The organism is Bhargavaea ginsengi (assembly GCF_900109165.1).
GTDB classification, from domain to species: Bacteria; Bacillota; Bacilli; order Bacillales_A; family Planococcaceae; genus Bhargavaea; species Bhargavaea ginsengi.
This window is the reverse complement of sequence record NZ_FNZF01000005.1, coordinates 1-57671: the sequence shown is the minus strand read 5'-3', so window position 1 is coordinate 57671 and position 57671 is coordinate 1. Positions and strand designations below refer to the sequence as shown.

Below are 57671 nucleotides of genomic sequence, written 5' to 3'. Positions count from 1 at the left end.
TGCCAGGCTAAGTCAGTTCGCAAATCATGAAAACAGCCGCCGCTCAAAACCTGAGCGGCGGCTTTACTATGGACTTTATCTGCGATCTCCGTTGGCGGGAGCCTTCTTTATATTTCAGTAGTATTATAGATCAATCGTCCGGACTGCATGGATGTCTTCAATCTTAAGAAGGCGGCTGACTTCTTCCGGCTTCACTTCGTTATCGACAGTGATCATCATGATCGCGTCTCCGCCTGCCGCGGACCGGCCGACCTGCATGGTGGCGATGTTGATGTTTTCTTCGGCAAGAAGGGTGCCGACGCGGCCGATCGCACCCGGCTGGTCCCGGTGCTTGATCAGAAGCAGGTGGCCTGCCGGCACGACGTCGACGACATAGTCATCAACTTTGACGATGCGTTCCCCGAGTCCGTTGAGCAGGGTGCCTGACACGCTATGGATCTCATCGCCGGTCTTTACTTCGACGGTGATCAGGTGCTGGAAGCCCTTTGCCTGGGTCGTCTTGTGCTCGGTGACCCCGATGCCGATCGAGTCGGCGAGGAATTTTGCATTGACGTCGTTCACATGGGTGCCGAGGTTCCGCTTCAGGAGGCCTTTCAGCGCATTGCGCGTTAGCGGGCGGACGTCGAATTCAGCCAGGTCGCCGGCATAGCGGATGTTCACTTCTGTCATCGGCTTGTCGGCCAAATGCGAGATGAAGGCGCCCAGATCTTCGGCCAGGTCAAAGAACGGACCGATTTTCGCAAGAACTTCGCGCGACACGGACGGCATGTTGACCGGGTTGCGCACCGGGTTGCCTCCAAAGAAGCGGACCACATCCCGGCCGACATCGATCGCGACGCTTTCCTGCGCCTCGACGGTGCTAGCGCCAAGGTGAGGTGTGGCAATCACCTGCGGCAGATCGAGCAGGCGGTGTCCGGTAAACGGTTCGGTCTCGAAAACGTCGAGCGCGGCTCCCGCGACCTTGCCGGATTCAATCGCATCATAGAGTGCATCCTCGTCGATGATGCCTCCCCTTGCGCAGTTGATGATCCGGACGCCATCTTTCATCTGCGCAAAGCGATCCGCGTTGATGATATGACGGGTTTCCTTCATGAGCGGCGTGTGGACGGTGATGAAGTCGGCCGCAGCCACAACTTCCTCAAGCGTGCCTGCCGCGATACCCATTTCCTTCGCGCGTTCTTCGGTCAAAAACGGGTCATAGGCGATAACGGCCATGCGCTGGCCTTTTGCACGGCGGGCGACTTCCGCCCCGATCCGGCCAAGGCCGACGATGCCGAGGGTCTTTTCCTTCAGTTCGACACCGACGAACTTTTTCCGGTCCCATTTTCCTTCCTTCAGCGACATGAAGGCCTGGGGGATGTTCCGGGCGAGGGCGGTCATCATGGCAACGGTATGCTCGGCGGCGGAGTTGGTGTTGCCGTCCGGCGCATTCACGACGATGATCCCGCGCTCCGTGGCTGCTTCAAGGTCAATGTTGTCGACGCCGACACCGGCACGCCCGATGATCTTCAGGTTATCCGCCGCTTCAATCACTTCACGGGTAACCTGAGTCTGGCTGCGGACGAGTAGGGCATCGGCATCTTTTACGGCATGGAGCAATTCCTCGGGTGTCATACCGGTCCGGATATTGAGTTCGACGCCTTCCGCCTCGCGAAGCGGCTGGAGCCCTTCTTCGCTGAGCGGGTCGCTGATGAGGATGACGGCGTTTTTCACTGCGTTTTCCTTTTCGATCGTTGTGTTCATTATTGAGGATCCCCTTTCCCTAGATAAATCTGCTGTGCGGCGGCGACTCCCTTGCCCAGTTCAATGTCTTTGCCGGACTTGAGAATGCCGATTTCGATCAGTGCAAGTGTCTGGAGGATATCGCCCGGCGAGGCATAGCCCATATGTCCGATCCGGAAGATGGCGTCTTTCAGGTGCTCCTGGCCGCCTGCAACAATCAGGTTAAAGTCTTCCTTGAGCACTTTGCGCAGCGCAGCGGCTTCGAAGTCATCAGGCCGGACTGCGGTAACGGTCGGAGAAGCATCTTCATCACTCGCAAGCAGCGGGATGCCGTGTGCCTTGAATGCTGCGCGAGTCATGTCTTTCATCAGGCCATGGCGTGCGATGACCTGATCGAAGCCTTCTTCCTCGATCAGTTGGATCGTCTGTTCCAGGCCGTACAGAAGGGAGGTCGCCGGAGTAAACGGCGTTGAATCCTTTTTCAGGTTATCCCGGTATTTCGTGAAGTCGAGGTAAAAACCGCGGCGGGGATTCGCTTCGATCACTTTCCAGGCGCGCTCGCTGCATGCAGCGAACATGAGACCGCCGGGAAGCATCATTGCTTTCTGGGAGCCGGTGACGAGGATATCGATGCCCCATTGATCCATCTTCGATTCGACGCCGCCGATGCAGGAAACACCGTCGACGATAAACAGCGCATCTGATTCATCCCGCACTGCCTGTGCCAGTTCGGCGACCGGGTTCAGGACGCCCGTTGACGTCTCGCAGAATGTGGCGAAGACCGCTTTGGATTCCGGATTCTTCTTCAGGGCTTCACGGATCTCTTCAGGTTTGACCGAATGTCCCCATTCCGTTTCAATCTCATGGACGGTCACCCCGTAAGCATCGAGGATCTTGACGAACCGCCTGCCGAATGCCCCGGTAACGGCAACGATGACTTCATCACCTTCGCGGACCGTGTTGACCACCGCCGCTTCAAGGCCGGATGTGCCGCTTCCGGCGAAAATCATCACGTCCTGTTCTGTTCCGAACACCTTTTTCAGGCCCGGACGGATACGGCGGATCAGTTCGGCTGTCTCGCTGGCGCGGTGGCCGACCATTGGCTGCGCCATGGAGCGCTGCACACTCGGCGGTATCGGAGTAGGTCCTGGAATACGTAGATACTGTTGGTCTTTCAGCATGTCTGTTTCCTCCTCGGTCAAATCAAAATAAAAAAACCATTCGTCCCCTGCAGTCTGCAAGGGGCGAACGGCTTTTGGCCACGCGGTGCCACCCTTATTCGCCGCCGGAATCCGGCGGCCTTCGTTGACATGGATAACGGCCATGGCCGGACGGGCTTACTCGGTTCAGCCCGCCAACATCAGGAGTGGAACGTCGGGGGAGGGACTGCCGGTTTGCACCAACCACCGGCTCTCTGGGAATCCCGTATCCCTGACGTATGTCTCCTTCGAAATTGTTGGACGATTTCTTAAGTTGTGACTATCATAACACGGCAGAAATGGATGTCAACCCATCATTCGTCTTTGGAGATAATTTTTTTAAATGTGATTTGTTTTGAAAGGGTTTTCAACTTGAAAACCATGGTTTAAAGTATTTTTGGTTTCGAATGTTCGTGTTTTGGTGATTCTTTGATGATTCCCGAGAGTTACCATCATCGGATGTGTACGGATCTGCAACGCTAAATCCATTGGCTTGAATTCCTGTGAAGCGGGAATACCAAGAAAGATAAAAGGATTTTACAGGTGAAAGGAGTTTATCGCGTTGGAAAATGTCATTGTAGGTTATTTTAGTGAAGAACAGGCTGCGCTGGATGCACTGGCTGATTTGGAAAACATGCAGAAATCGGGCGGCGAAACGCAGATCGCACAGGTCGGCATCTTCAAGAAAGACCAAGGGATGATCAGCCTTCGCCGTTCGATCGGTTCCGGAGCGGAGGCTGACGAGTCGATCATCGGCGGCGTCATCGGAGGAATCACAGGGGTCATCGCAGGACCAATCGGTACGCTGCTCAGTGTCGGGGTCGGGGGTTCGGTAGGCATAGAAAAAAACGCGCCTCACATGATGCCTGATGCCAATCTTTTCTGGTCCATGACACTGAGGATGAAGGACGAGCATATCGCCATCGTCGCGGTTGTTCAGGAATTGGACCAGACGTCGCTCGATCAGCTGCTTGGGCGTTATACAACTATAACCGAACGCTTCGGGGCGGCGGAAGTCCAGGAAGAGATCGAACATGCGAGAAACCTTCAGGACCGGCTAGAAAAAACGGTCCGTGAAGAATTAACTGCAGATCGATCCGCCCAGCGGGACAAAAGGGTCCAGGATCTGAAAGTGGCCGCAAAAACCGATTTTGCAAACCTGATGGCTGAACGGCAAGGGTGACCGATCAAAATGAAAAATCCGGCGCGCGCCCTGTAAGGCAGCGTGCCGGATTTTCTTAATCCAGATCATTCATTTCCCAGATGGAGGCATTCAGCGCGAGGGCATACAGCACCCAACCCATGTAAGGAACCATGAGCAGTCCGGCAGTGCGGTCTTCCTTGTAAAACTGCTGCGCTGACAGGGCGATGGCGCCAAGAAGGATCGTCATCTCAATCAGTGCTGTCCCGCGGAGCCTCCATTTGAAGAAAAGGAAAGACCAGAGGAAGTTCAGACCAAGCTGGAGGTTATACGAGGGGAAGTCATCCTCCATCCCTTTGTTGGTGCGGCGCATTCCTGCGCGATATCGGGCAATGCCCATTGTCGTGTAAAGAATGTTCCAGGCAACGGGGAAAGTGGCAGGCGGCGGAGCAAATCCGGGTTTATCAAGCTGCTTGAATTTCTTCTGGGCATTCCGGTTGGCCAGCCATCCCGCTGCTGCTCCGCCAAGAACCGGTACGGCGATAGACACCGCCAATCTCTTTCCGTCCATCTTTCCGTCTACTTGAAAAAGTTCCATCAGATCCCTTCTTTCTCGTTTCCTTTACCTCTACCCGACACCGCTTTGCAATATTCGGGAGGAAAATACGATTATCAACCTTTTCTGAAAACAAATGAATTAAATGGTAAACTGAAAGGAACGGGAAGGGGATACGAGTGGAAAAGGGGGAGACTGTTCTGATATGAAGACGGTAAACGATAGGCTCTATGACTATCTGCTGGAAAACGCGGAAAACATGACCGACGAATGGCTGTCAAAACGGGATTTTAAAATTGGGTCCGTTTACTCAGCCGCAGCCGATGATCAAGAGGTCGAGACACTCCGCAAACAGAACCGGCTGACGATCCGTTCCATTGCCACCCGACTGTCCGGCCAGGCGGGCCACTTCGAGGTACTGAAAAAGAAGTGGGCGGAATTGGTGGCGGAAAGCCGCATCCGAAGCAATACGCCCATCCATGAAGTGTTCGATGCGGTCATGAGGTTCCGGACCATCTACTGGACGTATATCGAACGGTTTATCCGCGGGAATAACGATGAGGTCATTCGTGCGGATGTCCTTCGGTGGGGAAGCGGGATGAACGAGGCTTTCGATGAATTGTTCCATGAATTTTCCAGGGCCTATCACGAAATGACAGAAGAGAGACTGATGGCCCAGCAGGCATTGATTAAGGAAATTGGAACACCTGTGATTAAAATTGACAGGGAGCGGGGAATCCTCCCGGTGATCGGTGACATCGACACTGACCGGGCTATGGTACTTAAAACGGCCGTGCCGGAGCGGTGTTCGGAACTGGACATCATCCACCTGTTCATCGATCTGTCCGGGGTCACCGTCATCGACACGATGGTGGCCCAACAGATGTACGAGCTGACCCAGATTCTCAGCCTGCTCGGCATCCGTTCCACCGTCACCGGTATTCGTCCGGAGATTGCCCAAACTTCCGTCCACTTGGGAATCGACTTTAGCCGGATCCGGACATATGGTTCACTTCGGCAAGCACTGTTGGAAGCAGCGGTGACGGAAGAGTAGGATCCATACATGAAAACGCCGTCGCCAAGGGGACGGCGTTTTTTCTTTCGAGCCTGCTGAATTCTCTCCCTGCGAATGACCCATGATATTTTTGGGTAAAGGACAATTACTATTGCATCATGATCAGGCGGGGAGGATATCGCATGAAGACGAGAGGCAGGAGAAGAAGTTCAAATATTGAGGACCGTCGCGGACAGGGCGGAGCGGGCGGCTTTGGAGGGCCGGTTGCAATCGGCGGAGGTGGTCTCGGTATTGTCGGGATTATCCTGTTCCTGCTGTTCGGCGGCGGCCTTGACGGGCTGTTCGGTGTCGGCGGCTCGGATCAGGCCGGCTCGGGAGGCCAGGAAGGCAGTACCGGTTATGTGGAGACGGCAGAGGAAGAGGAGCTGGCTGATTTCGTCGGCGTCGTTCTAGCGGATACCGAAGAAATCTGGGGTGAGATTTTTGAAGAAAATGGCATGGTGTATCAGGAGCCGACACTTGTCCTTTATACGGGCAGTGTCCAGTCTGCCTGTGGCTTCAACAGTGCCGCGGTCGGCCCGTTTTATTGTCCGGGTGACCACAAGTTGTATATCGATCTGAGTTTTTATAATGAATTGAAAACCAAGTTTAACGCACCCGGAGACTTTGCGATGGCGTATGTCGTCGCCCATGAAGTCGGCCACCATGTTCAGACGCTTCTTGGTGTCAACGAAGAAGTGAACCGGATCCGGCAGCAGGTGAGCGAGGAAGAGTACAACCGCTATTCGGTCGCGATGGAGCTTCAGGCCGATTACCTGTCCGGTGTCTGGGCAAAGCATGCTCAGGAAAGAGGCTACCTGGAGGAAGGTGACTTCGAGGAAGCGATGAACGCGGCAAGCGCCATCGGAGATGACACAATCCAGCGGCGTTCCCGCGGTTACGTCGTTCCGGAAAGTTTCACCCACGGAACATCCGAGCAGCGTATGGAATGGTTCAACCGAGGATTTAAATACGGGGACCTCGATCACGGTGATACGTTCTCCGAACTTCTGCGATAACACCAGAAGACGCCCGGCCATGATGGCGGGCGTCTTTTGCAAGTTGCTTAGGAAATTATTAAACGTCACTCTGAGGATAACGGCTATTCACATGTCGTCCGCGGCTGGCTCCAGCGCCCAGCAACTCGCAAACTTCACCCTTCTCCACTACGATAAGTCAACATCGGCTCGTTCCTCGCCGAGTTTCATTTATCTCATTGCGAAGGGCTCCAGTTTGTACGTTGCTAAACGGGCGCTTGCGCTTTTTGTTCTTATTCTTTGATGAATTTGACGATCTTCGGTGCCGCGAGGAAAAGGATGATCCCGAGGACAATCGCAAGTCCCCCGATGGTTCCGAAGTAAAGATTTTCCGTTTCCGGCGTGTTCAGCTTGACGATCTGTGCGTTGATTGCCTGAGCTGCCGCATTAGACAGGAACCAGAGGCTCATCGTCTGAGCCGAGAATGCTGCAGGCGCGAGACGCGTGGTCGCGGCGAGCCCGACAGGCGATAGGCAAAGTTCACCGAGGACAACGAGGAAGTAACTCAGAACAAGCCACATCGGGTTGACCAGGGCGCCTTCTCCACCGAGCATACCCGGCAGGAGAATAACGAGGAATGACAGACCCGCAAACAGGAGACCGAACGAGAACTTCCGCGGAATCGACGGGTTCCGGTCACCAAGGCGTGTCCACATCCAGGCGAACAATGGTGCAAGAATAATGATGAACAGCGGGTTCAGCGACTGGAACCAGGCAGGAGAGATCTCAAAGCCGAATGCGTTCAGGTCGGTCCGCTTGTCCGCATAGCGCGCCAGGATGGTGGAACCCTGTTCCTGAATCGCCCAGAACATGACCGATGCGATGAACAGCGGGATGTAAGCGATGAGACGCGACTGCTCGGTCGGCGTCGTTTTCGGGCTTCGATACATGACGATGAAGTATGCGGTCGGAATCAGGATCCCGAGTACCCCGACAAGTGCGATGACGCCTTCGATCGTGACCCAACCTTGAGGAATCATGACAGCCAGTGCGATCGCAAGGACGACAACGGCGATGGCCGTGTTCCTGATCCATTTTTTCTTTTCATCAGCAGTCAGAGGGTTCGGCACCTGTGTGCCTGCAAGCCCGAGGTTCTTTTTCTTGGTGATGACGAAGGTGACGAGACCGATGAACATACCGACCGCTGCCACGGCAAAACCGAGGTGGAAGCTTACCCCCATAAGGGCGCCGACAATCAGCGGTGCCAGGAAGCCTCCAAGGTTGATCCCCATATAGAAGATGGAGAATCCGGCATCGAGCCGATGATCATCTTTCGGGTAGATCTCACCGACTGCGCTCGATACGTTCGGCTTCAGAAGCCCTGTACCGAGGACAATCAGCACCATCGAGATAAAGAACAGCGCGACATTCCCCGGAATGGCCAGTGCAATATGACCGAGCATAATGAGGACACCGCCGTAGAATACGGCTTTCGATGTCCCGAATACCCTGTCGGCGAGCCAGCCGCCGATGATCCCGGACATATAGACGAGTGATCCGTAAATCGACATGATCGAAAGGGCGAGCGGTTCACTAAGGCCGAGACCGCCTTCCGACACTTCGTAATACATATAGAAGACCAGAATGGCCCTCATTCCATAGTAGGAAAAGCGTTCCCAGAACTCAGTGAAGAATAGGGTGAACAGGCCTTTCGGATGCCCGAAGAACCCCTTCTGAGGTACACTATCCGCAATTTCTTTATGCGATAGGCGAGACATTTTGCTACCTCCTTAATTGTAGACCATATTATACTACTCCCTGCATTTTCAATTGTCAAAAATAATTTATTCCAGATTATAATCAAGAATTAAAGGGGTATTCTGAATTTATTCGTTATATTGCAATAGCTAAACAAGTGAAAAGTCTATGTAAATCAACAAATAATGATGACTGTTTGTCAATGCTTCTTCAATTCAAATGTAGTGATGCTTGCGAATAAACAACTTTCTTCTGCTCGATTTGGTTTAAGGAGACAAAGAACAAATAAAAGTAAAAAAAGAACTATCGAAACATGTCTAAAGTTGTAGAAAGCATTGACTGTTTGTAAACGCTTTCCTATGATGGTGGAGAAGACACTATCACGGCGGAAAACAGAGAGAAGCCGGTTCGAGGGGGAGAAAGATGGACAAGGCATCCGGAGTAAACATTCAATTTGTCCCCGTGGTTGTCGGTGGAAACCGGGGAGCTTACAGCCTGGCACGCGCTTTCTACGAAGCTTATGGAGTCAAGACACATATAATCAGCCCGATGATCATCGGACCCATAGAGAATTCACGGATCCTCAAAAATCATATCCAGCCGGACATCGAGCTGCCCGAGAAGTTTTTTGACACTATTGCGAAGATCGAACGGAACTTCCCGGGCATGAAAAAGATCATCATCGGTGCAGATGACCGATATGCCGAGATGCTCGTCCGCCTCCAGGACCGCTTTTCCGAGGAGTGGATCGTTCCTTATGTTAATGAGGACGTGTTTGAACGGGCGACTAATAAGGAAAGTTTTTATGCGGCTTGCGAAAAGGCCGGCGTCCCTTATCCGAAGACCCTGGTGATTACAGAGTTCCAGGAGAATTTGCCATTTGCTTTTCCAATAGTGATGAAACCGGCCAATTCACCCGCCTATCAAGGCCTCCATTTTGCCGGGAAGGAAAAAGTCTACTTTGTGAATTCAGTGGAGGAGTATCGGGGAACTTACCGTCTGATGAGGGATGGCGGCTACAGCGAGCCGATTGTCCTGCAGGAATATATTCCGGGAGACGACCGGTCGCTTGCCGTAGTGACGGCATACACGTCTCCTGAGGACGGAGAGGTCAAGCTCATCGTCTTCGGCCAGATCCTGCTGGAGGACCACACGCCCACGGGCGTCGGCAATCATCTGGCGATTTTGGCGAGGCCCGAAGACAGCATCACGGAAGATGTGCGGAAGCTGATTGCCGAAACCGGATTTACCGGATTTTCGAATTTTGATCTTAAATATGACAAAAGGACGGGCAGGTATGTATTTTTCGAGCTGAACGGCAGGCTTGGCGTCAGCAACTACTATGTCACTGCGGCGGGCCACAACCCTGCCACTTATTACGTGGACGACCTGATCAGAAAAGTGGACCTGCCCCCGGTTGTGAATAAAAGAGAAGCGCTCTTTAATGTCGTCCCCAAGAGGCTGCTTCTGAAGCAGATCAAGTCTGAGCCGCTCCGCAAAAAGGTTAAGGCGCTCTACCAGGAGGACAAGGCCACCAACCCGCTGAACGCGGAATTTGAAACAAACGTAAAACGTCGTGCGGTCGTCTGGGCGTCCACCATCAATTATTACCGCAAGTTTAAGCTGCACCCGCCTAAAGAGTAACCGGCGGGTGAAAATAGCCCGCTGTTAAGCGTCCCTCAGAAAAGGGTATGACTTGGGATGACAAGTCTTTTCTGAACGGGGGCGCATAGATTGAATAAGGTCTTTACCATGATTTCATTTGTTGGCGTTCCGCTTGTAGTAGCGGGTTCTTTCCTTCACTGGACGAGTCTGGTCATGTTCATCCTTTGCTGTGTGAGCATTATCGGGCTGTCCGCAATCATGGGAAGGGCGACGGAATCGCTCGCCATCGTATCAGGACCTCGAATCGGCGGGCTGCTCAATGCGACGTTCGGGAACGCGGTTGAGCTGATCATTTCCATCTTCGCTCTGAAGGCGGGACTGGTCGGCATCGTCCTGGCATCCCTGACAGGTTCCGTAATCGGAAACCTACTTCTTGTACTCGGACTGTCATTTTTCCTTGGAGGACTCAAGCATAAGCGACAGAATTTCAGTTTGCGGGATGCCCGCTATAATGCCGGGCTCCTGATCTTTGCGATCATTGTCGCGTTCGTGATCCCGGAGATCTTCTCCCAGGGAATGGACGACCGGGGCACGATCAGCCTGAGCATCGGGATCTCGGTCATCATGATCCTGCTATATCTGGCAGGGCTATTCTTTAAGCTGGTCACACACCGCGGGTTCTTCACAGGAGCCGACAGAGAAAGCCAAGGTAAACCGCAAGAAGAGGAAGAAGCCGAGTGGTCGAAGGGCAAGGCGATCCTCATCCTGCTTCTGGCGACAGCTGCAGTCGCATTCGTCTCAGAAAACCTGGTCCATACATTTGAGGAAATCGGTGAGCGATTCGGATGGTCGGAGCTCTTTATCGGGGTCATCATCGTCGCCATCGTCGGAAATGCCGCGGAGCACGCCTCCGCACTGATCCTGGCAGTCAAGGACAAGATGGATGTATCCGTCGAGATCGCTGTTGGCTCAACGCTCCAAGTCGCGATGTTCGTAGCACCTGCCCTGGTCCTCGTCTCCCTGATGATGCCGGTACAGATGCCGCTTGTGTTCACGGTCGCGGAATTGGTCGCGATGATTACAGCTGCTCTGCTCACGGTCGTCATCACGCTGGACGGGGAGTCAAACTGGTTCGAGGGGCTGACCCTGCTTGCCGCCTATCTCATCATGGGCATCGGGTTCTTCTTCCTTTGACCGAACAAATCCGGTTTCGTTTTCGTCCAATAAGGGAAAGATGAACTCGGTAACATCATGAGCAAGGAGAAGAATGCACCATGAGAGAATTACATGAAGGACCGATGGATGAGAAAAAGCAGTCCATCATCGATAAACTGGTTGATGAAGGTATTTTCAAGATCGACGGCAAGCAGCTGTATGAGCTGCCCATCTATACGTTATTGAAGCAATACACCGAACTTCAGGAACAATAATCGTTGCCGGACGGCCATCAGCCGGCCGGCTTTTTCTATCGGAGGAATGAAGGATGCAGAACGAACGATTGCAGCGCATCCGGGATGAGTGGCTCGAGGAAGCGCCTATCCGGGAGATGCAGGAATTGATGGAGAACGGAAACATCACAGCGGAAGAAATGACGGTCATGTACCTGTCACGGATCTCGGAATACGGACGGAATGTCAATGCCGTCCTTGAAGTGAATCCGGAAGCTCTCCAGATCGCGCGCCAGCTGGACTACGAGCGCCGGGTGAAGGGGGCACGATCACCGCTGCACGGCATCCCGATCCTTCTCAAGGACAATATGGACACAGGAGACAAGATGCACACCAGCTGCGGGTCGCTCGCACTGGCCGGTCATTACGCGGCTGAAGATGCCTTCCTCGTCAAGAAACTGAGGGAAGCCGGTGCAGTCATACTCGGCAAAGCGAACATGACCGAGTGGGCGAACTTCATGTCCGACAAGATGACGAACGGCTATAGCTCCAGAGGCGGACAAGTGAAAAGCCCCTACGGCCAGTTTGACTGCGGCGGTTCAAGTTCCGGTTCAGCTGTCGCAATCGCAGCAAATCTGGCTGCGGCTTCGGTCGGGACGGAGACAACCGGATCCATCATCGAGCCGGCCGTGCAGAACAGCCTCGTCGGGATCAAGCCGACCGTCGGCGCCATCAGCCGGGCCGGTGTTATACCGCTGTCCATGACGCAGGACATACCCGGACCGCTTGCCCGCACCGTAGAAGACGCGCTGCTGATGTTCCGGGAGATGGTCGGAGAGGATCCGTCTGACCCGGTCACATCCCTTTCCGGTGTATGGGAAGGCAGGGACTGGGAAGCCAGTCTTGATCGGGATGCACTAAAAGGTACACGGATCGGCGTCGCGCGCAACATCTTCGAAAACGAAGCCGAAAGTGAAATCCTGGAACTGTTTGACCGTAAGCTGGAAGTTCTGAAGGCGTGCGGCGCTGAAATCATCGAGGACATCGATCTCGGCGTCATGGAAAATGACCTTGGCTACGACGTGCTTATGCACGAGTTCAAAGCGGCCGTAAATGCCTATCTCGGAAGGACACCGGCAAGCAATCCGATCCGGACATTGTCTGATGTCATCGAGTTCAACAGCCGGCATCCTGAAGAAACATTGAAATTCGGCCAGAACATGCTGGAGCAGTCGGACCGCACATCGGGGACGCTGACGGAGCGGGCCTACCTGGAAGCGCTCGAACGGAACAGGCATCTGTCGTCTGAAGTTGCACTGGAACGGGCATTCCGCGAACATAATATCACCGCTCTTGTCTTTCCGCAGTCCCATGGCCTCAGTTTCGGTGCCGCTGCGGGCTATCCCGGAGTTGCGGTACCGGCCGGGAAGACGGAAGAAGGAGAACCGTTCGGCATCGCATTCTACGGACGTGCGTTTTCGGAACCGCTGCTGATCGGATTCGCCTATGCCTTCGAGCAAAGGGAGCAGGGCCGGGTCAAGCCGCCGAATGAGTGATTGAGTATAAGAATATTTAATGGGGGCTTCAGGATAGATGTCCCTTTTTTTACATTCAGTGAAGACGTTGATTTACTCCATTGCGACGTTGATATTGGAGTGAGACGTTGACATACTTCATTGAAACGTTGACATACACAGACGCCCCGACTTTTATCGGGAACAGCCGCTAAAGGACGGGTAGCACCCGCTGTGCTAAAATAAAGCCATCAAGGATTGAAACGGGGAATGGATGATGAGTTGGATTGAACGGCTGGAGCCGCAATTCCGGGAAAAATGGACATTTGAAGAGGAGATGCCGATCCAGTCGAAAATGATACCTGCAATGATCGATGGACGGGACATCGTAGCGGAGTCTCCGACCGGGTCCGGGAAGACACTCGCGTATGTCATCCCTCTGCTGGAGCTTGTCGACGGCAACTCCAAGAAAACGGAAGCGTTGGTCATTGCACCTTCACAGGAGCTCTGCATGCAGATTGTCGAAGTGTTCCGTGATTGGACGGAAGGGACGGACATCACAGTCACGCAACTGATCGGCGGGGCTAATAAACAGCGCCAGATCGAGAAGCTGAAAAAGAAGCCGACGATCGTCGTAGGGACGCCGGGCCGTGTCTGGGAACTGGCCAATGACCGCAAGCTGAAAATGCACGATATCCGCCACATCGTACTGGATGAGGGCGATCAGCTTCTGGGACGTGACCACCGGACGGATGTAAAGTCGCTGATCGGGGCTGCCGCGCCTGACTGCCAGGTGGCAGTCGTGTCGGCCACCATCACGGATGAAATCCGGCTTGTTGCCGAGCGGTTCATGGATGACCCGCTGCAGCTTAAAGTGACTGCTGAAGAGCTGCCGAAGCAAGGCGAGGTCATCCACTCCTTCACGAAGGTGGATGATCGCGACAAGACGGACCTGATCCGCAGGCTATCCCATATGGAAGGCTTGCGTGCACTGGCTTTCATCAACAATACGGACCAGCTGCTCATGAAGGAGTCGAAGCTGAAGTTTGAGGGCGCGCCGGTTGCCGTCCTTCATTCCGGCATGAACAAAATGGAGCGCAAACAGGCGCTTGACGGGTTCCGCGACGGTACAGTGCGCATCCTTATCGCGACTGATGTTGCGGCTCGCGGGCTCGACATCAGCGGTCTGACGCATGTGATCCACATCGATGTACCGCGCACCGAAGAACAGTACACACACCGTTCCGGAAGGACGGGACGAGCGGGAGCGGACGGGGAAGTGCTGTCATTCGTGTCCTATCCGGATGAAAAGACATACCGGAAACTGACCCGTGCTCTGCCGGGCAAGCCGGTACAGAAAGTCTGGCACAAGGGCAGCCTTGTCGAAGGCTCCTCCAAGACCGTGCAGGCCGCGTCATCCGGGAAACCTTCGGGCAATGCGGGCAAGGGCCCGAGGAACGGCAAGAAAAAAGAAGGGAACAAGGGCGGCAAGCAGCGATGAAGCGGCTTGTCCTCCTGTTCAGTGCGTTGCTGATGATCCTTCCGCAAGCGGGGCTTGTGAAGGCTGCGGCGCCGGCCGCCTATGTCGCGCTCGGTGATTCCCTTGCGGCCGGTCAGACGCCAAACCGTGCGATCGACCTTGGCTATGCCGACATGATTGCGATGGAGTTGCGCAGGCATATGCCGCTCGCCTTTTACTCGAAGGATCTCACCTATCCGGGGCTCACGAGCGGCCAGGTGCTCGAACGCGTGCGCTCGGATGAGGCGTGGCCGGTCCTTGAACATGCCACACTAATCACGGTTTCCTCGGGCGCCAATGACCTGCTCGGGCTTGTGCGGTATGATCCGCGGACAGGCACGCTCGCCTATGATCAGATTCCGGCGGACTATGCGCTGAACGGTGTCAGGAAGAACACGGCGGTCATTTTGGATGAACTTGCGGAACGGGCGCCGCGGGCGACTGTTTACATCATGGGTTATTATTTTCCATATCCCCATGCCCGTGAAGAGATGAAACCCGGCCTCCAAAAAGAGCTTGGCCGGCTGAACGCGATCCTGAAGAAGGAGGCAGAGGCCGCCGGAGCCGTCTTCGTACCGGCCGAAGAGGCATTTGCCGCCGAAGGCAGCCAATTGCTTCCGAACCCGGCGGACGTCCATCCGACGCTCGAAGGGTACCGCCGGATGGCGAATGCCTTTTTCAAGAGCTCCCCATACGGCCTGACTGTCGAGCCATGGGAAGTGCCGCCGCCGAATCCGGTCTCGTTCGAGGAAATGAACCGGCGGATGCAGGAGGCGGACGGGCGAAGTGCCGACGCAAGCGGTGAGACATTCTCCCGGTCTGCAGTCGATGAACATCTTCAGGGCATCCATGCCATTTACTTTAACCCCTCCGACATGCCGGAGGGGTTTTCGTTTTCCGTATAGGGCGTGAAACGTTGACGATCTTCGGTGAAATGTTGATTAAGTTTATTGAGACGTTGACGATCTTTTATGAAACGTTGATTAACTTCATTGAAGCGTTGGTGATCTCAGTTATAATGTCCCCAACCCAAAACCCCCGCCAGACCCGGCGGGGGTTCGTCTGTCCATATGAATTCCGGTTTATACCAGCCGTCCCTGGGACAGACTGGATCTATCGCTTAAGCAATCGCGGCGCAGTGCTGAACAGGAGGGCGCACGCGGCGGCTGTCAGGATGATCGACGGGATCATGTAACCCGCGTTGTAGACGATCGAATACCACCAGATGTTGTCGCCTGCATCAATGGCAGCCGCTCCGAAGAATACGACGCCGGACAGGACATGCATGACGTAGCGGAGCAGGCCGCCGATGACCGTCCCGATGACGATGCCTGTCACCATCCGTCCCTTCTCGCCGGAGTCGGCGCCCCGCAGCACCATCGGCCGCAGGAAAGCAGCGGCTCCGATTACGACAAATGCTGCGATGTAATCCAGGAAGCCCTGCACCGGGTGGATGATGTAGGCGCCTGCAAATGTCTGGAGAATGCCGAGGATCAGCCCGGTGAGCAATCCGCCCCCGAGCCCCCAGCGAAAGGCCATCAGGACGATCGGCACCATCGTGAGGCTGATGGAGCCGCCCTGAAACCAGAGTTTGATGGAGATCTGGTCGAGGACAAAGCCGATCGCGGAAAAGATCGCGACCTCGATCAGGAATTGAAGACGTTTGTTGCGCTGCATAGGAAGATACCCCCATTTAAATAGTGTCGCAAGATGGGGATGACCAATAAAAAAAGCATCCGGGACAGAGCCGGACGCCTTCGGGCATCGTTTTCCATCCACATCCCTGCGCAAGCATGACCTTACAGGTTCAAAGGGTCTGGGCGCCGGCCGCCCACTCTCAGCCGCATCTGCGGCTCCCCTTGTGGTTCAGTTATTCAGTATGGACAATCCAAGTGTAGACTACCCGGCCGGTGTTTTCAACCCGTCCCCGCATAGGATAGGAACAGCTGTGCCGCTTACCGGAAGGAGCACCCCATGGACAATCCCCGCCTTATCGCGTCATTTAATTACTTCAGCATCCTATTCGCCCCAGTCCTGTTTCCGCTTATTCTGCTCCTGGCTTCAGGTGATGGCCTGGTCCGCCGCCACGCAAAGCGGGCGCTGGCCATCCAGCTCCTCCCGGCTGTGCCGCTTTGTGCGCTTCTGGTCACGACTTTCATCGCAGCCAATGAAGTGAGGGAAGCGGCGTTCACCGGTTTGGCGCCGTCATTCGGGCATGCTGGCACGACTGTCCTGCTCACTCTTTTGTATGCGGTTCTGCAGGGGGCGGCGTTCGTCTGGTGCACCGCGGCAGGAATCCGTGCGCTGAAAACCTGACTGTTTGGCGACCGTCCGGTCTGTGGTATAGTGGAAATTGAATCCACAGAAGGAAGTGCTGAATCGAATGATCGCGAAGACGACAGAAGACTTCGAGAACCTTAAGAAAATCGGGCGCATCTGTGCGGAAATCCGCGATGCGCTGAAAGACGCCGCAAAGCCCGGTGTCACAACCAAACAGCTCGATGACATGGCAGGCCGCATGTTCGAGGAGAAGGGTGCCGTCTCCGGTCCCAAGGGCGAGTACGATTTTCCCGGCTTCACATGCATCAGTGTCAATGAAGTTGTTGCCCACGGCATCCCGGATAACTATGTGATCAAAGATGGTGACATGGTCAACATCGATGTGTCCGGATCATACAATGGCTACTTTGCCGATACCGGGATTTCGATCGTGGCCGGCGAGCCGGACGACGAAAAGCAGAAGCTGATCGATGTGGCCAAGTCGGCCCTCGACAGTGCGTTGGAGAAAGTGAAGCCGGGCGCACGGCTGAACCAGATCGGCAAGGCGGTCAGCCGCGAGGCAAGCGACAACGGCCTGCATGTCATCAAGAACCTCACGGGCCACGGTGTTGGCCGTTCACTGCACGAGGAACCGAGCCATGTGCTGAACTACTATGACCGCTGGGATACGACTCTTCTCAAAGAAGGCATGGTCCTCGCTGTCGAGCCGTTCATCTCCCAAAAGGCTGAACACATTATCGAAGGCGGGGACGGCTGGGCGTTCATCACGCCTGACAAGTCGCTTGTCGCCCAGATCGAGCACACCGTCATCGTCACGGCTGACGGACCACTTCTCATTACAGACATCAGCGAAGACTAAAAAACGGTCCCGGGAAATTTCCCGGGACCGTTTGGCGTATATTGGCTGATTAATCTTCTGCCGTTCTCGGCACTTTTTGGCTTTGACGACTGGAAATGATCATCCAGGCGATGACGGCACCGGCGAGGAAAAGCGCAGCTGCGCTAACAAGCGGCTCGTCCAGCCCGTTCCTTGCAGCGACCATGAGGGACATCCAGGCGAACACGATGGCATACATATGGTCCTGGTGATGATAAAGGAAATGAAGCGCGGCCGCAGCGGCAAATGTGAGCGTGATGATCGCCCAGAGCGCGTCACTCAGGCCCAGGCCACCCCAATCATTTGCCTCTAGCGCGTAATGGACTGCAACCAGAACGCTGAAGAAGAAATAGGAAAAGATTCCTGAGACGGGTATCCGTCCGGAAATGAGGTTCTCCTTTTTCGGATAGGTGAAGTAAAGGGCGGCAAGAATGGCGAGCATGGCCACTTCCGTTGCGGTGAACAGGATAAAGCGTTCTTCCTGCCAAGTGATGAGTTCGATGATATGGAGGACGCAGGCCGCGATGAAAAGCACGGCCCGCAGATTTGCGGTTGCCGGCCGGTCCGCCTTTCCGCCGTCCCGGATCACGTACAGTACGAGGAGCGGCACGAGGACGAGCAGAACCAGCGACGAGTACATGGACGGCATGAAGACGACCGGAAGCCGCGCGGCAATCTCCCCGGCGGGCCGCCCGAATGCCGGCATGAACAAAGCCGACGCATGGAAGCCGACCGCCGCAAGCAGGGCGATCCCCATCAACAGTTTTCGGATCAATCTTCTTCACCTCCTACCCGTATTAGTATACATGGGTTTTTCGGTATTTACGGCGGAAAGTGTGACGCTTTTTTGCCAGTTGGCAAGTTTCGCCTTCCGAACAACCGTGTTATAATTGTAAGGAAATTGTTGTTAGAAAATTGGCAAACAGTCAGGGGGAATTGGGATGTCAACAACCACGTATCCGGTCACCTGGGACCTTGAGACGTTCTTTAGAGGCGGAAGCGAATCTGAAGAACTCAGAGCCCATCTAGATGAAGGGGCGGAAAAAGTCCGGAGCTATGCAAAAGCGGTCGCGGATTTCAGCACACCGGAAGCCGCCGACGCTGCAGAAAAGATTGTGGCCCTGATCGAACAGACAAAGAATACCTCGGCCCACCTGAGAGAGGCCGGAGCGGTCATCGGCTGCTTCCTGGCACAGGACACGACAGATAAAAAAGCGAATCTCCTGCAGGGAGAAACATCCGCGCTGGGTGCGAAGTTCCAGACGGCGTTCATGTCGCTGCAGCAGAAACTGTCGAAGACAGATGAGAAGGTCTGGGAAGAGCTGCTTGCCTCCGGTCAGCTCGAAGAATTTTCGTTCATCCTGGGTGAATGGCGCAAAAAAGCCGGAGCCAAGCTTCCGGAAGAACAGGAAGCACTCATTACAGGCCTGTCCGTTGACGGCTACCATGGATGGGGCGAGCTGTACGACCTGCTTGTCGGGGACATGCAGGTGAAGGTCACAGTGGACGGAGAGGAGAAGGTCCTTTCCGTCGGCCAGGCAAACAATCTCGGCACGCATTCCGATCCCGCGGTCCGAAAAGAAGCGTTTGAAAAGCTGGAGGCAGCATGGGCTGAGAAAGAAGAATTCTTCGCGAAAGCTCTTAACTCGCTCGCCGGCTTCCGCCTGCAGGTTTACGAGAAACGGGGCTGGGATCAGGTCCTCCGCGAGCCGCTCGAGTACAACCGCATGAAGCAGGAGACGCTCGACGCGATGTGGGGTGCCATTTCGGCCAATAAAGGGCCGTTTGCGGAATACCTGAACCGCAAGGCAACCCTGCTCGGCAAAGACCAGCTTGACTGGTATGACTTTTTCGCACCGGTTTCCGAATCGGCTTCAAAACTGGATTATCAGGATGGCGCTGAATTCATTCTGAAGCATTTCGGAAAGTTCGGTCCGGAGCTGGAGTCGTTCGCCCGCATGGCATTCGAGAACGGCTGGATCGAGGCGGAGGATCGTCCGAACAAGCGCCCGGGAGGCTTTTGCACCGGCATGCCGCTTTCGGAAGAATCCCGTATCTTCATGACGTATAGCGGTTCAATGTCGAACGTCGCCACACTGGCACACGAGCTCGGTCACGCATTCCACTCCTATGCGCTCCGTCCGGTCCATCAGCTAAACAGGCAATATGCGATGAATGTGGCGGAGACCGCGTCAACATTCGCGGAGATGATCGTGGCGGATGCAGCTGTTAAGGAAGCAGGGACGAAGGAAGAAAAAATCGCCCTGCTTGAAGACAAGGCTCAGCGCAGTGTCTCCTTCTTCATGAATATTCATGCGCGCTTCCTGTTTGAAACGCGATTCTACGAAGAGCGGAAAAAAGGAGTAGTTTCGACCGCACGCCTGAACGAACTGATGGAAGAAGCACAGCGCGAGGCTTATGCCGGAGCGCTTGGAGAGGCACACCCGCACTTCTGGGCCTCCAAGCTGCACTTCTACATCACCGGCGTGCCGTTCTACAACTTCCCTTACACGTTCGGCTACTTATTCTCCCTCAGCATCTATGCCAAGGCGCTTGAGGAAGGTGAGGCGTTCGAGGAGAAGTACATGGCACTTCTGCGGGACACGGCCGTCATGACGACTGAGGACCTGGCGATGAAACATCTTGGTGAAGATATCACAAAACAAGACTTCTGGGAAAAGGGCGTCCGCCTCTGCATCCGCGATGTGGAAGAGTTTCTCAGCCTGACGTCCAACGAAGGGTGAGCCGCCGTGATCTCACTAAAGGGCGAGACAATCATCCTTCGCGTCCTTACCGACGATGATGCACTCGCCATGACCAACCTTGTATCCAGGAACAAGCACTACTGGTCGGTGTATGAGCCGCGGCACGATAGCTCGTATTACACGGTAGGCGTCCAGAGGGAGAAGATCCGTGAGTCACTCCAGCAGCTCAGGGAAAAGCGGGAGTATAGTTTTGGCATTTTCCGGGCAGAGGATGGTCGCCTGATCGGCCACATCTCTCTATATGGCCTGAAACGCCTGCCATTCCTGAGTGGCTTTGTCGGCTACTCCGTCGATCAGGGCGAAGCGGGACGCGGCATTGCGACCGAAGCACTGAAGATCATCCTGAAGTTCGGTTTCGAACGCGCCGGACTGCACAGAATCGAGGCCTATGTTTCCCCGAGGAACCAGGCATCGGTCAGGGTGCTTGAAAAGGCCGGCATGGAGCAGGAAGGCCTGCTGCGCCAGTTGCTTTTCATCAACGGTGTCTGGGAGGATCATTACCTCTACTCGATCATCGAGGACGAACATTGAAAGGGTAAGGCCGCTTTGCGGAGACCCATTGCAAAACTAAGGACCCTATTCAGGCCGTGAGCCGGAATAGGGTCCTTTTATTGTAATCCGTATACATTATTAAACTGCAAAAAGCAGGAGTTCGTAAAAAAGTGGAAAAGCTGATTTCCGTTCCATGTCCTCGCTTACCGCGGGCATTGCCTCAGCCTCCTCGGACTTTGTCCTGCGGAGTCTTCGGCTAATGCTATTCCCGCAGGTGTCTCGGACCTTTCACTTCAATCAGCTATTATAGAGAGTTTTTCAGTGGCTGCGGAAGCAATGGGCTGGGTCCCGCGGCGATACCGGTTCAGTTTGCGATTTTTCGCATCGTTTTAATAGTACCAAGAGCTTTGCCGGTGCCGACTACGACTGCCTTCATCGGTTCGGGTGCGGTGTGGACAGGTACAGAGATCACTTCGGACAACCAGTCCTGCATGCCATTCATGAGCGAGCCGCCTCCGGTGAGGACGATGCCCTGATCAACGATGTCGCCGGATAGCTCTGCCGGGCAGAGTTCGAGCGTCGTACGGATGGCTTCCAGAATCGTTTCCATCCCTTCTTTCAGGCACTGCTGGATATCACGCGAATGAAGCGTGATCGTTTTGGGCAGGCCCGTTACGACGTCACGGCCACGGATATCCATCGTTTTCGCATCATGGGCGATCGGTGCAAAGCCGACTTCCTTCTTGATCGCTTCTGCGGTCTGTTCGCCGATAATAAGGTTGTGCCGCTTGCGGACGTGATGGATGATTTCCTCGTCCATCTTGTCACCGGCAAACTTCACGCTGTTAGAGGAGACTACGCCGCCAAACGAAATGATGGCAACCTCGGTCGTGCCGCCCCCGATATCGACGATGACATTCGCAATCGGCTCGCTCACGGGAAGGTCTGCCCCGATGGCTGCCGCAACAGGTTCTTCAATCAGGTGAACCTCTTTAGCGCCTCCTGATTTCACGGCGTCCACGATGGCACGCTGCTCAACCGAAGTTGCCCCGCAAGGGATCGAAACGACCACCCGTGGCTTTCGGAGTGTCTGGCCGAGCTTTTTGGATGCTTCGGCCATCGCAGCCTTCAGCAGCTCCGCTGTCATGTCGTAGTCTGCAATGACGCCGTCACGGAGCGGCCGGATGGCGGTAATCTGGCCAGGTGTCTTTCCAAGCATCACCTTGGCTTCGTTGCCGATGGCAATCACCCGTCCGGAAAGGTCCGTCGCAACGACAGACGGCTCATTAAAGATGATTTCTTTGGATTTTGTATAGATCAGTAAATTGGCGGTGCCAAGATCGATGCCGATATCAGTAGAATTCCACATGTAATTGCCTCCCGGTGACGGTACTTTCTATTGAAGATTAGTATAGTTGAAAATAACTTAACCGCAAATAAGCAGATATTGGAAGATGTCAAAGGGGGATGATCTTTCAGGCCTATATTATGGATAATTGTGGAGGATTGCTGAAACGATATGATTGGAATATTACAGGGAAAGTTCGTTTCTGAAATGAGATTGTAAGAGAAATTTCATCTCGAAATGAAAAAGAACTGCCGGAAAGCCCGGCAGTTCTTTAGGAATCGAGTGTGTATGTTGTCTCAGGTTTCTCATCGATTGTCGTTGAGTCTTCCGAGATCATTGCGCGTTGCAGGAAGTGGATCATGATCAGCATGCCCAAAATCAGCAGGACTGTGAAACCGAAAACTGTTGTAAACATCAGCCACATAATCGGAATGCTCCTCTCTATAACTACTTGTTGCTCTCTTTTCTATAACTCATTATACAACAAATTATGCCTGTTTTTAATAGGACATTGCTGGAATACGGGTCAATTGTGACAAATGTGAACCAAATATCCCGGCATATCGGAGTTCTGGGGATCAGAACGCCCATTCACCGCCGCGGAGAATCGGTTCGGCCGTACCGTCTTCAAGGATACCGTCAATGTCCATCTTATCGGAACCGATCATGAAGTCGACATGAGTGATGCTTTGGTTGAGACCATGCTTTTTCAGCTCTTCGCTGTTCATTTCCTTGCCGCCTTCGATGCAGAAGGCATAGGCGCTGCCGATTGCCAGGTGATTCGAAGCGTTTTCGTCGAACAGCGTGTTATAAAAGAGCAGCCCGGATGTCGAGATCGGGGAGGAGTGCGGGACGAGTGCGACCTCTCCGAGGGATTTTGCACCCTCATCCGCCTCGATCAGGTGTTTCAGTACATCTTCACCCTGTTCGGCCTCCACTTCCGTAATCCGGCCGTCTTTGAAAGTGATCTTGAATTGATCAATGATATTGCCGCCGTAGCTGAGTGGTTTTGTGCTTGAGACAAAGCCGTCGATGCGGTCTTTATGTGGAACGGTGAACACTTCTTCCGTCGGCATATTGGCCATGAACGATGCACCTTGGGCATTGATGCTGCCGGCTCCGGCCCAAATATGGCCTTCCGGCAGGCCGATGGTCAGATCAGTTCCGGGAGCTGTGTAATGAAGCTTCGTGTATTTTCTCTTGTTGAGATGGTCGGCTTTTTCGTGGAGTGTCTCATCATGTTTTTTCCATGCTTCGACCGGGTCTTCCACATCGGCGCGCACCGCTTTGAAGATCGCTTCCCAAAGGGCCGGTACCTGGTCTTCTTCAGGAAGATCGGCAAACACTTTGGCTGCCCAAGCCTTGGATGGGGCGGCAATGACCGTCCAGCTTACTTTGTCGGATTGGACCGCCTGGCGGTAGGATTCCAGTGCCTGGCCGGCGGCCTTCTGGAAGCTGGCGATCCTCATCGGATCGACCCCCTTCAGCAGATCGGGGCTCTGCGACACGATGTTCATGAATGCTGCATTCATCCCCACCAGCTCTTCGCGCATCTGTGGAATCCAGGAAGGGAAGTCGCTGAACGAATCTTCAGGAGCCAGCTCATACCGGAGACGGGATATCTCATCGTCCGACCAGTCGACGAAGACATGCCTTGCGCCCGCTTCATAAGCTTTTTTCGTTACGAGCCGGACAAATTCCGCCGAATCAGTCGAAGCACCGATATAGAGTGGTTGACCCGGCTGGATGTTGACGCCGACTTTCACTGCGAGTTCAGCATATTTGTCGAGATTTTCTTCAAAAGTCCCCATAGTCCAAATCCCCTTTCTGTTCTAATAACAGTCTACCAATAGCAGGCTATGGCCGGCAACGTAAAATCCCCCGGCTGCAGAGGCGGCCGGGGGATTGCGTTTATTTGGGTTATTTTCTCAGGCTTCCGAGTTCTGCTGCGATTGCCTGCATTTCACTCGGGCTGAAGTTGTTGCGCTTCACGACCATGTCATAAAGGTCGCGGAGATCCTCGTAGTCGGATGTGTTGAAATGTTCAGCCTTCATCGCATCGACATTGACCATGCGGAGCTTGTCTTTGATGGAAGTGATCATATACTCCACATTTTCCACGGTGGGGTTGTTAAGGTCCATTTTCACGGTTCCTGCCTTTCATCGGATTGCCATCAATTCTCACATTAATAGATATCAAAGTCAAACAGCCCCGCGTGCGGAAGCACACGGGGCTGTTTAAATCACAGATTAGTCGTTTGCAGAGTCGACGGCAGGAACAGCTGCCAGTGCAGCCTCTTTTTCTTCCTGGATCTTTTTCTGGAAACGCTTGGTCTCTGCAACGATGACACCGGACAGGCCGAGGAGACCGATCAGGTTCGGGATGGCCATGAGGCCGTTCATAACATCGGAGAAGAGCCAGACCACATCAAGTGTCGCGGTAGCGCCGAAGAATACAACAACCACGAACACCAGCCGGTAGAACTTGAGCAATTTTGGATTCGGGAAAAGATACTGGAAGCATTTCTCACCGTAATAGGCCCATCCGAAAATGGTGGAAGCGGCAAAGAACACGATGCCGATGCCGACGATATACTGGCCTGCATCCCCGAAGAATGTGCCGAATGCCATTGCCGTGAGCGTGCCCGCTTCTGCGCCTTCATTTTGCCAGGTACCCGACATCACGATGGTCACGCCTGTGATGGAGCAGATGATTAAAGTATCGAAAAGAACCTGCGTCATTGAGACTAGGGCCTGGCGGCCAGGCATATCCGTGCGTGCCGCGGCAGCGGCAATCGGAGCGGATCCGAGGCCTGCCTCGTTCGAGAAGAGGCCGCGGGCAATACCGAAGCGGATGGCTGCGCCGACAGCGCCGCCTGCAATCGACTCAACACCAAATGCATGCGAGAAGATGGTAGCGAATGCACCCGGAACGAGTTCGAAGTTCGTCACCATGATAATGGCGCCGGCGATAAAGTAGAAAAGAGCCATGATCGGAACGAAGAATGCTGCCACCCGGCCGATCGTCTTAATTCCCCCAAGGATGACGAGTCCTGCAACAATCATCAGGACTAGGCCTGTGACCCAGTATGGCGTGTTGAAGTTCATGTTCATGGCGTCTGCTACTGCTTTGGACTGGGTTCCGTTCCCGATGCCGAAAGCAGCAAGTGTGCCGAACAAGGCAAAGCTTACTCCGAGCCAGCGTGCTTTCAGACCATGTTCGAGATAGTACATCGGCCCGCCGGCCATCTGGCCGTTGGCATCTTTTGTCCGGTACTTTACGGCGAGGATCGCTTCACCGTACTTGGTGGCCATTCCGAAGAATCCGGCCAGCCACATCCAGAAGATCGCACCCGGTCCGCCGAGCACAACAGCAGTCGCGACCCCGACGATGTTGCCGACTCCGACAGTCGCTGCCATGGCGGTCATCAGTGCCTGGAATTGTGAAATATCGCCTTCCGCTTTTTTGTCATGCTTGCGGGAAAATACCTGTTTCAGAGAATAAGGAAGTAACCGTACCTGAATAAATGCGAGCCTGAACGTGAGGTAGATTCCCGTACCGACGAGCAGTACAAGCAGCCATGGCCCCCAAACCAGGCTGCTGAGCGAGCCCAACAGATTCTCTACTGCTTCCATTTTCCGTTCCCCCTTTGTTTCCTGTTTTTTTAGAGGCAGCTGTTCTATATCACCCCTTTCTCTAATATTCCGAAAGTTCCGGCTTGCAGTCAAGACCTATTTTAAAAAATGGGCGCCGGGGCTGATTGTTTGTACCCGGAAATGTGAGGGTATAATGGAGTATGCAAATTGACTAAACAAAAGTGATGGAGGGATTGCAGATGGCAGGAAGCAAGTTTGGAAAGTTGGTACTCATCGGCGCGCTCGCAGGTGCGGTCGTCAGCATGTTCGACAAAACGACCCGTTCCGAAATGTCACGCCGTGCCAAAGGGCTCGGTGATGACGCAAAATATTACATGAAGAACCCGGATGTCCTGCGTTGGAAAATCCAGGACAAATCTGACAAGCTGAAAGCACTTTATGAGCAATTTGATTCGGACAAACAATACCTTCAGTCAAAGGCAGCAGAACTGAAGCAGCTGACTCCGACCGTGAAGACACTTGTGGATGACACGAAGACGGCGTTTGTAGATTCGAAGGACGCTGTCATGGAAGCGAAGGATGACTACAAGCAGATGGCTTCAGAAGCAATCAAGGGCGGCCATCCGGGCACTGACGAGACTTTCGTGCCGGATGAAGCCTATGCGGAAGGACAGGTCGACGGCGGTGCGGCAGACGGCGGCACGTCAAAGGGCACGTTCGTGCCGGAAGAGGCATACCGTGAAGGACAGGTTGCCGGCGAAGCACAGGAGTATACCCAGAAAAACTGATGCGGGGAAAAGGGGGCGGATGACAGATGGCGGATAACAAGAAGGTGAGCCCAGGTTCGGAAAAGCCGGACGGCGGTGACGACAGCCTCAAAGACAAAGTGATGGGGTTTGTTGCAGATGTAAACGAGGGCGATCTTGACCGTTTCGATGTAACGACGCGTCAGGGTTTCTTTAAGGAGCTGGTCACCAGGATCAAGCTGGTGGATGTTGTCGGGCTCGCCTCGCAGCTCGCCTACTTCTTTCTGCTTTCGCTGTTTCCGCTCCTCATCTTCATGCTGACGCTGCTGCCTTACCTGAACATCGATCAATCGGCGCTTTTCGACTTTATCAAAGAGTATGCACCGACGAATGTATATAACATCGTCGAGAGCACATTGGGCGAGGTGCTGAACAACCGGAGCGGCGGCCTGCTCTCGGTCGGTATCATCGGGACGATCTGGTCTGCATCCAACGGCATGAATGCGCTGACCCGTGCGTTGAACCAGTCCTACTTCTCGGTTGAGAAGCGGTCATTCATCAAGAAGCGTGCTTTGTCTATCGTTTTTACGCTGATGCTGATCGCGGTGGTTGCGGTGGCACTGGTCCTGCCGGTATTCGGTGAGCAGATCGGCCGCACGATTTTCTCTTACATGGGGCTTGATCAAGCATTTCTGACAGTGTGGAACAGCATTCGATGGACCATTCCGCCTCTCCTCATCTTCGTGGTGTTCACGCTGATCTACTGGCTGGTGCCCAACGCAAAGATCAGGATCAGGGATGCAATACCTGGAGCGGTTTTCGCCACAGTCGGCTGGATTCTATCCTCACTGGCTTTCTCGTTCTATGTCGGGAACTTCGCCAACTACTCAAACACGTACGGCAGCATCGGGGGAATCATTGTTTTAATGGTGTGGATGTACTTCTCCGCAATCATCTTGATTCTCGGCGGACAAGTAAATGCTGTTACGCAGGAAAGACGGGAAGAAAAAGAAGCGAAAGCCAAAAGCGGCGCTGTCGGGACATAACCCCGGCAACGCCGCTTTTTTATTGTTTCAGTCACCGTTTTTCAGCAGCCTGAGGCCATTGAGGATGACAAGAATCGTACTGCCCTCATGGCCGAGTACGCCGAGCGGGAGGTCGATGACCTGCAGGAAGTTGGACATGATCAGCAGAAGGATCACCGAGATTGAAAAAATGACGTTCTGCTTTATGATCCGGTTCATTCTGCCGGAGAGCCTGTGGGCATAGGGCAGTCGCCGCAGATCATTTTTCATGAGGACAACATCCGCTGTCTCGAGAGCCACTCCCGTACCGTCACCCATGGCGATTCCGATTGTTGAGGTGGCGAGTGCAGGCGCGTCATTGATTCCATCCCCGATCATTGCGACAGCTCCGTACGTTTTCTCAAGTTCTTTCAATCTGGCCACTTTCGTCTCCGGAAGGCATTCCGCGGTGTATTCATCGATTCCGGCTTCTTCTGCGATGGCCCGTGCCGTCTGTTCATTGTCACCAGTCAGCATCACAGTCCGGACGCCAAGGGCCCGAAGGGAGTTCAGAGCCTGCACAGCTTCTGGGCGAAGCGTGTCCTTTAGTGCAGCCAGAGCTAGAATGCCATGTTCGTCGCGGAGGAAGACAACTGTCTTCCCTTCATTCCCAAGCCGCTCCAGTGCGCCATCTGCAAAAGCGGCAGCTTCAGCTTTGCCGACGAAGCCGGGTTTGCCGACGCGGTAGGTTTTGCCCTCCCAATCTGCTTCCAGTCCTGAGCCCGGAATGTCACGGATTTCGATGCCCTTCAGCAATCCGGCACCTTCTTGTTCCGCAAATGACTGGATAGCCACAGCTAGCGGGTGCGCGGAAAGTGACTCGATCGTTCTGAGAATGGAGAGGGTCTCGGTCTTGTCAAGGCTATCCTTTACGATCAGGTCGGTTACAGCAGGGCGTCCTTCCGTCAGGGTGCCGGTCTTGTCGAAGGCGATAACTTTGACGGAAGAGAGGCTTTCCAGGTGGGTGCCGCCCTTGAACAAAACCCCATGGCTGGCGCCGTTGGAGATTGCGGACAATGTCGCAGGCATGATGGAAGCAACGAGCGCACAAGGGGATGCGACGACCAAGAGTACCATCGCCCTGTAGATGGTCGTAGTCCAGTCCCAATCGAATAAGTAATGGGGCAGGACCATCATCAAAGCAACGACACCAAGAACGGCATAGACATAGATACTTTCAAAGCGTTCAATAAACTGCTGGGATGGCGACTTTTCGCTTTGTGCCGATTCCACAAGGTCGATGATTTTCTGAAAAAGGGATTCTGAACTGTGCTTGTCGACTTTGATGCTCAGCGCACCGCTCAAGTTGACCGTTCCGGCAAACACTTCGTGGTCAGGCCCTTTCTCAAGAGGCAGGGATTCACCGCTGATGGCGGATTCATCGACTGAACTCATGCCGCTAAGGATGCTTCCGTCGACCGGAATCCGCTCACCCGGGCGGACAAGGACAAAATCACCGACCCGGATGTCCGCCACACCGACGCGTTCAGTTGAACCGTCATCCTTCAGCCGCCAGGCTTCCTCCGGCTTGAGATTGAGCAGGGCGGAAATCTCTTTGCGGCTTTTTTCTATGGAGTATGTCTCGAGCGCACCGCTCACCGCGAATATAAATATGAGGATTGCGCCTTCTGTCCAATAGCCGATGGAAGCCGCACCGATTGCGGCGAGGATCATCAGAATTTCCACATTCAGTGTTTTGTTCCGTATCGTTTCGGTGATGCCTTCTTTCGCCTTGGCAAAACCACCTACGACAAATGCAATGATGAAGATACCGGCCGAGACCGTGTCAAAACCTGCTGCGCCTGCAAGGTAAGCAATGAGGATCAGGATGCCTGAACTCAATGCTGCGATCATTTCTCCGTTCAGCCAAGAAAAACGTTCCTTGCTTGCGTGGACGGCCGGATTGGCGGTTGTCAACAGAATCCCTCCTATCAATGAGAATGAGAGTGGTTATCAAAGTTCCCCATATAGCACAAAAGCCGGCTTCCCATGTCGGGAAACCAGCTTTCGTCCTATTTTTGGTGCTGTGGCTCGTTTTGATAAGTTTATTTTACCATTTGGCATCTTCCAGAGGCACGGTTTTTGCCCGGCTTCAGTTTTCGCTGCTTTTAAGCTGTGCCACTTTGGCGTCGATTTCATCGATCATCAGGATCAGCCGGTCGATCTCTTCAAGATCGGCCGTTTCCGGCTCCAGGTGATCAAGCGTGTCAAGAAAGTCGCTGAGCCGTTCTTTCAGCACGTCCATCTGCTGCTTGTGTTCGTTCGGTTCCATCAGTACACCTCAATTCCTAAAGTTGATTTTAAAGGGAAACAGCGAGGGAATCAACGCCCGTCATGAAAAGCTGCAGGTTAAGCTTATCTTTCCCTTTACCCGGCGGCCCGGTCGCCGATGCCCGAGGAAGAGAAATTAAATAAAAAGAATTTGTAAAAAAATATAAATAGAATATTTACAAAAATTAAATAACGTGTTAACATGTACTTAACCTTAAAACAGAGGGGAGGCCAAGGTGAAAAAGTCGGAATTGAAATCCTGAACGAAAGCGAAGGAGGGGATTCGGACATTTCACGGGCGAACGTGCCCCATGGATGCGATAAAATGGACAATTTAAATAGGTGTTATAAAAGCTGAAGCCCAGCCGTCCGGAACACCGGAGGGACTGGGCTTTCTTGTGTCTTAGGCAAATCAGCGGATGACCTCGTAGGTCTCCCGGATATCGATGGAGTCTTTGACGGACTGGACCATCGAGCAGTTTTTAGCCGTGAGTTCCATGGCGCGGGACATTTTGGATTCATCGATGTCCTGCCCTTTGACCGTAAAGTGAAGATGGATGCTTTCCACACGATCGGCGACTTCAGGATTACGGCGGACTTCCTTCACCTCAATTTGGATGTCCTCAGCCGGCATACGCATTTTTTGGAGCACTTTCCTCAGCACTCCTCCGCTGCAGACCGCCACCGATGAGACGAGCAGCTGGTAAGGCCGGAAACCGTATTCATCTTTGGCCGAGACGGTCAGCGTCCCGAACTGAGTGGCGGTCTCAAAGCCGTGTTCAGTCATGGAATACTTCATCTGGATCCCTCCTTGTATGATAGAATTGTACAGGATTTTACTGCCGGATTCGAATGGAATGACGGCACGGGAGGCTTTGTCATTGGCTGCAACAATATCTGGAAGGACAAGATTCTGGATACTCGTCATTATCGTGTCCATCTCAGGGTTCTCGCAGGGGATGCTCCTGCCGCTGATCTCTGTCATTTTCGAACAGGACGGGATCTCCTCCACACTGAACGGACTCAACGCGACCGCTCTTTATATCGGGACCTTGCTCATCTCCCCGTTCATGGAAGCGCCGCTCCGGCGGTTCGGCTATAAGCCTGTCATTGTCGTGGGCGGTCTGACTGTTTTCCTGGCGCTGCTGTTGTTTCCTCTATATAAAAGCGTGTCGTTCTGGTTTTTCCTCCGCCTGTTGATCGGAATGGGGGACAATGCCCTCCATTTCGCGACCCAGACATGGATTACGAGCACCTCGCCTCAGGCCAGGCTCGGGCGCAATATCGCCGTCTATGGGCTCATGTTCAGTGCAGGCTTTGCGGTCGGCCCGCTTTTCGTGCCGCTCATCGGAATTTTCGAGGGGCTGCCGTTCATCATCTCGGGTGTCCTCTGTCTGGCTGCCTGGTCACTTGTCTTTTTCTTGAACAATGACTACCCTGATGCGGCACAGGAAAAGCTGGCGGCGATGCCGTTCCACAAGAGGTTGCTGGAGACGATGAAGTACGCATGGGTCGCATTTATCCCGCCGTTTGGCTACGGGTTCCTGGAGTCTTCACTTAATGCCATCTACCCGGTGTATGCCCTCCGGACGGGGATCGATGTCGGCATGGTCTCGGTCATCCTGGCGTCCTTCTCGGTAGGTGCAATCCTGTCGCAGATCCCGCTGGGAATGCTGAGTGACCGGATCGGCCGCCGCAATGTGCTGCTTTTGGCCATGATCGGCGGGGCAGGTGCATTTTTCGGTGGCGGTCTGGCCGGAAGCAGCGAATGGGGCGTTCTGGCAGGGGTTATGATTGCCGGCATGCTCGTCGGTTCCACATTCACGCTTGGCATCGCCTACATGACGGACCTCACGCCCAAGCCGTTTTTGCCGATGGGCAATCTCCTGTGCGGAATCTTTTTCAGCATAGGGAGTCTTGCAGGGCCGATCCTGGGCGGTATCATTGTTGAATCAAGTACGGGCTACCTGACGTTCATCTCGCTGTTCGTCGCAGCGCTTTTCGCCATATTCCTGTTTGGGAAGACGAAACCGAAGCAAACGGCGGTGTGATAGGGACCAAAGAAACGGCAAGGACGCCAATGTCCTTGCCGTTTGCTTGTTCACTTACAGGTCCGGCATGAATGCCTCTTCCACCAGTTCGTCCAGCGTGCCGAATGTGTAGCCCTGCTTTTTTGCATCCCGGATAAAGTCAGGGAGTCCGTCTGAGTTGTCAGGAGAGACGGTGTGCATGAGGACGACGGCACCCGGATGAAGCTGTTTCATCAGCTCGCCGTAAGCATACTGGCCGCCGAGCTTACGGTCCCTGTGCCAGTCGACAAATGCGACTGACCAGAAGATGTGGCGGTAGCCGAGCTTATTGCCGGTCTTGAGCACCTGCTCATTAAAGATGCCTTCCGGCGGCCGGGCATAATGTGTCCGTTTGACGCCGGCGACCTCCTTGAGGCGGTCATCGAACTTTTTCCATTCGGCTTCCATCTCCGCCGGTGACATTTTTGCCATGTTCGGATGTCCGTAAGAGTGGTTGCCAATTGTATGGCCGTCCTTGACCATCCGTTTGACGAGGTCTCCGGCGCTCTCCAGGTAATGCCCTGTGAGGAAGAAGGTCGCCGAAATGTCTTCTTTCTTTAAAGTGTCGAGGATCGACTCGGTGTATCCTGCTTCATAGCCGTTGTCGAATGTGAGATAGATGATCTTTTTCTCCGGTGATCCTTTATAAAGGGCGCCGTTTTTTTCGAGGAGAGTGTTCATCTCCGCGCCTGCATCCGGAGGAATACCGTCTGTCGCCTTTTTAAAACCCCAGTGGAACTCACCGGCCTCTGCCGTGAAGGGGCTAATCACGAGTCCAACGGCAATCAGCACCGCAGCCAGCGCGAAACCGGCGATGTGGTTTCTGAACATAAAAACGCAACCTTTCGTTTTCTCGTAGGTTGCGCAGGATCCGTCAGGTTATTCTTTTTTTAAAATATCGCGGAGTGCATCTTCCGCTTCAGGATATCGGAAAAGGAAACCGTGGGCGCCGAGCTTGGCTGGCGCGACGCGCTGGCCCTCGAGGACGAGAAGGCTTTTTTCCCCGAGTGCCGTTTTTAGAGCAAACGCGGGAACCGGCATAAAGTGAGGCCTGCCGAGTACGCGGCCGACCGTCTTGCCAAACTCTTTCATGCGGAGCGGATTGGGGGCGACGGTATTGACCGGGCCCGTAACATGCTTATTTTCGATCGCAAAAAGGATGGCACGTGCGGCATCAAGCACGTGGATCCAGCTGACCCACTGGCGTCCGGAACCGATTGTTCCGCCGGCGAACAACCGGTAGGGAAGGGCGATCAGCGGCAGTGCCCCTTCATCTTTTCCAAGGATTACGCCAAAACGCATGAATACGGTCCGGACACCTTCTTTTCCGGCTTCAGATGCGCGGTGTTCCCAAGTCTTCACGACATCCGCGAGAAAGTCATTGCCGGTCTGACCTTCCTCACTGTAGATCGCGGTTTCGGACGTCGGGTAAACACCGACAGCACTTGCATTCACAAGCACTTCCGGTTTCTTTTCCATTGCCCGGATGATCCTGATAACTTCGTTTGTCGCTGCGATCCTGCTTGAAAGGATGTCCTGTTTCCGTCGCTCCGTCCACCTGCCTGCATTGATCGAGGTGCCGGCCAGGTTGACGAAGGCATCGATATCGCCTAGTTCCCGTTCAGGAAAGGCTCCGTCCTTTAGATATCCGACCATGCGGATATTGCCGGAAGTGTCCGGATGCCTTGTCAAAATAATGGCCTCATGACCGTTTTCCTCCAGTAATCTGATAAGGACTGAACCCAGAAATCCGCTTCCACCCGCGATGGCCACTCTCATATCCGCATCCCTCCATTTCTGACCAGTATACCCGTTTTCGCTCATATGCCGCATGAGTGAAGGAATCCCGCCGAACAGGTATAATGGGAAGGAAGACTGGGGGTACGGCAAATGCCCGAAATCACCAAGATTTCCACGCAGAAAAACAATGCGGAACGATATAATATATTCCTTGATGGAAAATATTCATTCAGTGCCGATGAGCAGGTGCTGATCCAGTTTGGCCTGACCAAGGGGAAGGTGCTCGACGACTGGGAGATTGACGAAATCATCTTCGGTGATGAAATACGAAAAGCATATAATAAGGCTCTCCACTTTCTCGGCTTCCGAATGCGGAGCGAGCATGAGGTCAAGGAAAAACTGATGGCGGCAGGATTTGGTGAGGCGGTCGCGCTTGAAGCAATCCGTAAGCTGAAGGATCAGAAATTCCTGGATGATGATTCGTTTTCAAAGGCGTTGCTTGAGACCCGCAAGCGAACCGCCAAAAAAGGCCCCGGAGCGATCCGGCAGGAAATGGCCCGCAAAGGCATCAGCAAAGATCTCCAGGAAAAAGCGCTCGAGTTGTTTTCCGGGGAAGAACAGCTGGAGCTGGCAGAAGAGCTGGCAAGGAAAGTCGCTGCGCGTTCATCCGGAAAGACACCTCAGCAGATCCGCCAGAAAATCCAGGATTCACTGATGAGAAAGGGTTATTCCTATGATGTCATCAGTACGGCGATCGAGCGGATCGGCTCTGAGCTAGAGCCTGAAGAAGAGGCATGGGACGAGCTGACTGAGAAAACGGGCGAAAAAGCATGGCGCACATACAGCAGAAAACACAGCGGGAGAGAACTTCGGCGCCGCGTGCAGCAGGCGATGTACCAGAAAGGAATACCGCTGGAGCGGATCAGCCGGTTCATCGAAGCTAAGGAGGAAGAAACGGAAGATGAATGAGAAAAACTATAGCGAGATGACGGAGCATGAACTCAGGCAGGAAATTGCCCGTCTCAAAGAAAAAGCGCGCAAAGCCGAGCAGCTCGGCATCATTAATGAATTCGCGGTATACGAAAGGAAAGCCCTCATGGCGCAGGCTTACATGATGGACCCGAAAGAGATCATCCCTGGGGAAGTGTACCGGATCCTCGGTGATGAGGGGAACTTTTTCCAGGTGGACTACCTGAAAGGGCGCTTTGCCTGGGGCCACCGCCTGGGCGGAGAACTTCATACAGAGGCATTGCCGATTTCGATGCTCCAGAATCTCAAGAAAGGGAAGTGATCCGGATGTCACCGGATATGACCGAACGTCTGGCTGCCCGACTGATGGAAAGCAATGACCAGTTATCTGCACACAGTGCGAGGACCTGGATTGAACTCATGGTGTCCGACATCGAATCCTCCTATGCTAAGGCGGGGTACGGACTGATGGACGAAGAACAGTCCGCCCAGATGATTCTGAGATGGATCGATGCATACGGAGGCCGGCTAGACGAATTTGTCGCCTCCAACCCAAGAATCAGGGAACTGCTTGGTGAAGATGGGACGTTTCACTGAATCCGCACACGAAAAAAACCGCCAGGCCATCCCGGTCCGGCGGTTTCCCATGCAGCCAAGGGAATTCTAAAACTTTACTCTGCGAATCATATTATTCACGTTTGGCCACATCCAGCTCCAGCGCCCAACAACTGGCAAACTTCACTCTTCTCCACTGCGATAAGTCAACATCGGTTCGTACCTCACCGTGTTTCCTTTATCTCATTTCGAAGGGTTCCAGTTTGTGCGTTGCTTTGCGGGCGCTTGCGCTTTTGTTTTCAGCCCTCTTCGTGAGCGAAACTTAATTTTTTCCTTAACTTATCCTCACTGAAGATCCAGCCGGTGAAGGAGTTGCGGATCTCCATGTCCTCGTCGATATGGGCAACCGCGACAAACGGATAATATTCTTTGCTGCGGTAGCGCAGGTCGATCAGCCGCACTTCACAGACGGACCCGAGGTCGGTGATCTCCCACCGGTAAATCGGGGAGAACGCAATGAATGCCCTGAAATTCGGGTCTTCGAAAGCGACCTTGACGAGATCATTTTCCGGTATCGGCCTGCGGGGGAATTTATCCAGGATGGTGATGGAGCGGCCGTATGCCCGGCCCACGTAGTGGTGAGTGTCGGAGCATGCGGCAATCCGCCACTGGTAAAACCGCATCGTCGGCGCAATGATGATGTCGCCTGCATCCGGAATGGTATTCCGGACGGCATGGCGGACTGCCGTCTGGACGGAAAACCTGATGATATAGTAAAGCGTCAGCAACGCATACAGCATCAGCATCGTCAGCACCGGGTCGGCCCCGAAAAACCATGCGGTCAAAGCCGCGATATGGGCAAAGAAAATGATCGGGTCAAAGGTGTTGATGACGCCGAGTGCCACCCACTGTTGCGAGAACGGCCGGAGCGCCTGCGTCCCGTAGGAGTTGAAAATGTCAACGAACACGTGGAGAAAGACCGCAAGCTGTGTCCAAAGCCATAGATGGAGAAGATTGGCTTCCGGCAGGATCAGCGAGAGGGGGAGCGAGATGATGAGCGGCCAGGCGAGGACCATCGGAATCCCATGGGTGAATCCCCGATGGTTCCGGATATAGACCGCGTTGTTTCTGAGTTTCAGGACGGTATCCACATCCGGTGCCTGTGAACCGAGCATAAGTCCCGCATAGACGGCAGTCGCCGTCGACACATGTTCCGCCACGAGAGGGTCGGCCTGTGCCAGGCCGCACAGCGCAAGTCCCATGACGATATGGGTTCCAGTGTCCAACTGCGCCATCCCCCTTTCTGGCCGGACGCGTTGAAGTCCGGTATATACACAATAATATACCCTTGAATGTTTCAGCGTAATCGTAGCATAACACGAACAGGAGGCATTACGTGAAGCCGTTGAATTGGAAAGAAGGATTCAGGGATTCGCTGACCGGCTGGTATCGCGAAGAAAAGCGCGACCTGCCCTGGCGGCGCACCCGTAACCCGTATCATATATGGATTTCTGAAGTGATGCTTCAACAGACGCGGGTCGACACGGTCATCCCTTATTATGCCCGTTTCACCGAGCGTTTTTCCGATATGAAAGAACTTGCATATGCACCGGAAGATGAATTGATGAAAATGTGGGAAGGCCTCGGCTATTATTCGCGGGCCCGCAATCTGCAGTCGGCGGTCAGGGAAGCTTATGAAACTTATGGCGAAGTACCGGCCGATCCGGAAAGTTTCGGAAAGCTGAAAGGCGTCGGGCCGTATACGGAAGGAGCGGTCATGAGCATCGCCTACGGCATTCCTGCGCCTGCGGTCGACGGAAACGTCATGCGTGTGTTGTCGCGGATCCTGCTGATCGATGACGATATCGCCAAGCCGAAGACCCGCCGGCTGTTTGAAGAGGCGGTCATGGACCTCATCGACAAGGAGGATCCATCTTCGTTTAACCAGGGGCTCATGGAACTCGGCGCTGTTATCTGCACACCGAGGCGGCCTAAATGCCTCCTTTGCCCGGTGAGGGAATTCTGCGGTGCTTATCATGAAGGCAGGGAAGAAGAGCTGCCGGTCAAATCCAAAAAGAAAAAGCAGCAGTCCTTCCCGCATACCGTGATCGTCCTCCAAGATAGTGGAGGCCGCTGGCTCATGGAGCAAAGGCCGGATGAAGGGCTTCTCGCAGGCATGTGGCAGTTCCCGACAGCGGAAACCGGAGATCCGGAAGAAGCCGTCCGCATCATCTCTGAACGCCACGGTTTATCGGTCGGTACGCTTGAAGAAGCGGTCCGTTTCCGCCATGTGTTCACCCACCGGATCTGGGAGGTTACGGCCTACACCGCGTCCGTCCCTGAAGTTGGAACGCCGGCAGACCGCAGCGGCTGGTTCCTGCCTGAGGATCTCGATGCTCTTACTTTACCCAATCCGACGAAAAAGGTGAGGGCGGCACTCGGGGTCTGAGCAAGCGCGTCCGGCGGTACTTTCGGGAGGCGGATTATGTACACGCTGGCTGTGAAAGCGAACGTTCGTCCGAAAAGCCTGTTTTGTTAAAAATGAAATATTAACCAGTTGAATATTCCAGTCGCCTCCGAGCCATCATATTGAGCACGGAGGTGAGAAATCCATGACGAAGAACAACGACAGGCAGCGTAACCAGCAGGAGGAGCGCAACCAACGCAACAACCAGCGCAATAACCAGCAGCAGCCTCAGCGCGAAGAATTCGGCACTGAGACGGACATCCAGCAAGTCCGTAAACAGATCCGCAACGAAGAGTTCGGCTCTGAAACGGACGTGCAGCAGGTTCGTCGCCAAAACCAGCAGTCTGAAGCTAAAAAGCAGCAAAACTCTGGTCGCGCGAACAATCGCTTCAACAAATAACGGAATGGATGGAAACCACCGGCCGGCGGGGCAATTTGCCCTGCCGGCTCTTTTTGATTTCGCTTTCAGGGGTTCATTGATATAATAGAACGATACAAAAACATTCCGAACAGCCGTCAGACAAAGGTGGGTTGATTATGGCAAACCCGAAAGAAGGGGAAACGATCCAGATTCACAGCTACAAGCATGATGGGAAAATCCATCGGGTCTGGCAGGAAACGACGGTGCTGAAAGGGACGCGCAATGTAGTGATCGGTGCAAACGAACGGACGCTGGTCATCGAATCCGACGGCCGGACATGGCTGACAAGAGAGCCGTCCATCGTCTATTTTCACGCGCAGCATTGGTTTAATATCATCTGCATGCTGAGGGACGATGGTGTTTACTATTACTGCAACATGAGCTCTCCTTTCGTCTTCGATAACAATACGGTCAAGTACATCGACTATGATCTGGACGTGAAAGTATTTCCGGACATGTCCTACAACATCCTTGATGAGGACGAGTACGAAGACCATAAGGCGAAAATGAACTATCCTGACGTCATCGATCAGATCCTGCAGCGCAACGTCGATAAACTGATCGGATGGATCAAGCAGCGGCGCGGACCTTTCGCACCTGACTTTATCGACGTCTGGACATCCCGTTATGAATTCCAGAAACAGTTCCAGACACGGAAATGACAGCCTGCCCCGAAACGGGCGGGCTGTTCCGTTGTTTTATTGAAAGGATGATGCAGCATCGGCAGCATGAAACGGTACATGAAATTCGTTAAACCTTATACCTGGATGATTATCCTGACGCTACTTATCGGGATCCTGAAATTCGCAATCCCGCTTTTTATCCCTTATCTCATCAAGATCGTCATCGACAATATCATCATCGTGGACACCTTGACTGCCGCGGAAAAACGCGAGCAGCTGCTTTGGTGGCTCGGCGGCACCATCCTGCTGTTCTTCCTCGTCCGGCCGCCGGTCGAGTATTTCCGGCAGTACTATGCCCAATACACGTCCAATAAGATCCTTTTTGACATCCGGAGCAAAATTTACGAACATCTGCAGAAACTGAGCCTCAAGTATTATTCCAACACACGTGCGGGTGAGGTCATCTCCAGGGTCATCAACGATGTTGAGCAGACAAAGAACTTTGTCATGATCGGCCTCATGAACGTCTGGCTCGACCTGGCAACCATCCTGATCGCGGTCGGCATCATGCTGACGATGGATGTGAAGCTGACCCTCGTGACACTTCTCGCTTTCCCGTTCTACGCATGGAGCGTCAAGTACTTTTTCGGCCGCCTCCGCGAGCTCACCAGAGTGCGTTCCCAGGCGCTTGCAAACGTACAGAGTTACCTGCATGAACGAGTATCCGGCATGAGTGTCATCAAAAGCTTTTCCCTGGAAAAGCGGGAGAAGGGCCTGTTCGATGAGACGAACGGCGAGTTCCTCGATGCCGCAATCGACCACACCAAGTGGAACGCGAAGGCGTTTGCCGTCGTCAACACGATCACCGATGTTGCCCCGCTGCTTGTGATCGCCTATGCGGGCTGGCATGTGATCGGCGGAGACCTGACAATCGGGACGATGGTCGCGTTTATCGCCTACATCGACCGTCTGTACAACCCGCTCCGCCGGCTCGTCAACTCGTCCACGACGCTTACCCAGTCGGTCGCATCAATGGACCGCGTATTCGAACTGCTGGATGAAGGGTATGACATTACCGACCGGCCGGGAGCATCCGTCATGCCGGAAGCCAAGGGCAAGGTCGAGTTCTACCATGTCCGCTTCCGCTATGAGGAAGAGGCCGAAGATGTGCTGAAAGGCATCAATCTCACCGTCCGCCCTGGCGATACGGTCGCATTCGTCGGCATGAGCGGCGGCGGAAAGTCGACGATCATCAGTCTGATTCCGCGATTCTATGACGTCACGGGCGGAGGGGTCCGCATCGACGGAAAGGACATCCGCGATGTGACAGTCCAATCACTCAGAAAAAACATCGGAATCGTCCTGCAGGATAATCTGCTGTTCAGTGCGTCCGTCAAATCGAACATCCTGATGGGTAAACCTGATGCCACCGATGAAGAAGTGATCGAGGCTGCAAAGGCGGCGAACGCCCACGACTTCATCATGGGGCTTCCTGAAGGATATGCCACTGAAGTCGGGGAGCGGGGCGTCAAGCTCTCCGGCGGGCAGAAACAGCGGATTGCAATTGCCCGCGTATTCCTGAAAAACCCGCCGATCCTGATCCTTGATGAAGCGACATCCGCGCTCGACCTTGAAAGCGAAGCGCTCATTCAGGATTCTCTGGAACGCCTTGCACATGATCGGACGACCATCATTGTGGCTCACCGCCTCTCGACGATCACACACGCTGACAATATCTTTGTCATCGACCACGGTGAACTGAAGGAAAGCGGCACCCATGCCGAACTGATCGGTCAGGGCGGTATCTATCACGACTTGTTCCAGGTACAGGAACTTGGCACACCTGAACAATAACATTCATTTGCAGCCCGCTTCTCAGCAGAGAAGCGGGTTTTATCGTCGATCAGGGACTTTTGTCATCAAGTAAGAGGTATGACTTCCAAAGAAAGCCTTGAATCTCACAGCGGGATTTGTATAATAAGAGAACGCAGAATCATCAGAAAAATGAAAGCGCCTGCAATTTTTGGGGATGCAAAAACCTGCAAAGAGAGAAAAGGGGGAGACGGCATGGACAGCCGACAGAAAGTGCTCGGGGTGAGCGGGCTGCGCACGTCATTCTTCACCGACGGTGGAGTCGTTCCGGCAGTGGACGGAGTGGACTTCGACCTGTATAGGGGTGAAGTGCTCGGGATTGTCGGGGAATCCGGCTGCGGCAAGAGTGTCACATCGCTCTCGGTCATGGGGCTTGTGCCCAACCCGCCGGGAAAAGTCACGGGAGGGGAGATCCTGTATGGGGGTACGGATCTCCTGAAACTCAATGAACGGAAAATGAGAAAAGTCCGCGGCAATGAAATCGCGATGATCTTCCAGGAACCGATGACCTCACTGAATCCGCTGTTCACGATCGGCGATCAGATGGTCGAACCGCTCCGCATCCACCGGAAAATCAGCAAAAAAGCGGCGAGGGGCAAAGCCATCGACATGCTCCGGCTCGTCGGACTTCCGCGCGCTGAAGAGATCATGAATGAATATCCTCACCAACTGTCGGGCGGCATGCGCCAGCGTGTCATGATTGCGATGGCGCTGATCTGTGAGCCGAAAGTGCTGATCGCCGATGAGCCGACGACTGCGCTGGATGTGACGATCCAGGCGCAGATCCTGAAGCTCATGAAAGATCTGAACGAGCGGCTGGACACGGCGGTCCTTCTGATTACGCACGACCTCGGAGTCGTCGCGGAAACATGCAGCAGGGTCATCGTCATGTATGCCGGCAAGGTGGTCGAGGAAGGGCCGGTCCGGGAGATTTTCAGGAATCCGCAGCACCCCTATACGGAAGGGCTCCTGAAATCTGTACCGGACATGCGTTTTAAGCAGGAAAGGCTCGATCCCATTCCCGGGAATGTCCCGCGTCCGGGATCGATCAAAACGGGGTGCAGGTTTGCGGCCCGCTGTCCTTATGCATTCGGCCGGTGCCTGGAAGATGACCCGGATCTATATGAAACGGGTGATGGCCACCGGGCCCGCTGCTTCCTGAGAGAGGGAAAGGAGGCGGGCGCATATGAAGGAGCCCTTGCTGAAGGTTGAGGGACTGAAAAAACATTTTCCGGTAAGGAAGGGGGCGCTCGGCCGTGTGAAAGGGCATGTCAAGGCGGTCGACGGTGTCAGCTTCTCCGTCATGCCGGGCGAGACGCTCGGCATCGTCGGCGAGTCGGGCTGCGGAAAGTCGACGACGGGACGGCTGCTCATGCGGCTTTTGGAGCCCACCGAGGGGAAAGTCGTCTTTGACGGCAAGGAACTGACCGCTATTGGCAGCGAGGAGATGAGGAAGACGCGCAGGGACATCCAGATGGTGTTCCAGGACCCTTACGCATCACTCAACCCCCGTCATACGATCGGGAAAATCCTCGAGGAGCCTCTGCTCGTGCACGGGGTGAAAGATCCAAAAGAACGGAAGCGGAAGGTCCGGGAGTTTCTCGAGATTGTCGGGCTGAGCGGCTACCACGCCACCCGGTATCCGCACCAGTTCAGCGGCGGACAGCGGCAGCGGATCGGCATTGCGAGGGCGCTCATGACGAACCCGAAGCTGATCATTGCGGATGAACCGGTATCCGCACTTGATGTTTCGATCCAGTCCCAGGTGCTGAACCTGATGCAGGATCTGCAGCGGGAATTCGGGCTTACGTACATCTTCATTTCGCACGACCTGAGCGTTGTCCGGCACATTAGCGACCGGGTCGCGGTCATGTACCTCGGCCGAATCGTTGAGATTGCGGAGAGCGATCAGCTTTATGAAAAGCCGCTCCATCCATACACCCAGGCACTGCTTTCTGCGGTGCCCGTGCCGGATCCAGGATTTGTCAGGGAGCAGATCGTCCTTGAGGGAGATATTCCGAGCCCGGCCGATCCGCCTCCGGGCTGCCCGTTCCATTCGCGGTGTCCGTTCAGGATGGAAGTCTGCAAGTCGAAAGTTCCGGCATTGTCGGAACAGGAAACCGGTCATTCTGTCGCGTGCCACCTTTATCCGGAGGAAGCACGGGGCAATGATAATAAAACACTAGTGACGGAGGGGTCATTGTGAAAAAGGGGAAATTATGGACGCTTGCCGTCCTGCTGATCGTCTCCATGGTCCTTGCTGCCTGCAGTTCCGGCAACGGCAACGGGAGCGAAGGGGAGACTGAAGGCGAAAACGCAGGCGAGAGCAGTGGGGGAAGCAAGACGCTCGTCTTTGGGCGCGGCGGTGACTCCGTCTCGCTGGATCCGTCCCGCGTGACGGACGGCGAGTCGATGAAAGTGGCGGCCAATATTTTTGAGACACTGATCAATTTCGGAGAGCAGGATACAACGCTCCAGCCGGGTCTGGCAAAAGAGTGGGAAGCGTCTGAAGATGGCCTGACCTATACGCTGCAGCTTGAAGAGGGCGTAAAATTCCATGACGGCACCGACTTCAATGCGGAAGCGGTCGTGAAGAATTTCGAGCGATGGGCAAACGGTGATGCGGACACGTTCCCTTACTACCAGTCCATGTTCGGAGGCTTCAAGGGCGATGAAGGACACGTGATCGAGTCCGTAACGGCGGATTCCGATTACACGGTCGTATTCCAGCTTAAACGCCCGCAGGCACCATTCCTGAAAAACCTCGCGATGACGATGTTCGGCATCGGCAGCCCGGAAGCATTCGAAGCGGATTCCGATGGCTTCGGGGAAAATCCGGTCGGTACCGGGCCGTTCAAGTTTGTCGAGTGGAAGCGCAACGACTCGATCACAATCGAGAAGAACGAAGAGTACTGGAAGGAAGGCCTTCCTAAGCTGGACCGCGTCGTCTTCCGTTCCATTCCGGATAACGGTGCCCGTCTCAACGCACTGATTACAGGTGACATCGACCTGGCTGACGGCATCAACCCGTCCGACCAGGCAACCATCGGCGATGACGAGAATCTGCAGCTGTTCGAGCGCCCGTCGCTCAACATCGGATACCTCGGGCTGACCGTGACACGTGAGCCGTTCGGCGATAAGCTTGTCCGCCAGGCATTCAACCACGCTATCGACAAACAGGCGATCATCGACGCATTCTTCGAGGGCGCGGCAGAGCCGGCGAAAAACCCGATCCCGCCGTCGATCCCTGCATACAACGACAGCATCGAAGGTTATGAGTACGACCCTGAGAAGGCGAAGGAACTCCTTGCCGAAGCAGGCTACCCGGACGGCTTCGAGATGGAACTGTGGGCAATGCCGGTTCCCCGCCCGTACATGCCGGACGGCGCGAAGGTGGCGGAAGTCATCCAGAAGAACCTTGCCGATATCGGCGTGATAGCGGAAATCGTCTCCTATGAGTGGGCCACGTACCTCGAAAAAGCGAGCAAAGGGGAAGCGGATGCATTCCTTCTCGGCTGGACAGGGGACAACGGGGATGCGGATAACTTTATCTATGCCCTTCTTGATGGAGATAACATCGGCAGCAACAACTATACGTACTACGACAATGCAGAGCTTCATGAGATCCTGATCCAGGCACAGACCGAAGTCGATGAAGACACACGGAACGAACTTTATGCCAAGGCCCAGGAAATCATCCATGATGACGCGCCGTGGGTGCCGCTCGCGCACTCCACACCGCTCCTTGCGGGTTCTGCGGACATCACCGGCTTCAAGGCGCATCCGACGGGTTCGGACATCTTGAGCAACGTCGACTTCAACTGATGAAAGGAGGGGGAAGGGCGTGACCGCCTCTTCCCCTTTCCCATTCATAGAATCTGAACTCAGGGAGTGGTAACCATGCTCCAATACATCGGAAAGCGGCTCCTGCAGCTGATCCCGGTGCTGCTCGGGATGACGTTCATCGTCTTTATGATCATCCGCGCGATCCCGGGCAATCCGGCACAGGTCATCCTCGGCCAGCAGGCATCGCCTGAAGCGGTCGCCTCACTCGAGGCCAAGCTTGGACTCGATCAGCCGTGGTATACGCAGTACTTTGAATTCCTCGCAGGAATCCTGACAGGTGACCTCGGCGAGTCACTCAGAACACGTGCACCGGTCGCCCAGGAAATCTGGCCGTACCTGGCGGCGACGATCGAACTTGCCGTGTTCGCCATGATTATCGCGATTATCATCGGCGTCAATGCCGGCATCATCTCCGCATGGTTCCAGAACTCCTGGTTCGACTATGCCGCGATGGTGGTCGCCCTGATCGGAGTGTCGATGCCGATCTTCTGGCTCGGGCTCATGGAGCAGTGGATTTTCGGAATTGAGCTGAACATGCTGCCGACAACGGGCCGCGAGGAAGTGAGAAATCCCGTCAACGCGATCACCGGACTTTATGTGATCGATACGATCATCCAGGGCCGTTTCGACCAGCTTGGTGAAGTGATCAGGCATCTGATCCTGCCCGGTATTGCACTCGCGACCATTCCGATGGCGATCATCGCCCGGATGACGCGCTCGAGCATGCTTGAAGTCATGCGGTCCGACTTTGTCCGAACTGCGCGGTCCAAGGGCCAGAGGATGTCGCTCGTCGTGTACAAGCATGCGCTAAAAAATGCGATCATCCCGGTGCTGACGGTCATCGGCCTTCAGATGGGGATTCTGCTCGGCGGGGCCATCCTGACCGAGACGATCTTCGGGTGGCCGGGGATCGGCCGCTATATCTATGACGCCATCGGTTTCCGGGACTATCCGGTGATCCAGTCCGGCATACTCGTTGTTGCATTTTTCTTCGTGATGATCAACCTGCTTGTCGACATTCTCTACAGTGTCGTCGACCCGCGCATCAAGTATGACTGAGGAAAGGGGGAAGCCACATGTCTGAAACAGTCACACAGCAAATACCCCGGGAACCGGAAGAAAAGGTGGCCGGTCCTTGGCGGGAAGCCTGGACAGGATTCCGGAAAAGCAAGGCGGCCCTCTTCGGCGCGGTGATCGTCCTCATGTTTGTTTTACTTGCATTTGCCGGGCCGCTGATCGCACCAGAGGGCATCAACGAGCAGGATATGTCCAAGCGCCTGATGGCACCGAGCGCTGAGCACTGGTTCGGTACTGACGATTTTGGCCGCGACATTCTGTCCCGTGTAATCCACGGGGCAAGGATTTCGCTATGGGTCGGGTTCTTCTCTGTGATCGGGTCGGTGATTGTCGGAAGCCTGCTTGGAATCATCGCGGGTTATTACGGGCGATGGGTGGATACGATTATTTCCCGCCTGTTCGATATCATGCTCGCGTTCCCGTCGATTTTGCTCGCCATCGCGATCGTCTCCGTTCTGGGGCCGTCGCTCCAGAACGCGCTGATCGCAATCGCGGTCATCAACGTTCCGAACTTCGGGCGGCTGATCCGCTCCAGGGTGCTGAGCATCAAGCAGGATGAGTACATCATGGCAGCCAAAGGAATCGGCATGAAAGACACGAGGATCCTGTTCTCGCACATCCTGCCGAATTCGATGGCTCCGGTTATCGTGCAGGGGACCCTTGCGGTCGCAACGGCCATCCTCGAAGCGGCAGCGCTCGGTTTTCTCGGGCTCGGCGCCCAGGCCCCCGCGCCGGAGTGGGGCAAGATGCTGTCTGATGCCCGAAACTACCTGCGCGACGCCCCGTGGACGATGATCTTCCCGGGACTCGCCATCATGCTGACCGTCCTTGGATTCAACCTGATGGGGGATGGCCTGCGGGATGCGCTGGATCCGAAGATGAAGAGTTGAATAAAATCTCCAAGACGGACCGTGAAGATGGTCCGTCTTATTAAATGAAAGCTAAAATAATTTGAAAATACAAAAAAGTAAAATAAGACTATTAAATAAAATTTAATTGTTTGTTATAATATTTTCCAAGGAAGGAGGTGGAAAATATGAAAAGGATAAGTGGTTTTATGGGTGCTTTGTTAGTTGGCTGTTTGTTGATTATTTCTCCTGTATCTGCAAACTCTCAATCAACCAGTGGGAATGTAGGAACTTTGGCGGCAGCAGACACCATAAATTGGACTGTGCAAAGATCAACTTATTCTGGGGATGCCATTTTTTTATTCTGTTAATCAAGGCGGAACGCTATATCGTGGATATTTACCATACGCTGGTTACTCATTAGGTGTGCATGTTTATAAAGGACGTCTTTTTAGGAGCCCGCTTCCTTATCCACTTTATTAATAGAGTTATATAGAATGCCTGGTGACCCCAGGCATTCTATTTGTTAGTCAGTATCACATCATTCGATGAATGACTTTATTTCGATGATGACCTTGATTAAATTTCATCAACGGAGGATTTGGATTTGCTGACATTCGAATTAAAGAAAATTTGGCGAAGCAGAAAAATAGTATTATTGATAACTCTTCTATTAACTGTGATTATCGTTGTTTACATATCAAATCGAGAATCACAGGAAAATTGGAAAGAAGAAGCCTTTGCTCAGACAGATGAATACCGATCATCCATTCAAGTGGAAGAGAAAAGACTAATGGAAGAACTGGAATCAGGAACTCTTCCCGGTTTGGAAATGAGGCAGGAGGCATTATCAGAAGTCAGCAGGACTCTCTATGAATGGCGGAATGAGATTTATCATGAAAATTGGAGCGATTATCCTGAATTTGAACAGGCATTCATAAAAGGAGTACGGAATTATCAGGAGCATGGCGGCACCTTTGATTCTCTTGAAGGGTTAAAACTTGAGATTGCAGAAGCAAAAACTAAATGGATGGTGGAGCATGGGATTGCGTACGAAAATGAACAATACCCCTTATCTCCACATTTGTTTCTGAAGGATACAAGTGTCTTCTTATTCAGTTTGCCGGGGCTCGCCCTTTTAATTCTTCTTTTCGGAAATATTGAAGTAATGGAACGGGAAAGTCATACATGGCGATTACTGCGGTCAACACCCTTGCACAGCCGGCTAGTTTTACTCTCGAAGTTTGTCTCATTGCTGATTGTCGTTGTTTTTTATGTTTTTATAGCCATAGGAACAACTCTACTACTCCCGATTCTTTTGGGAGGGGGAAAGGTTGAGTGGCTCTATCCGATTGTTGTAGGTGACGATCAAGGGTTCTCTATCATTTCATTCTCGGCATGGCTGGGAAGGGGAGTTCTTATTTTTGCTTGCAGCATTATTTTCCTGTTCACCTTATCAATTTTAGTCGGCATCCGCACAGTCTACTCATTCCCGGCCCTATCGATCACTTTCTTTATTGGATTGCTCGGGTATGTAACGGCAGATTTGATACCGTTTCCCTATCATGCATTCACGTCGCTGCGCTGGACTGAAATTGTCTATTCCATGCCGAATGGCTCAGACTGGAAGATTGTAGCTGTCTCATTGACCTGTTCGGCAATACTTCTTGTCCTGGCTCTTTTCACTCCCGTCAGCTCGACAGAGAACCGCATAGCCAGCCTTCGAAGGTTTTCAGGAGAGAAGTTAACCGCAGGAAAGCGGAATGCTGTTAAACTCGCTGTCTTTGAGTGGAGAAAAGTGAAAAGGCTGGGTTTATTTAGACAGGGACTCATCTTACTATTATTGGCAATATCATTTGGTTATTATTTGCTACATGAGTCTGCTGAAAAGCACCGTGAGACATATTTTGACCGAGTAAGAGAACAAGCTGAAATAAATCTGTCTTTAAAAAAAGAACTCTTGAAATGGGCGGAAGAGGCCGAGCAAATGTCAGTGGAAACAGACGCAGGAAACAGTGGGGAAAACAATCGCACCCCGGCGGATGACATGAGGGAAACCTCAAGGATGTATGAAGTCCGCCATTCAATCGAGTTGGATAAGATCGAGGCATTTGAGGAAAGGGATTGGCGGCGATTCTATGCCAATCAGTTCTTTACGATTTTCAGTTCTTACAGGATGACAATTGGAAATTTTTATAATGTCGGAAGCGGTTCCGCACCTGTGGGCATCGGTACATTCAATGAGGATGTATCACTGGCAGAGAAAGAATGGATGATGGAGCATGATGTCGCTCCGGTCTTTCCCGGCGAGCTTGCCGTATCTGTCCGGGATAATTGGGGGGATCATGAGAAGGAGCGGCGCCAATGGAAGGCGGAGAACCGGAAAGTGGATGCGGGCGGGTTGTTCTCCATCTATCATCTATTATCATCTGCCATGTACCTTTTACCCATTCTTTTATTTGTGTTTCTGTTGGGGGGAGGATTTGCGGCAGAGAGAGGGAAGAAGAGGCCGATCGATTTTCTTTTGACGCAGCCAGTCCATCCCTCTTCCGTGTTTATGGGCAAAGCGATGAACGCCGTAATTGCGGCTGCAGCCTCTATGACGGGACTTTATGGACTGATCCTGCTTCTCGGTACGATATTCTACCGGTTCGGTGACTGGTCCTATCCAATCCTCTATTATGTCCCGGAGAAGATTGCTTCCGGCCCGGATTACGGCGGAATGCGTTCTTCGGGTTACGGATACGGTTTTATTCCGCTTGGTGACTATGTGTGGCAGGGAATTGTCCTATCGCTTCTGTCGCTTGCATTTCTTCTTATCTTGTCCATTGCTCTATCGATTTTCTTCCGGCATACAGCAACAGTGCTGGCCTTAACATTCCTTCTGGCAGGAGGCGGTTTCTATATGGCACGAACGACCTTGCAGGAAATGGCAGCTTACCTTCCGTTCACTTATCTGGAAGCGGGAAGAATATTAAACGGAGAACTCGCTACGGAACTGAACGAACCATCCATCGGCTTCTGGACCGGTGCCGTGGTAATGGCTTTATCTATAGTCATTTTGGTGGTTGCAGGATACTGCTTCTTAAGAAGTGGCTATAAAATCAAACGAGGATGAATGAAGGTGAATAAGATGATTTTGTCGGTGGAGAACATTGGAAAGTCATATGGTAAGCAGAAAGTGTTGCACGGTGTTTCCTTTGCCATCAAGAAACCCTGCATCGTTGCGCTAGTGGGCCCGAACGGGTCGGGGAAGTCGACATTGCTGAATATCATCGCAAACCTGATTACTCCTGACGTGGGTGCGATTGAAATTCTCGGGCAAACGAACAGGGATTATAAGGTCTTCCAGGAGTTCTCCTATATGCAGGACAATACGGTGCTCTATGAATATTTGACAGGCTACGATCATTTGCAATTCATCGCAAGTGTCCAGAAACTGCGCACCGATGATATTAAGGCGGCGGCAGAGCGAATCGGAACCATTTCCTACCTTGACAAAAAAGTCAGTAACTATTCACTTGGGATGAAGCAGCAGCTTCTTCTGACCATGGCTATTTTGAATAAGCCAAAATTGCTGGTAATGGATGAACCCTTGAACGGTCTGGACCCGACAAATGCGATTAAAGTGCGGAACCTCCTTCTCGAACTTGTAGCGGAGGGGACAGCCATATTGCTGTCATCCCACAATCTTTCTGAAATTGATAAGGTCACTTCCGATGTGATGTTCCTTAAGAATGGACATTTGCAGCAGGAAGACCTGAAGGCACTTGAGAAAGTATCCTATGTCCTCACAGTCAATCATCCCGAAAACGGAGAGAAAATCCTGAAGGAAGCCGGGATCAATATTTTAAACCGAAAAGGCAACAGGCTGACTGTGACTTTAAGTGATTCAAGCATTAACCGTATCTTCCGGTTGCTTGACGATCAGGGGATTGCTGTTCGTGATTGGGAAAAAACCGTGTTTGGCGCGGAAGACCGATATAGAACGTTATTTGGCGAACCCGAAACTGCAGTCAAATAGCGGGATCAGCAAATCCAGACAAACTAAAACCGCGGACAGAGTCGAAACTGTCCGCGGTTTTAATATAGTTAAATAATGTCTTCCTGCAGCTTCTCGTCCATTTCGTCTCCGTGCCGCTTCACATACCGGACGATCATCCGGTCGAGGTCTTCCAGCTGTTCTTCATATTGAAGAAGCGAGGAAAGAAGGTGAAGCAAGTGGTAGGCAGAAAAGTCCTGTTCCTCTTCCTGCTTGGCGATGTTGATCTCTTTGACAAAGATATCCATCACTTCATGCCGGTCCATCCGGCCATCCAGCCCGGAGCGGTTCATCCGGTCGTCCTTCAGTTTGCCCGCAAATTTAAGGAGGATCTGCTCATGGTAGGTGAGCAGTTCATCCAGAAGTTCCTGGATCATCATCCTGAAATGAGGAGGCATGTCGATCAGTTCATTCTCATACAGATGCAGCTGTTTCAGGATATCAAAACCGTCCCGTGACGCGGCAAGCATCTGACGGTATATGACGAGCTTGCGCGCTTTCTGGAAAGTGAAGGCTTTTGTGAATCCACGCTCTTCCTTGTAAAGGGAATAATACATATCGATTTTGTTATAACGGTCACCGATCTTACTCATGGCCTTTTTCGTTGCTGAATGCTCAGAAGCCTGTCGTCCGGTGAGCCGTGTCCAGCGGATGATTTCATCCTGTACGTCATAAAGCGACTGGAACAGGCGCGGCTCGTATTTCGGCGGCAGGAAAAGCATATTCACGAGAAAAGCCGAGAAGATTCCGGTCAGCATCGTCGCAAATCGGAGAACAGCATACAGGATGAAGTTATCATCCGGGAGTTCCATGATCCCGATCATCATGACGAGTGCAAGTGTGACAGCATCGCCCAGCTTCAGCTTCAGCATGATCGCGATGATCGTGACGGCTGCAAATCCGACGCCGATCAGGTGGTCACCGAAGATAAGGGCGAAGATGATTGCGATAAACGCCCCGATGACATTTCCCTGAACCTGCTGGATGATGGTCCGGAACGAGCGGTAGATCGACGGCTGGATGGCGAAAATCGCTGCAATCCCCGCGAAGAGCGGCGTCGGCAGCCCCATTGTCTGTGCGAGGAACAGTGCGAGGACGATCGCGACACCGGTTTTTAATATGCGTGCGCCGAGTTTCATTCAGTGATTGTCCTTTCCGCGCGGTTTAGTTGTTCCCATACTTTACCCCAACGGCGGAAGTGAAATCAATCGTTCCCCCGGAGCCCGTTTATCCGCGCGCCATTTCGGCGAAGGATTCATCCGCCGCCTTGATCGTTTCACGGATGTCATCTTCCGTATGGGCAGTTGTAAGGAACCATGCCTCGTACTTGGAAGGAGCGAGGTTGATGCCTCGTTCCAGCATGAGGCGGAAGAATTTCGCGAACTGCTCGCCGTCGCTGTCTTCGGCCTGCTTGTAGTTGCTGACCGTTTCATCCGTGAAGAACACGGTGAGTGCACCCTTCAGGCGGTTAACCGTCATCGTGATGCCGTGCTTTCGGGCGGATTCGAGCAGCCCTTCTTCGAGAATGGCGCCGAGCCGGTCAAGTTCCTCGTAGACGCCAGGTTCCTTCAGCACTTCAAGACAGGCAATTCCTGAAAGCATCGATGCCGGGTTGCCGGCCATCGTGCCTGCCTGGTACGCAGGGCCGAGCGGTGCGACATGGTCCATGATCTCCTTGCGGCCGCCATAAGCGCCGATCGGCAATCCGCCGCCGATGATTTTACCCATCGCGGTCAGGTCCGGCGTCAGGCCGAGCAGATCCTGCGCGCCGCCGTAATGAAAGCGGAACGCCGTGATCACTTCATCATAGATAGTGAGGGCGCCGTGCTTTTTCGCAAGTTCATGCACCAGCTCGAGGAATCCTTTTTCCGGCTCGACAATCCCGAAGTTGCCGACAATCGGCTCAATAAGGATGCACGCCAGTTCGTCTCCCCATTGTTCCATCGCTTTTCGGTAGGAATCTGGGTCGTTGAACGGGATCGTGATCATCTCTTCCGCGATCGACTTTGGCACACCCGCGGAATCTGGCGTGCCGAGTGTTGCCGGGCCGGAACCCGCCGCAACAAGGACGAGGTCCGAGTGTCCGTGGTAGCAGCCGGCAAACTTCAGCACTTTCGTGCGTCCGGTATAGGCACGGGCGACGCGGATCGTGGACATGACGGATTCCGTACCTGAGTTTGTAAAGCGGACTTTGTCCAGCGAGTGGATGGCTTCTTTCAGCATCTCTGCGAACTTCACTTCATGGCGTGTCGGAGTTCCATACAGAACACCGGTCTGTGCAGCATGCGTGATCGCTTCCGTGATGTGGGGATGGGCATGGCCGGTGATGATCGGACCGTACGCGGCGAGATAGTCGATGTACTTATTGCCGTCGACATCCCAGAAGTATGCGCCTTCTGCGCGCTCCATGACTGTCGGGGCGCCGCCGCCTACCGCCTTATAGGCGCGAGACGGGCTGTTGACTCCGCCTACGATATGTTTTAGCGCTTCGCTGTAAACCTGTTCAGACTGTTTCCGTTCCAAAGGAACCCCTCCATTCATAATCTCCGACTCTTATTGTAGACAAAGTGCGAGGCGAACACCAAAAAAATTGTCAGGCCAGGCATGCTCCGGTACGATGAAGAAAACGAATTCATGGAGGGATCGGGAATGGCAGAAACATTGGAAGGCCTGTCCGCGCCGGACTTTACACTCACCGACAGCGAGGGGAACGCGGTATCGCTGTCCGACTATAAAGGAAAGCAGCACGTCATCCTTTACTTTTATCCGAAGGACAACACGCCGGGGTGCACGACGCAGGCATGCGACTTCCGCGATAGCCACGGAGAATTTGAAAAGCTGAACGCAGTCATTCTCGGCGTGAGTCCGGACAGCCAAGCGTCCCATACGAAGTTCATCGATAAGCACGGACTGCCGTTCAGGCTCCTGGTGGACGAAGATCATCAGGTGGCGGAACAGTACGGAGTCTGGACACTCAAGAAAAACTTCGGCAAGGAATACATGGGGATCGAACGATCGACCTTCCTGATCGATCCGACCGGTACTGTCGTCAAGGAATGGCGGAAAGTCCGCGTTAAGGGACATGTGGAAGAAGCACTGGAGACGCTCAGGCAACTGACGGACAATTAAGGGGGAACCGGACGTGGATGTATTGTTTTTGTTCAGGATCAGGGAACACCAGGAAGACATGCTTAGAAGTGAGTTTCCGGAAGTCAATTTCCTGTTCGACCGAAAAACAGATGACCCTGCGGTCGAAACGAGTGAAGTCATCGTCACCTATGGGACGGACGTGGATGAAAACGTCCTGGTCCGTGCGAAGAACCTGAAATGGATCATGGTCGCATCCGCCGGAATGGAGCAGATGCCACTGGGACGGATTGCGGAGATGGGCATTCGTGTAACCAATGTACGGGGAATCCATAAGACGCCGATGGCCGAAACGATGCTGGCGCATATTCTGTCATATCGAAAGAAATTGAAGGACGTGTACGAACAGCAGGAGCGGAGTGAGTGGAACCAGAAGATCCGGGGTACCGAATTGCTTGGCTCGAAGGCGATGATTCTTGGGCCGGGGGCGATCGGCGGAGAGGTCGGAAGGCTTTTGCAGGCATTCGGTGTCAGGACTTACGGCTGCAACCGTTCCGGCAGGCAGGCTGAATATATGGACGAGATGGTCTCCTTCGGCGGGCTTGCCGAGGCACTCCCTGAGATGGATACCGTGATTTCTGTACTTCCGAGCACATCCGAGACCAAAGGGCTTCTCAGCCGTGAACATTTCGGCGCGATGAAGGAATCGGCGCTTTTCCTCAACTTCGGAAGAGGCGATCTTTACGAGGAAAAAGTGCTGATCGAAGCGCTGGAGAGCGGCAGACCTGCCGCAGCAGTTCTCGATGTTTTCGAAACCGAACCGCTTCCTGCGGACAGCCCTCTCTGGAATATGGAAAATGTGACCGTTTCCCCGCATATCTCATCACATTCGGGCAAATATGTGGAGCGGGCTCTGGAAATCTTCATGCCAAATCTCCGCGCCTACCTCGAAGGCCAGGCGGATAAAATGCAAAACCGGGTCGATCCGGAAAGGGGATATTAAATATGAAGATTTATACGAGGACAGGGGATAAGGGACAGACTTCCCTCATCTATGGCAAGAGGGTTCCGAAGACGGATCCGCTTGTCGAGGCGTATGGTACATGCGATGAGGCCAACAGTGCGATCGGTCTGGGGCTCTCGCACCTGCACCAGGAATTCTTTGACGGCAAGGACGAGCTGATGGCTGCTTTTCATCAGATCCAGACGGTGCTGTTCCACGTCGGGGCAGAACTCGCGACACCGGAAGGAAAAGAGGTCAAGTGGAAGCTGGAGAAGCCGGAAATTGAGAAACTTGAACAGTGGATTGACCGGTATGACGGGGAATTGCCGCCACTGAAGAACTTTATCCTCCCCGGAGGTCATCCGGCTGCGGCAGGCCTCCACTATGCAAGGACCGTTGTCCGCAGAGCGGAGCGGGCCTCGCTGCTCGTAGGCGATCACGTTAATTCCGATGTGCTTGCTTACCTGAACCGCCTCTCGGATTTTCTTTTCGTGGCAGCGCGCTACATCAACATGAAGCTCGGACGCTCGGAGGATGTCCTGCACGCCGAGTAAGCGGCAAGGGGGTTTCGTTGACAGAATCTCCTACTTTCCTATAAACTGTTTATAACGATTATTAAGAAGGAATCTTTATGGAAAGAGGTGGGCATGTCCATGTCTGAAACTGTGCTGCAGGAAGCGCTGGATACGTTGAAGACGAGCGGCGTGCGAATCACGCCCCAACGGCATGCGATTCTTGAATTTCTCGTAACTTCCATGTCCCATCCGACTGCCGATGAGATTTATCGTGCGCTGGAGGATAAGTTCCCGAATATGAGTGTCGCAACTGTCTATAACAATCTTCGCGTCTTTCGTGAAGCCGGCCTGGTCAAAGAACTTCCTTATGGAGATTCTTCGAGCCGCTTCGATTTTGTGACGCATCACCATTACCACATTATCTGCAGCGACTGCGGTAAGATCGTTGATTTCCATTACCCGGGACTTGATGAAGTCGAGCACCTGGCCTCCCACATCACAGGTTTCCAGGTTGACTCCCACCGAATGGAAGTCTACGGCAAATGCCCGGACTGCGCAGAAAACAAAACTAATCCAGTGGTCCAGTAAAGGACCGGAAACTCACGAGGCATACCGCCCCGTGAGTTTTTTATTTCCCCAACAAAAAAGCCGCCCGATAAGGCGGGCGGCGAGATGCCGGTTATTCTCCGGACTGTGCCGGTTTCTTGCGGTTGTAAGATTCGTCGAACTCTTTGCCTTCCAGTTCAGGATCGAGTGTGAGTGGTTCACGGCAGTGGCCACACATGTCGACCCGTCCGAGCATCTTCGTCGGTTTGCCGCAGTTTGGACAAACGACCTGGACGGCCTTCGTCGATAGCATTCCGATCCAGAAATAAACGATGGTGCTCGCGATGATGCAGAGAAGCCCCAGGAACATGAAGATGACCATGACGATCGGATACTGCTTAAAAAAGATTCCGAAATACATTACGACAAATCCGATGAAGATCAGCGCAAGAGCGAACGATCGGATCCGGTTGATTTTATTCTTATATGGTTTCATGACTCGTCTTTCCTCCTCATTTCCCGTCTACTATACCACAATTTATGCGGCTCCGTTTCCTGTCGGGCCTCCCTAACAATGACGATTTTGAGAAGTCCGCCTGTCCGGAACTGTCCCTTTTTTATCGCTGCGGGAAGGAATCGGCGATTGCTTGTCGAAATTGCAATCAGGAGTAAAAGGAGGAATCCCCATGGAGCATCTACTGCGCCCGATTTATCAGGAGCGAGCGGGTGACCCGAATACACTCGGTGTCATCCTGGTCGAAAAGCGGGGAAAGCTGGACCCCGTTACAGATACATTCGACGCCATCCTTCTCATCCTCGTGCAGGATGCGGAACAGCCGGTATTCACGAAGCACTACACGGACGGACAGGACAAGGCGGCGATGCACATCGTCGCGGAAAGGCAATTGAAAAAGTGGCTCCTGCTCGGTACGAACCGCAAAATTGTGGACTGGCTCTTTTTCGGACGGATCCTCTTCGACCGGAATGAATACATTGAAAACCTCAAGACGGAACTTAAGGATTTCCCGTTCTATGGGAGACAGATCAAGACCGGGCTCGAATTTGCCCGACTGATCCGTCACTATATGGAAGGGCGCATGTTCTACGAGCAGCAGAATCACCTGGACGCCTATAATCATGTGGTTCGTTCCCTCCATGGCCTGGCACGGCTGGCGGTGCTCGAAAGCGGATTGTTCCCCGAGGTCACGGTCTGGTCACAGGTCAAAAAAATTGATCCCGCGATCTATAAGCTATATGAAGAATTGGTGCTGAGCGACGAAACGCTTGAAAAACGGTTGGAGCTGCTCTTCCTTGCCGGGGAGTTCTTCATCAACTCCAAAGTTGCGGATGGTGCCAGACATATCCTGTCGGTCATGTCCGATCAGGAGGATTGGACGATCCAGGAACTTCATGAGCACGATGAACTTCGGAACTATTCGGTCGACCTTGAAGTATTCGTCGAATACCTGATTGAAAGGGGACTCATCGAGGTGGTCAGGAAGCAGGCGAAGGACGGACGGATCGAGCACCGGAACTATCGCGTGGCCCATATCGAGGAGTAAATCCGAGGATGAGAAAAAAGTTTTAGAAATCCGCTTGACGGAATGGCGAAAACTGAGTATGATAGTAAACGTCGCTTGAGAGCGGCGGCCGGCAGCGATACGGCGTCAAACTTCTTGAAAAAGAGTGTTGACATCGAAACTGCCTGGTGCTATCATAGAGAAGTCGCTTTCGGAGCGGCGCGATGAACCTTGAAAACTGAACAGCAAAACGCTGATGAACGAAGTTCCCTGAACCCGACCCCGTCGGGTGAACGGAACGAATGAAATGCCAGTTTTAAAGTATGAGCTTACTCATACTCTCTTTATGGAGAGTTTGATCCTGGCTCAGGACGAACGCTGGCGGCGTGCCTAATACATGCAAGTCGAGCGGATGACGGAGAGCTTGCTCTCCTGATTCAGCGGCGGACGGGTGAGTAACACGTGGGCAACCTGCCTGTAAGATCGGGATAACTCCGGGAAACCGGGGCTAATACCGGATGGTTCCTTCCTCCGCATGGAGGAAGGCGGAAAGACGGTTTCGGCTGTCACTTACAGATGGGCCCGCGGCGCATTAGCT

56 protein-coding genes, 1 rRNA gene and 1 riboswitch are annotated in these 57671 nt (G+C 53.5%); of the genes, 37 read left to right on the top strand and 20 right to left on the bottom strand.

Annotated features, from left to right (window positions below):
• Positions 1 to 123: 123 nt before the first annotated feature.
• Positions 124 to 1743, bottom strand: a complete 1620-nt coding sequence (gene serA / locus BMX91_RS12455) for a phosphoglycerate dehydrogenase (RefSeq protein ID WP_092054857.1) — start codon at positions 1741 to 1743, stop codon at positions 124 to 126.
• On the bottom strand, positions 1743 to 2903 hold the full coding sequence (locus tag BMX91_RS12450) for a pyridoxal-phosphate-dependent aminotransferase family protein (protein ID WP_092054854.1): 1161 nt from the start codon (positions 2901 to 2903) through the stop codon (positions 1743 to 1745). Before BMX91_RS12450 ends, serA begins: the two co-directional genes overlap by 1 nt.
• A gap of 580 nt (positions 2904 to 3483) precedes the next feature.
• Here BMX91_RS12450 and BMX91_RS12445 point away from each other — a divergent pair.
• Positions 3484 to 4104: a hypothetical protein gene (locus BMX91_RS12445; RefSeq protein ID WP_092054851.1), complete on the top strand. Its 621-nt coding sequence runs from the start codon at positions 3484 to 3486 to the stop codon at positions 4102 to 4104.
• 55 nt (positions 4105 to 4159) lie between these two features.
• On the opposite strand, the gene BMX91_RS12440 is transcribed toward BMX91_RS12445, so the two are convergent.
• The gene (locus BMX91_RS12440; RefSeq protein WP_092054848.1) at positions 4160 to 4660 is read right to left on the bottom strand and encodes a TspO/MBR family protein; all 501 of its coding nucleotides are present in this window, start codon (positions 4658 to 4660) and stop codon (positions 4160 to 4162) included.
• Between the two features lie 163 nt (positions 4661 to 4823).
• Between BMX91_RS12440 and BMX91_RS12435 the strand changes: the two genes are divergently transcribed.
• Positions 4824 to 5672, top strand: coding sequence for an STAS domain-containing protein (locus tag BMX91_RS12435; RefSeq protein WP_092054845.1), 849 nt, complete (start codon positions 4824 to 4826; stop codon positions 5670 to 5672).
• A gap of 143 nt (positions 5673 to 5815) precedes the next feature.
• The gene (gene ypfJ, locus BMX91_RS12430; RefSeq protein ID WP_092054839.1) at positions 5816 to 6691 is read left to right on the top strand and encodes a KPN_02809 family neutral zinc metallopeptidase; all 876 of its coding nucleotides are present in this window, start codon (positions 5816 to 5818) and stop codon (positions 6689 to 6691) included.
• 251 nt (positions 6692 to 6942) lie between these two features.
• On the opposite strand, the gene BMX91_RS12420 is transcribed toward ypfJ, so the two are convergent.
• Positions 6943 to 8427, bottom strand: coding sequence for a peptide MFS transporter (locus BMX91_RS12420; protein WP_092054833.1), 1485 nt, complete (start codon positions 8425 to 8427; stop codon positions 6943 to 6945).
• A gap of 403 nt (positions 8428 to 8830) precedes the next feature.
• Between BMX91_RS12420 and BMX91_RS12415 the strand changes: the two genes are divergently transcribed.
• The 6 genes from BMX91_RS12415 to BMX91_RS12390 all read left to right on the top strand — a co-directional run bounded on the left by BMX91_RS12415 (position 8831) and on the right by BMX91_RS12390 (position 15338).
• Positions 8831 to 10051 (top strand): carboxylate--amine ligase, encoded by a 1221-nt coding sequence (locus BMX91_RS12415; protein ID WP_092054830.1) that lies wholly within the window; start codon positions 8831 to 8833, stop codon positions 10049 to 10051.
• Between the two features lie 108 nt (positions 10052 to 10159).
• Positions 10160 to 11206 (top strand): calcium/proton exchanger, encoded by a 1047-nt coding sequence (gene cax / locus BMX91_RS12410; RefSeq protein ID WP_407640879.1) that lies wholly within the window; start codon positions 10160 to 10162, stop codon positions 11204 to 11206.
• An 80-nt stretch (positions 11207 to 11286) separates the two neighbouring features.
• Entirely contained in the window at positions 11287 to 11442 is a 156-nt protein-coding gene (locus BMX91_RS12405) for a Fur-regulated basic protein FbpA (RefSeq protein WP_008300531.1), read from the top strand.
• 53 nt (positions 11443 to 11495) lie between these two features.
• Complete coding sequence (locus BMX91_RS12400) at positions 11496 to 12956, top strand: amidase family protein (RefSeq protein ID WP_092054825.1); 1461 nt, start codon at positions 11496 to 11498, stop codon at positions 12954 to 12956.
• Positions 12957 to 13191: 235 nt separating this feature from the next.
• A complete protein-coding gene (locus tag BMX91_RS12395; protein WP_092054823.1) occupies positions 13192 to 14415 on the top strand; it encodes a DEAD/DEAH box helicase in 1224 nt (407 codons plus the stop codon).
• A complete protein-coding gene (locus tag BMX91_RS12390) occupies positions 14412 to 15338 on the top strand; it encodes an SGNH/GDSL hydrolase family protein (protein WP_092054820.1) in 927 nt (308 codons plus the stop codon). Before BMX91_RS12395 ends, BMX91_RS12390 begins: the two co-directional genes overlap by 4 nt.
• A 208-nt stretch (positions 15339 to 15546) precedes the next feature.
• On the opposite strand, the gene thiT is transcribed toward BMX91_RS12390, so the two are convergent.
• Positions 15547 to 16110: an energy-coupled thiamine transporter ThiT gene (gene thiT / locus BMX91_RS12385; RefSeq protein WP_092054818.1), complete on the bottom strand. Its 564-nt coding sequence runs from the start codon at positions 16108 to 16110 to the stop codon at positions 15547 to 15549.
• A gap of 86 nt (positions 16111 to 16196) precedes the next feature.
• Positions 16197 to 16303: riboswitch (TPP riboswitch) on the bottom strand.
• A 104-nt stretch (positions 16304 to 16407) separates the two neighbouring features.
• Here thiT and BMX91_RS12380 point away from each other — a divergent pair.
• Both BMX91_RS12380 and map read left to right on the top strand, forming a co-directional pair.
• Positions 16408 to 16749, top strand: a complete 342-nt coding sequence (locus tag BMX91_RS12380; RefSeq protein ID WP_092054815.1) for a DUF4870 domain-containing protein — start codon at positions 16408 to 16410, stop codon at positions 16747 to 16749.
• A 67-nt stretch (positions 16750 to 16816) separates the two neighbouring features.
• Positions 16817 to 17572 (top strand): type I methionyl aminopeptidase, encoded by a 756-nt coding sequence (map, locus tag BMX91_RS12375; protein ID WP_092054813.1) that lies wholly within the window; start codon positions 16817 to 16819, stop codon positions 17570 to 17572.
• A 49-nt stretch (positions 17573 to 17621) separates the two neighbouring features.
• Here the strand turns inward: map and BMX91_RS12370 are convergent, their stop codons facing one another.
• On the bottom strand, positions 17622 to 18365 hold the full coding sequence (locus BMX91_RS12370) for a hypothetical protein (RefSeq protein WP_092054810.1): 744 nt from the start codon (positions 18363 to 18365) through the stop codon (positions 17622 to 17624).
• Between the two features lie 166 nt (positions 18366 to 18531).
• Between BMX91_RS12370 and BMX91_RS12365 the strand changes: the two genes are divergently transcribed.
• On the top strand, positions 18532 to 20334 hold the full coding sequence (locus BMX91_RS12365; RefSeq protein WP_092054807.1) for a M3 family oligoendopeptidase: 1803 nt from the start codon (positions 18532 to 18534) through the stop codon (positions 20332 to 20334).
• A 6-nt stretch (positions 20335 to 20340) separates the two neighbouring features.
• Entirely contained in the window at positions 20341 to 20886 is a 546-nt protein-coding gene (locus tag BMX91_RS12360) for a GNAT family N-acetyltransferase (protein WP_092054805.1), read from the top strand.
• 325 nt (positions 20887 to 21211) lie between these two features.
• On the opposite strand, the gene mreBH is transcribed toward BMX91_RS12360, so the two are convergent.
• The 5 genes from mreBH to BMX91_RS12340 form a co-directional block, all read right to left on the bottom strand.
• Positions 21212 to 22216, bottom strand: a complete 1005-nt coding sequence (gene mreBH, locus BMX91_RS12355; protein ID WP_092054802.1) for a rod-share determining protein MreBH — start codon at positions 22214 to 22216, stop codon at positions 21212 to 21214.
• Between the two features lie 250 nt (positions 22217 to 22466).
• On the bottom strand, positions 22467 to 22619 hold the full coding sequence (locus BMX91_RS15795; protein ID WP_177168385.1) for a hypothetical protein: 153 nt from the start codon (positions 22617 to 22619) through the stop codon (positions 22467 to 22469).
• 154 nt (positions 22620 to 22773) lie between these two features.
• Positions 22774 to 24006 (bottom strand): aminopeptidase, encoded by a 1233-nt coding sequence (locus tag BMX91_RS12350; RefSeq protein ID WP_092054799.1) that lies wholly within the window; start codon positions 24004 to 24006, stop codon positions 22774 to 22776.
• A gap of 109 nt (positions 24007 to 24115) precedes the next feature.
• On the bottom strand, positions 24116 to 24337 hold the full coding sequence (locus BMX91_RS12345) for a DUF1128 domain-containing protein (RefSeq protein ID WP_092054796.1): 222 nt from the start codon (positions 24335 to 24337) through the stop codon (positions 24116 to 24118).
• A 108-nt stretch (positions 24338 to 24445) separates the two neighbouring features.
• Positions 24446 to 25831 carry an alanine/glycine:cation symporter family protein gene (locus BMX91_RS12340; protein WP_092054793.1) on the bottom strand — a complete coding sequence of 462 codons (1386 nt, stop codon included), beginning with the start codon at positions 25829 to 25831 and terminating at the stop codon, positions 24446 to 24448.
• A 200-nt stretch (positions 25832 to 26031) separates the two neighbouring features.
• Here BMX91_RS12340 and BMX91_RS12335 point away from each other — a divergent pair, with 200 nt between their 5' ends.
• Together BMX91_RS12335 and BMX91_RS12330 are read left to right on the top strand one after the other, a co-directional pair.
• A complete protein-coding gene (locus BMX91_RS12335; RefSeq protein ID WP_092054790.1) occupies positions 26032 to 26580 on the top strand; it encodes a hypothetical protein in 549 nt (182 codons plus the stop codon).
• Positions 26581 to 26606: 26 nt separating this feature from the next.
• Positions 26607 to 27584, top strand: a complete 978-nt coding sequence (locus tag BMX91_RS12330) for a YihY/virulence factor BrkB family protein (RefSeq protein ID WP_092054788.1) — start codon at positions 26607 to 26609, stop codon at positions 27582 to 27584.
• Positions 27585 to 27611: 27 nt separating this feature from the next.
• Here BMX91_RS12330 and BMX91_RS12325 read toward each other — a convergent pair whose 3' ends face one another.
• The 3 genes from BMX91_RS12325 to BMX91_RS12315 form a co-directional block, all read right to left on the bottom strand.
• Positions 27612 to 29456: a heavy metal translocating P-type ATPase gene (locus BMX91_RS12325; protein ID WP_092055108.1), complete on the bottom strand. Its 1845-nt coding sequence runs from the start codon at positions 29454 to 29456 to the stop codon at positions 27612 to 27614.
• A 238-nt stretch (positions 29457 to 29694) separates the two neighbouring features.
• Positions 29695 to 29874 (bottom strand): SE1561 family protein, encoded by a 180-nt coding sequence (locus BMX91_RS12320; protein ID WP_092054785.1) that lies wholly within the window; start codon positions 29872 to 29874, stop codon positions 29695 to 29697.
• A 411-nt stretch (positions 29875 to 30285) separates the two neighbouring features.
• Entirely contained in the window at positions 30286 to 30672 is a 387-nt protein-coding gene (locus tag BMX91_RS12315; RefSeq protein ID WP_092054782.1) for an OsmC family protein, read from the bottom strand.
• Positions 30673 to 30754: 82 nt separating this feature from the next.
• Here BMX91_RS12315 and BMX91_RS12310 point away from each other — a divergent pair, with 82 nt between their 5' ends.
• On the top strand, positions 30755 to 31924 hold the full coding sequence (locus BMX91_RS12310; RefSeq protein ID WP_245744445.1) for an MFS transporter: 1170 nt from the start codon (positions 30755 to 30757) through the stop codon (positions 31922 to 31924).
• 54 nt (positions 31925 to 31978) lie between these two features.
• On the opposite strand, the gene BMX91_RS12305 is transcribed toward BMX91_RS12310, so the two are convergent.
• Both BMX91_RS12305 and BMX91_RS12300 read right to left on the bottom strand, forming a co-directional pair.
• Positions 31979 to 32773 carry a polysaccharide deacetylase family protein gene (locus BMX91_RS12305; RefSeq protein ID WP_092054777.1) on the bottom strand — a complete coding sequence of 265 codons (795 nt, stop codon included), beginning with the start codon at positions 32771 to 32773 and terminating at the stop codon, positions 31979 to 31981.
• Positions 32774 to 32821: 48 nt separating this feature from the next.
• Entirely contained in the window at positions 32822 to 33721 is a 900-nt protein-coding gene (locus BMX91_RS12300) for a TIGR01777 family oxidoreductase (RefSeq protein ID WP_092054774.1), read from the bottom strand.
• A gap of 111 nt (positions 33722 to 33832) precedes the next feature.
• On the opposite strand from BMX91_RS12300, the gene recX reads away from it, so the two are divergent.
• The 3 genes from recX to BMX91_RS12285 are packed head-to-tail and all read left to right on the top strand — an operon-like array spanning position 33833 to position 35248.
• A complete protein-coding gene (gene recX / locus BMX91_RS12295; protein ID WP_092054772.1) occupies positions 33833 to 34651 on the top strand; it encodes a recombination regulator RecX in 819 nt (272 codons plus the stop codon).
• A complete protein-coding gene (locus BMX91_RS12290; protein WP_092054770.1) occupies positions 34644 to 34973 on the top strand; it encodes a YfhH family protein in 330 nt (109 codons plus the stop codon). Before recX ends, BMX91_RS12290 begins: the two co-directional genes overlap by 8 nt.
• Positions 34974 to 34978: 5 nt before the next feature.
• On the top strand, positions 34979 to 35248 hold the full coding sequence (locus tag BMX91_RS12285; protein ID WP_092054767.1) for a YfhJ family protein: 270 nt from the start codon (positions 34979 to 34981) through the stop codon (positions 35246 to 35248).
• Positions 35249 to 35505: 257 nt separating this feature from the next.
• Here BMX91_RS12285 and BMX91_RS12280 read toward each other — a convergent pair whose 3' ends face one another.
• Complete coding sequence (locus BMX91_RS12280) at positions 35506 to 36492, bottom strand: metal-dependent hydrolase (RefSeq protein WP_092054764.1); 987 nt, start codon at positions 36490 to 36492, stop codon at positions 35506 to 35508.
• Positions 36493 to 36602: 110 nt separating this feature from the next.
• Between BMX91_RS12280 and mutY the strand changes: the two genes are divergently transcribed.
• From mutY to BMX91_RS12225, 12 genes are all read left to right on the top strand, one after another.
• A complete protein-coding gene (gene mutY, locus BMX91_RS12275) occupies positions 36603 to 37655 on the top strand; it encodes an A/G-specific adenine glycosylase (RefSeq protein WP_092054761.1) in 1053 nt (350 codons plus the stop codon).
• A gap of 163 nt (positions 37656 to 37818) precedes the next feature.
• A complete protein-coding gene (locus BMX91_RS12270) occupies positions 37819 to 38073 on the top strand; it encodes a gamma-type small acid-soluble spore protein (RefSeq protein ID WP_092054758.1) in 255 nt (84 codons plus the stop codon).
• 137 nt (positions 38074 to 38210) lie between these two features.
• Positions 38211 to 38756, top strand: coding sequence for a nucleoside tri-diphosphate phosphatase (gene ntdP, locus BMX91_RS12265; RefSeq protein ID WP_092054755.1), 546 nt, complete (start codon positions 38211 to 38213; stop codon positions 38754 to 38756).
• A gap of 78 nt (positions 38757 to 38834) precedes the next feature.
• Complete coding sequence (locus BMX91_RS12260) at positions 38835 to 40571, top strand: ABC transporter ATP-binding protein (RefSeq protein WP_281242838.1); 1737 nt, start codon at positions 38835 to 38837, stop codon at positions 40569 to 40571.
• A gap of 213 nt (positions 40572 to 40784) precedes the next feature.
• On the top strand, positions 40785 to 41801 hold the full coding sequence (locus BMX91_RS12255; RefSeq protein WP_092054749.1) for an ABC transporter ATP-binding protein: 1017 nt from the start codon (positions 40785 to 40787) through the stop codon (positions 41799 to 41801).
• On the top strand, positions 41776 to 42795 hold the full coding sequence (locus BMX91_RS12250) for an ABC transporter ATP-binding protein (RefSeq protein ID WP_092054746.1): 1020 nt from the start codon (positions 41776 to 41778) through the stop codon (positions 42793 to 42795). Before BMX91_RS12255 ends, BMX91_RS12250 begins: the two co-directional genes overlap by 26 nt.
• Entirely contained in the window at positions 42792 to 44414 is a 1623-nt protein-coding gene (locus BMX91_RS12245) for an ABC transporter substrate-binding protein (protein WP_092054743.1), read from the top strand. Before BMX91_RS12250 ends, BMX91_RS12245 begins: the two co-directional genes overlap by 4 nt.
• 75 nt (positions 44415 to 44489) lie before the next feature.
• A complete protein-coding gene (locus tag BMX91_RS12240; protein WP_092054741.1) occupies positions 44490 to 45494 on the top strand; it encodes an ABC transporter permease in 1005 nt (334 codons plus the stop codon).
• A gap of 17 nt (positions 45495 to 45511) precedes the next feature.
• Positions 45512 to 46402, top strand: a complete 891-nt coding sequence (gene nikC, locus BMX91_RS12235; RefSeq protein WP_092054738.1) for a nickel transporter permease — start codon at positions 45512 to 45514, stop codon at positions 46400 to 46402.
• 146 nt (positions 46403 to 46548) lie between these two features.
• On the top strand, positions 46549 to 46731 hold the full coding sequence (locus BMX91_RS15650; RefSeq protein WP_143059385.1) for a hypothetical protein: 183 nt from the start codon (positions 46549 to 46551) through the stop codon (positions 46729 to 46731).
• A 236-nt stretch (positions 46732 to 46967) separates the two neighbouring features.
• Positions 46968 to 49478, top strand: a complete 2511-nt coding sequence (locus BMX91_RS12230) for an ABC transporter permease subunit (protein ID WP_177168383.1) — start codon at positions 46968 to 46970, stop codon at positions 49476 to 49478.
• A 15-nt stretch (positions 49479 to 49493) separates the two neighbouring features.
• A complete protein-coding gene (locus BMX91_RS12225; RefSeq protein ID WP_092055106.1) occupies positions 49494 to 50384 on the top strand; it encodes an ABC transporter ATP-binding protein in 891 nt (296 codons plus the stop codon).
• 68 nt (positions 50385 to 50452) lie between these two features.
• Here the strand turns inward: BMX91_RS12225 and BMX91_RS12220 are convergent, their stop codons facing one another.
• The gene (locus BMX91_RS12220) at positions 50453 to 51541 is read right to left on the bottom strand and encodes an FUSC family protein (protein ID WP_092054732.1); all 1089 of its coding nucleotides are present in this window, start codon (positions 51539 to 51541) and stop codon (positions 50453 to 50455) included.
• An 88-nt stretch (positions 51542 to 51629) separates the two neighbouring features.
• Positions 51630 to 52925, bottom strand: coding sequence for a glutamate-1-semialdehyde 2,1-aminomutase (locus BMX91_RS12215; protein WP_092054729.1), 1296 nt, complete (start codon positions 52923 to 52925; stop codon positions 51630 to 51632).
• A gap of 126 nt (positions 52926 to 53051) precedes the next feature.
• Between BMX91_RS12215 and bcp the strand changes: the two genes are divergently transcribed.
• The 4 genes from bcp (at position 53052) to perR (ending at position 55595) form a co-directional block, all read left to right on the top strand.
• Positions 53052 to 53531, top strand: coding sequence for a thioredoxin-dependent thiol peroxidase (gene bcp, locus BMX91_RS12210; RefSeq protein WP_092054727.1), 480 nt, complete (start codon positions 53052 to 53054; stop codon positions 53529 to 53531).
• A 13-nt stretch (positions 53532 to 53544) separates the two neighbouring features.
• Entirely contained in the window at positions 53545 to 54492 is a 948-nt protein-coding gene (locus tag BMX91_RS12205) for a D-2-hydroxyacid dehydrogenase (protein WP_092054724.1), read from the top strand.
• Positions 54493 to 54494: 2 nt separating this feature from the next.
• A complete protein-coding gene (locus BMX91_RS12200) occupies positions 54495 to 55046 on the top strand; it encodes a cob(I)yrinic acid a,c-diamide adenosyltransferase (RefSeq protein ID WP_092054722.1) in 552 nt (183 codons plus the stop codon).
• Positions 55047 to 55145: 99 nt separating this feature from the next.
• Positions 55146 to 55595: a peroxide-responsive transcriptional repressor PerR gene (gene perR / locus BMX91_RS12195; RefSeq protein ID WP_177168382.1), complete on the top strand. Its 450-nt coding sequence runs from the start codon at positions 55146 to 55148 to the stop codon at positions 55593 to 55595.
• Between the two features lie 91 nt (positions 55596 to 55686).
• Here the strand turns inward: perR and BMX91_RS12190 are convergent, their stop codons facing one another.
• Positions 55687 to 56049, bottom strand: coding sequence for a YgzB family protein (locus tag BMX91_RS12190; RefSeq protein ID WP_092054716.1), 363 nt, complete (start codon positions 56047 to 56049; stop codon positions 55687 to 55689).
• A 190-nt stretch (positions 56050 to 56239) separates the two neighbouring features.
• Between BMX91_RS12190 and BMX91_RS12185 the strand changes: the two genes are divergently transcribed.
• Entirely contained in the window at positions 56240 to 57115 is an 876-nt protein-coding gene (locus tag BMX91_RS12185) for a nucleotidyltransferase-like protein (RefSeq protein ID WP_092054713.1), read from the top strand.
• A 301-nt stretch (positions 57116 to 57416) separates the two neighbouring features.
• Positions 57417 to 57671: ribosomal RNA gene (locus tag BMX91_RS12180) — 16S ribosomal RNA — on the top strand; the annotation flags it as partial.

Excerpts from the sequence above, each read along its gene's own strand:
- BMX91_RS15650 (WP_143059385.1), top strand. The coding sequence starts at position 46,549 with ATGAAAAGGATAAGTGGTTTTATGGGTGCTTTGTTAGTTGGCTGTTTG.
- mreBH (WP_092054802.1), bottom strand. The coding sequence starts at position 22,216 with ATGTGGAATTCTACTGATATCGGCATCGATCTTGGCACCGCCAATTTA.
- BMX91_RS12400 (WP_092054825.1), top strand. The coding sequence starts at position 11,496 with ATGCAGAACGAACGATTGCAGCGCATCCGGGATGAGTGGCTCGAGGAA.
- BMX91_RS12415 (WP_092054830.1), top strand. The coding sequence starts at position 8,831 with ATGGACAAGGCATCCGGAGTAAACATTCAATTTGTCCCCGTGGTTGTC.
- BMX91_RS12325 (WP_092055108.1), bottom strand. The coding sequence starts at position 29,456 with ATGATCGCAGCATTGAGTTCAGGCATCCTGATCCTCATTGCTTACCTT.
- BMX91_RS12330 (WP_092054788.1), top strand. The coding sequence starts at position 26,607 with ATGGCGGATAACAAGAAGGTGAGCCCAGGTTCGGAAAAGCCGGACGGC.
- BMX91_RS12390 (WP_092054820.1), top strand. The coding sequence starts at position 14,412 with ATGAAGCGGCTTGTCCTCCTGTTCAGTGCGTTGCTGATGATCCTTCCG.
- BMX91_RS12270 (WP_092054758.1), top strand. The coding sequence starts at position 37,819 with ATGACGAAGAACAACGACAGGCAGCGTAACCAGCAGGAGGAGCGCAAC.
- thiT (WP_092054818.1), bottom strand. The coding sequence starts at position 16,110 with ATGCAGCGCAACAAACGTCTTCAATTCCTGATCGAGGTCGCGATCTTT.
- bcp (WP_092054727.1), top strand. The coding sequence starts at position 53,052 with ATGGCAGAAACATTGGAAGGCCTGTCCGCGCCGGACTTTACACTCACC.
- BMX91_RS12260 (WP_281242838.1), top strand. The coding sequence starts at position 38,835 with ATGAAATTCGTTAAACCTTATACCTGGATGATTATCCTGACGCTACTT.
- BMX91_RS12380 (WP_092054815.1), top strand. The coding sequence starts at position 16,408 with ATGGACAATCCCCGCCTTATCGCGTCATTTAATTACTTCAGCATCCTA.
- BMX91_RS12190 (WP_092054716.1), bottom strand. The coding sequence starts at position 56,049 with ATGAAACCATATAAGAATAAAATCAACCGGATCCGATCGTTCGCTCTT.
- BMX91_RS12315 (WP_092054782.1), bottom strand. The coding sequence starts at position 30,672 with ATGAAGTATTCCATGACTGAACACGGCTTTGAGACCGCCACTCAGTTC.
- nikC (WP_092054738.1), top strand. The coding sequence starts at position 45,512 with ATGTCTGAAACAGTCACACAGCAAATACCCCGGGAACCGGAAGAAAAG.
- BMX91_RS12335 (WP_092054790.1), top strand. The coding sequence starts at position 26,032 with ATGGCAGGAAGCAAGTTTGGAAAGTTGGTACTCATCGGCGCGCTCGCA.
- BMX91_RS15795 (WP_177168385.1), bottom strand. The coding sequence starts at position 22,619 with ATGTGGCTGATGTTTACAACAGTTTTCGGTTTCACAGTCCTGCTGATT.
- BMX91_RS12420 (WP_092054833.1), bottom strand. The coding sequence starts at position 8,427 with ATGTCTCGCCTATCGCATAAAGAAATTGCGGATAGTGTACCTCAGAAG.
- BMX91_RS12320 (WP_092054785.1), bottom strand. The coding sequence starts at position 29,874 with ATGGAACCGAACGAACACAAGCAGCAGATGGACGTGCTGAAAGAACGG.
- perR (WP_177168382.1), top strand. The coding sequence starts at position 55,146 with ATGTCTGAAACTGTGCTGCAGGAAGCGCTGGATACGTTGAAGACGAGC.
- BMX91_RS12450 (WP_092054854.1), bottom strand. The coding sequence starts at position 2,903 with ATGCTGAAAGACCAACAGTATCTACGTATTCCAGGACCTACTCCGATA.
- BMX91_RS12185 (WP_092054713.1), top strand. The coding sequence starts at position 56,240 with ATGGAGCATCTACTGCGCCCGATTTATCAGGAGCGAGCGGGTGACCCG.
- BMX91_RS12305 (WP_092054777.1), bottom strand. The coding sequence starts at position 32,773 with ATGTTCAGAAACCACATCGCCGGTTTCGCGCTGGCTGCGGTGCTGATT.
- BMX91_RS12240 (WP_092054741.1), top strand. The coding sequence starts at position 44,490 with ATGCTCCAATACATCGGAAAGCGGCTCCTGCAGCTGATCCCGGTGCTG.
- BMX91_RS12350 (WP_092054799.1), bottom strand. The coding sequence starts at position 24,006 with ATGGGGACTTTTGAAGAAAATCTCGACAAATATGCTGAACTCGCAGTG.
- BMX91_RS12285 (WP_092054767.1), top strand. The coding sequence starts at position 34,979 with ATGTCACCGGATATGACCGAACGTCTGGCTGCCCGACTGATGGAAAGC.
- BMX91_RS12250 (WP_092054746.1), top strand. The coding sequence starts at position 41,776 with ATGAAGGAGCCCTTGCTGAAGGTTGAGGGACTGAAAAAACATTTTCCG.
- cax (WP_407640879.1), top strand. The coding sequence starts at position 10,160 with ATGATTTCATTTGTTGGCGTTCCGCTTGTAGTAGCGGGTTCTTTCCTT.
- BMX91_RS12405 (WP_008300531.1), top strand. The coding sequence starts at position 11,287 with ATGAGAGAATTACATGAAGGACCGATGGATGAGAAAAAGCAGTCCATC.
- BMX91_RS12290 (WP_092054770.1), top strand. The coding sequence starts at position 34,644 with ATGAATGAGAAAAACTATAGCGAGATGACGGAGCATGAACTCAGGCAG.
- BMX91_RS12365 (WP_092054807.1), top strand. The coding sequence starts at position 18,532 with ATGTCAACAACCACGTATCCGGTCACCTGGGACCTTGAGACGTTCTTT.
- BMX91_RS12220 (WP_092054732.1), bottom strand. The coding sequence starts at position 51,541 with ATGAAACTCGGCGCACGCATATTAAAAACCGGTGTCGCGATCGTCCTC.
- map (WP_092054813.1), top strand. The coding sequence starts at position 16,817 with ATGATCGCGAAGACGACAGAAGACTTCGAGAACCTTAAGAAAATCGGG.
- BMX91_RS12200 (WP_092054722.1), top strand. The coding sequence starts at position 54,495 with ATGAAGATTTATACGAGGACAGGGGATAAGGGACAGACTTCCCTCATC.
- BMX91_RS12435 (WP_092054845.1), top strand. The coding sequence starts at position 4,824 with ATGAAGACGGTAAACGATAGGCTCTATGACTATCTGCTGGAAAACGCG.
- recX (WP_092054772.1), top strand. The coding sequence starts at position 33,833 with ATGCCCGAAATCACCAAGATTTCCACGCAGAAAAACAATGCGGAACGA.
- BMX91_RS12340 (WP_092054793.1), bottom strand. The coding sequence starts at position 25,831 with ATGGAAGCAGTAGAGAATCTGTTGGGCTCGCTCAGCAGCCTGGTTTGG.
- serA (WP_092054857.1), bottom strand. The coding sequence starts at position 1,743 with ATGAACACAACGATCGAAAAGGAAAACGCAGTGAAAAACGCCGTCATC.
- BMX91_RS12255 (WP_092054749.1), top strand. The coding sequence starts at position 40,785 with ATGGACAGCCGACAGAAAGTGCTCGGGGTGAGCGGGCTGCGCACGTCA.
- BMX91_RS12440 (WP_092054848.1), bottom strand. The coding sequence starts at position 4,660 with ATGGAACTTTTTCAAGTAGACGGAAAGATGGACGGAAAGAGATTGGCG.
- BMX91_RS12345 (WP_092054796.1), bottom strand. The coding sequence starts at position 24,337 with ATGGACCTTAACAACCCCACCGTGGAAAATGTGGAGTATATGATCACT.
- BMX91_RS12395 (WP_092054823.1), top strand. The coding sequence starts at position 13,192 with ATGAGTTGGATTGAACGGCTGGAGCCGCAATTCCGGGAAAAATGGACA.
- ntdP (WP_092054755.1), top strand. The coding sequence starts at position 38,211 with ATGGCAAACCCGAAAGAAGGGGAAACGATCCAGATTCACAGCTACAAG.
- BMX91_RS12300 (WP_092054774.1), bottom strand. The coding sequence starts at position 33,721 with ATGAGAGTGGCCATCGCGGGTGGAAGCGGATTTCTGGGTTCAGTCCTT.
- BMX91_RS12225 (WP_092055106.1), top strand. The coding sequence starts at position 49,494 with ATGATTTTGTCGGTGGAGAACATTGGAAAGTCATATGGTAAGCAGAAA.
- ypfJ (WP_092054839.1), top strand. The coding sequence starts at position 5,816 with ATGAAGACGAGAGGCAGGAGAAGAAGTTCAAATATTGAGGACCGTCGC.